Annotated in this window: 58 protein-coding genes and 1 tRNA gene (2 of these 59 only partly in view); 31 read left to right on the top strand and 28 right to left on the bottom strand. The window is 69.9% G+C overall.

What is annotated here, in order from left to right:
* Positions 1-537, top strand: partial view of a quinone oxidoreductase family protein gene (locus tag J2Y69_RS14470; RefSeq protein ID WP_310021976.1) — the 3' portion only. Its footprint begins 426 nt before the window's first position; the window shows 537 of its 963 coding nt (coding positions 427-963); the start codon falls outside the window, past its left edge; it ends in the stop codon at positions 535-537.
* A gap of 63 nt (positions 538-600) precedes the next feature.
* Here the strand turns inward: J2Y69_RS14470 and J2Y69_RS14465 are convergent, their stop codons facing one another.
* Together J2Y69_RS14465 and thrC are read right to left on the bottom strand one after the other, a co-directional pair.
* Positions 601-2,391: a DUF2207 family protein gene (locus J2Y69_RS14465; protein ID WP_310021974.1), complete on the bottom strand. Its 1,791-nt coding sequence runs from the start codon at positions 2,389-2,391 to the stop codon at positions 601-603.
* Positions 2,392-2,428: 37 nt separating this feature from the next.
* Positions 2,429-3,844 carry a threonine synthase gene (gene thrC, locus J2Y69_RS14460; protein ID WP_310021972.1) on the bottom strand — a complete coding sequence of 472 codons (1,416 nt, stop codon included), beginning with the start codon at positions 3,842-3,844 and terminating at the stop codon, positions 2,429-2,431.
* A gap of 255 nt (positions 3,845-4,099) precedes the next feature.
* Here thrC and leuA point away from each other — a divergent pair, with 255 nt between their 5' ends.
* The gene (gene leuA, locus J2Y69_RS14455; RefSeq protein ID WP_310021970.1) at positions 4,100-5,854 is read left to right on the top strand and encodes a 2-isopropylmalate synthase; all 1,755 of its coding nucleotides are present in this window, start codon (positions 4,100-4,102) and stop codon (positions 5,852-5,854) included.
* Between the two features lie 106 nt (positions 5,855-5,960).
* Here leuA and J2Y69_RS14450 read toward each other — a convergent pair whose 3' ends face one another.
* Positions 5,961-6,647 (bottom strand): trimeric intracellular cation channel family protein, encoded by a 687-nt coding sequence (locus J2Y69_RS14450; RefSeq protein ID WP_310021967.1) that lies wholly within the window; start codon positions 6,645-6,647, stop codon positions 5,961-5,963.
* Positions 6,648-6,683: 36 nt separating this feature from the next.
* Between J2Y69_RS14450 and recO the strand changes: the two genes are divergently transcribed.
* On the top strand, positions 6,684-7,412 hold the full coding sequence (gene recO / locus J2Y69_RS14445; protein ID WP_310021965.1) for a DNA repair protein RecO: 729 nt from the start codon (positions 6,684-6,686) through the stop codon (positions 7,410-7,412).
* A complete protein-coding gene (locus J2Y69_RS14440) occupies positions 7,409-8,212 on the top strand; it encodes an isoprenyl transferase (RefSeq protein WP_310021963.1) in 804 nt (267 codons plus the stop codon). Before recO ends, J2Y69_RS14440 begins: the two co-directional genes overlap by 4 nt.
* Positions 8,213-8,219: 7 nt before the next feature.
* On the opposite strand, the gene J2Y69_RS14435 is transcribed toward J2Y69_RS14440, so the two are convergent.
* Positions 8,220-8,804: a P-loop NTPase family protein gene (locus J2Y69_RS14435; protein WP_310021962.1), complete on the bottom strand. Its 585-nt coding sequence runs from the start codon at positions 8,802-8,804 to the stop codon at positions 8,220-8,222.
* Between the two features lie 53 nt (positions 8,805-8,857).
* Between J2Y69_RS14435 and J2Y69_RS14430 the strand changes: the two genes are divergently transcribed.
* Entirely contained in the window at positions 8,858-9,565 is a 708-nt protein-coding gene (locus tag J2Y69_RS14430) for a DsbA family oxidoreductase (protein ID WP_310021959.1), read from the top strand.
* A gap of 54 nt (positions 9,566-9,619) precedes the next feature.
* Here J2Y69_RS14430 and J2Y69_RS14425 read toward each other — a convergent pair whose 3' ends face one another.
* Positions 9,620-10,114, bottom strand: coding sequence for a glutathione peroxidase (locus J2Y69_RS14425; protein ID WP_310021957.1), 495 nt, complete (start codon positions 10,112-10,114; stop codon positions 9,620-9,622).
* A 58-nt stretch (positions 10,115-10,172) separates the two neighbouring features.
* Here J2Y69_RS14425 and dusB point away from each other — a divergent pair, with 58 nt between their 5' ends.
* The 6 genes from dusB to J2Y69_RS14395 all read left to right on the top strand — a co-directional run bounded on the left by dusB (position 10,173) and on the right by J2Y69_RS14395 (position 16,624).
* Entirely contained in the window at positions 10,173-11,327 is a 1,155-nt protein-coding gene (dusB, locus tag J2Y69_RS14420) for a tRNA dihydrouridine synthase DusB (protein ID WP_310021956.1), read from the top strand.
* Positions 11,317-12,666, top strand: a complete 1,350-nt coding sequence (locus J2Y69_RS14415; protein ID WP_310021953.1) for a deoxyguanosinetriphosphate triphosphohydrolase — start codon at positions 11,317-11,319, stop codon at positions 12,664-12,666. The genes dusB and J2Y69_RS14415 overlap by 11 nt, the downstream gene beginning before the upstream one ends.
* Positions 12,666-14,570, top strand: coding sequence for a DNA primase (gene dnaG, locus J2Y69_RS14410; RefSeq protein WP_310021952.1), 1,905 nt, complete (start codon positions 12,666-12,668; stop codon positions 14,568-14,570). Before J2Y69_RS14415 ends, dnaG begins: the two co-directional genes overlap by 1 nt.
* Before the next feature lie 35 nt (positions 14,571-14,605).
* On the top strand, positions 14,606-15,391 hold the full coding sequence (locus J2Y69_RS14405; protein ID WP_310021950.1) for an ATP-binding cassette domain-containing protein: 786 nt from the start codon (positions 14,606-14,608) through the stop codon (positions 15,389-15,391).
* Between the two features lie 100 nt (positions 15,392-15,491).
* Positions 15,492-15,567 (top strand) — tRNA-Asn (locus J2Y69_RS14400).
* Positions 15,568-15,859: 292 nt separating this feature from the next.
* Complete coding sequence (locus J2Y69_RS14395) at positions 15,860-16,624, top strand: GNAT family N-acetyltransferase (RefSeq protein ID WP_310021947.1); 765 nt, start codon at positions 15,860-15,862, stop codon at positions 16,622-16,624.
* Between the two features lie 75 nt (positions 16,625-16,699).
* On the opposite strand, the gene J2Y69_RS14390 is transcribed toward J2Y69_RS14395, so the two are convergent.
* The 4 genes from J2Y69_RS14390 to def all read right to left on the bottom strand — a co-directional run bounded on the left by J2Y69_RS14390 (position 16,700) and on the right by def (position 19,907).
* Entirely contained in the window at positions 16,700-17,941 is a 1,242-nt protein-coding gene (locus J2Y69_RS14390) for an LCP family protein (RefSeq protein WP_310021945.1), read from the bottom strand.
* 262 nt (positions 17,942-18,203) lie between these two features.
* Positions 18,204-18,722, bottom strand: coding sequence for a septum formation family protein (locus tag J2Y69_RS14385; protein WP_310021943.1), 519 nt, complete (start codon positions 18,720-18,722; stop codon positions 18,204-18,206).
* A 144-nt stretch (positions 18,723-18,866) separates the two neighbouring features.
* Positions 18,867-19,331, bottom strand: coding sequence for a GNAT family N-acetyltransferase (locus J2Y69_RS14380; RefSeq protein ID WP_310021941.1), 465 nt, complete (start codon positions 19,329-19,331; stop codon positions 18,867-18,869).
* 9 nt (positions 19,332-19,340) lie between these two features.
* A complete protein-coding gene (gene def / locus J2Y69_RS14375; RefSeq protein ID WP_310021939.1) occupies positions 19,341-19,907 on the bottom strand; it encodes a peptide deformylase in 567 nt (188 codons plus the stop codon).
* Positions 19,908-19,953: 46 nt separating this feature from the next.
* Between def and J2Y69_RS14370 the strand changes: the two genes are divergently transcribed.
* The gene (locus tag J2Y69_RS14370) at positions 19,954-21,129 is read left to right on the top strand and encodes a DMT family transporter (RefSeq protein ID WP_310022044.1); all 1,176 of its coding nucleotides are present in this window, start codon (positions 19,954-19,956) and stop codon (positions 21,127-21,129) included.
* Here J2Y69_RS14370 and pgl read toward each other — a convergent pair.
* The 6 genes from pgl to tkt are packed head-to-tail and all read right to left on the bottom strand — an operon-like array spanning position 21,110 to position 29,290.
* Positions 21,110-21,889 carry a 6-phosphogluconolactonase gene (gene pgl / locus J2Y69_RS14365; protein WP_310021938.1) on the bottom strand — a complete coding sequence of 260 codons (780 nt, stop codon included), beginning with the start codon at positions 21,887-21,889 and terminating at the stop codon, positions 21,110-21,112. The genes J2Y69_RS14370 and pgl overlap by 20 nt on opposite strands.
* A gap of 2 nt (positions 21,890-21,891) precedes the next feature.
* On the bottom strand, positions 21,892-22,872 hold the full coding sequence (locus tag J2Y69_RS14360; RefSeq protein WP_310021935.1) for a glucose-6-phosphate dehydrogenase assembly protein OpcA: 981 nt from the start codon (positions 22,870-22,872) through the stop codon (positions 21,892-21,894).
* The gene (gene zwf / locus J2Y69_RS14355) at positions 22,869-24,416 is read right to left on the bottom strand and encodes a glucose-6-phosphate dehydrogenase (protein WP_310021933.1); all 1,548 of its coding nucleotides are present in this window, start codon (positions 24,414-24,416) and stop codon (positions 22,869-22,871) included. Before zwf ends, J2Y69_RS14360 begins: the two co-directional genes overlap by 4 nt.
* A 25-nt stretch (positions 24,417-24,441) precedes the next feature.
* Positions 24,442-26,058, bottom strand: a complete 1,617-nt coding sequence (locus tag J2Y69_RS14350) for a glucose-6-phosphate isomerase (protein ID WP_310021931.1) — start codon at positions 26,056-26,058, stop codon at positions 24,442-24,444.
* On the bottom strand, positions 26,055-27,167 hold the full coding sequence (gene tal / locus J2Y69_RS14345) for a transaldolase (RefSeq protein ID WP_310021929.1): 1,113 nt from the start codon (positions 27,165-27,167) through the stop codon (positions 26,055-26,057). The genes J2Y69_RS14350 and tal overlap by 4 nt, the downstream gene beginning before the upstream one ends.
* Entirely contained in the window at positions 27,164-29,290 is a 2,127-nt protein-coding gene (gene tkt / locus J2Y69_RS14340; RefSeq protein ID WP_310021927.1) for a transketolase, read from the bottom strand. The genes tal and tkt overlap by 4 nt, the downstream gene beginning before the upstream one ends.
* Before the next feature lie 220 nt (positions 29,291-29,510).
* Between tkt and J2Y69_RS14335 the strand changes: the two genes are divergently transcribed.
* Both J2Y69_RS14335 and J2Y69_RS14330 read left to right on the top strand, forming a co-directional pair.
* Positions 29,511-30,431 (top strand): heme o synthase, encoded by a 921-nt coding sequence (locus J2Y69_RS14335; RefSeq protein WP_310022042.1) that lies wholly within the window; start codon positions 29,511-29,513, stop codon positions 30,429-30,431.
* Positions 30,432-30,451: 20 nt separating this feature from the next.
* A complete protein-coding gene (locus J2Y69_RS14330; protein ID WP_310021925.1) occupies positions 30,452-31,504 on the top strand; it encodes a hydroxyacid dehydrogenase in 1,053 nt (350 codons plus the stop codon).
* A gap of 62 nt (positions 31,505-31,566) precedes the next feature.
* Here the strand turns inward: J2Y69_RS14330 and J2Y69_RS14325 are convergent, their stop codons facing one another.
* Positions 31,567-32,523 carry a COX15/CtaA family protein gene (locus J2Y69_RS14325; RefSeq protein ID WP_310021923.1) on the bottom strand — a complete coding sequence of 319 codons (957 nt, stop codon included), beginning with the start codon at positions 32,521-32,523 and terminating at the stop codon, positions 31,567-31,569.
* 228 nt (positions 32,524-32,751) lie between these two features.
* Between J2Y69_RS14325 and sufB the strand changes: the two genes are divergently transcribed.
* The 7 genes from sufB (at position 32,752) to J2Y69_RS14290 (ending at position 39,613) form a co-directional block, all read left to right on the top strand.
* Positions 32,752-34,170, top strand: a complete 1,419-nt coding sequence (gene sufB / locus J2Y69_RS14320) for a Fe-S cluster assembly protein SufB (RefSeq protein WP_310021922.1) — start codon at positions 32,752-32,754, stop codon at positions 34,168-34,170.
* Positions 34,171-35,370 carry a Fe-S cluster assembly protein SufD gene (gene sufD, locus J2Y69_RS14315; protein ID WP_310021920.1) on the top strand — a complete coding sequence of 400 codons (1,200 nt, stop codon included), beginning with the start codon at positions 34,171-34,173 and terminating at the stop codon, positions 35,368-35,370.
* Positions 35,367-35,702, top strand: coding sequence for a non-heme iron oxygenase ferredoxin subunit (locus tag J2Y69_RS14310; RefSeq protein WP_310021918.1), 336 nt, complete (start codon positions 35,367-35,369; stop codon positions 35,700-35,702). Before sufD ends, J2Y69_RS14310 begins: the two co-directional genes overlap by 4 nt.
* A 49-nt stretch (positions 35,703-35,751) precedes the next feature.
* Complete coding sequence (gene sufC, locus J2Y69_RS14305) at positions 35,752-36,522, top strand: Fe-S cluster assembly ATPase SufC (RefSeq protein ID WP_310021915.1); 771 nt, start codon at positions 35,752-35,754, stop codon at positions 36,520-36,522.
* A 9-nt stretch (positions 36,523-36,531) separates the two neighbouring features.
* A complete protein-coding gene (locus J2Y69_RS14300) occupies positions 36,532-36,861 on the top strand; it encodes a metal-sulfur cluster assembly factor (protein ID WP_310021913.1) in 330 nt (109 codons plus the stop codon).
* Positions 36,862-37,076: 215 nt separating this feature from the next.
* Positions 37,077-38,237, top strand: coding sequence for a MalY/PatB family protein (locus J2Y69_RS14295; protein WP_310021910.1), 1,161 nt, complete (start codon positions 37,077-37,079; stop codon positions 38,235-38,237).
* Complete coding sequence (locus J2Y69_RS14290) at positions 38,234-39,613, top strand: MFS transporter (protein ID WP_310021908.1); 1,380 nt, start codon at positions 38,234-38,236, stop codon at positions 39,611-39,613. Before J2Y69_RS14295 ends, J2Y69_RS14290 begins: the two co-directional genes overlap by 4 nt.
* Here the strand turns inward: J2Y69_RS14290 and J2Y69_RS14285 are convergent.
* Positions 39,585-40,214 carry a TetR family transcriptional regulator gene (locus J2Y69_RS14285; protein ID WP_310021906.1) on the bottom strand — a complete coding sequence of 210 codons (630 nt, stop codon included), beginning with the start codon at positions 40,212-40,214 and terminating at the stop codon, positions 39,585-39,587. The two genes, J2Y69_RS14290 and J2Y69_RS14285, sit on opposite strands and share 29 nt — an antisense overlap.
* A gap of 53 nt (positions 40,215-40,267) precedes the next feature.
* On the opposite strand from J2Y69_RS14285, the gene J2Y69_RS14280 reads away from it, so the two are divergent.
* From J2Y69_RS14280 to J2Y69_RS14265, 4 genes are all read left to right on the top strand, one after another.
* Positions 40,268-40,849: a biotin transporter BioY gene (locus tag J2Y69_RS14280; RefSeq protein WP_310021903.1), complete on the top strand. Its 582-nt coding sequence runs from the start codon at positions 40,268-40,270 to the stop codon at positions 40,847-40,849.
* Positions 40,839-41,519, top strand: coding sequence for an energy-coupling factor ABC transporter ATP-binding protein (locus J2Y69_RS14275; protein WP_310021901.1), 681 nt, complete (start codon positions 40,839-40,841; stop codon positions 41,517-41,519). Before J2Y69_RS14280 ends, J2Y69_RS14275 begins: the two co-directional genes overlap by 11 nt.
* Positions 41,516-42,112, top strand: a complete 597-nt coding sequence (locus J2Y69_RS14270) for an energy-coupling factor transporter transmembrane component T family protein (RefSeq protein WP_310021899.1) — start codon at positions 41,516-41,518, stop codon at positions 42,110-42,112. Before J2Y69_RS14275 ends, J2Y69_RS14270 begins: the two co-directional genes overlap by 4 nt.
* A 111-nt stretch (positions 42,113-42,223) precedes the next feature.
* Positions 42,224-43,822: an ABC-F family ATP-binding cassette domain-containing protein gene (locus J2Y69_RS14265; protein WP_310021894.1), complete on the top strand. Its 1,599-nt coding sequence runs from the start codon at positions 42,224-42,226 to the stop codon at positions 43,820-43,822.
* A 178-nt stretch (positions 43,823-44,000) separates the two neighbouring features.
* On the opposite strand, the gene J2Y69_RS14260 is transcribed toward J2Y69_RS14265, so the two are convergent.
* Genes J2Y69_RS14260 through J2Y69_RS14245 form a run of 4 tightly spaced genes read right to left on the bottom strand, consistent with a single transcriptional unit; the run spans position 44,001 to position 46,145 of the window.
* A complete protein-coding gene (locus J2Y69_RS14260) occupies positions 44,001-44,831 on the bottom strand; it encodes an SURF1 family cytochrome oxidase biogenesis protein (protein WP_310021892.1) in 831 nt (276 codons plus the stop codon).
* A complete protein-coding gene (locus J2Y69_RS14255) occupies positions 44,828-45,040 on the bottom strand; it encodes a hypothetical protein (protein ID WP_310021890.1) in 213 nt (70 codons plus the stop codon). The genes J2Y69_RS14260 and J2Y69_RS14255 overlap by 4 nt, the downstream gene beginning before the upstream one ends.
* Complete coding sequence (locus tag J2Y69_RS14250) at positions 45,037-45,408, bottom strand: DUF3099 domain-containing protein (protein ID WP_310021888.1); 372 nt, start codon at positions 45,406-45,408, stop codon at positions 45,037-45,039. The genes J2Y69_RS14255 and J2Y69_RS14250 overlap by 4 nt, the downstream gene beginning before the upstream one ends.
* Positions 45,409-45,467: 59 nt before the next feature.
* Positions 45,468-46,145 (bottom strand): DUF4190 domain-containing protein, encoded by a 678-nt coding sequence (locus J2Y69_RS14245; protein ID WP_310021886.1) that lies wholly within the window; start codon positions 46,143-46,145, stop codon positions 45,468-45,470.
* 129 nt (positions 46,146-46,274) lie between these two features.
* Here J2Y69_RS14245 and J2Y69_RS14240 point away from each other — a divergent pair, with 129 nt between their 5' ends.
* A complete protein-coding gene (locus J2Y69_RS14240; RefSeq protein ID WP_310021884.1) occupies positions 46,275-46,985 on the top strand; it encodes a beta-ketoacyl-ACP reductase in 711 nt (236 codons plus the stop codon).
* Between the two features lie 40 nt (positions 46,986-47,025).
* Here J2Y69_RS14240 and J2Y69_RS14235 read toward each other — a convergent pair whose 3' ends face one another.
* Complete coding sequence (locus J2Y69_RS14235; RefSeq protein WP_310021882.1) at positions 47,026-47,721, bottom strand: alpha/beta fold hydrolase; 696 nt, start codon at positions 47,719-47,721, stop codon at positions 47,026-47,028.
* 96 nt (positions 47,722-47,817) lie between these two features.
* Between J2Y69_RS14235 and J2Y69_RS14230 the strand changes: the two genes are divergently transcribed.
* Positions 47,818-48,276 (top strand): GNAT family N-acetyltransferase, encoded by a 459-nt coding sequence (locus J2Y69_RS14230; protein ID WP_310021880.1) that lies wholly within the window; start codon positions 47,818-47,820, stop codon positions 48,274-48,276.
* Positions 48,277-48,312: 36 nt separating this feature from the next.
* Here J2Y69_RS14230 and J2Y69_RS14225 read toward each other — a convergent pair whose 3' ends face one another.
* Both J2Y69_RS14225 and J2Y69_RS14220 read right to left on the bottom strand, forming a co-directional pair.
* Positions 48,313-48,882 (bottom strand): TetR/AcrR family transcriptional regulator, encoded by a 570-nt coding sequence (locus tag J2Y69_RS14225; protein ID WP_310021878.1) that lies wholly within the window; start codon positions 48,880-48,882, stop codon positions 48,313-48,315.
* A 5-nt stretch (positions 48,883-48,887) separates the two neighbouring features.
* Positions 48,888-49,355, bottom strand: a complete 468-nt coding sequence (locus tag J2Y69_RS14220; RefSeq protein ID WP_310021876.1) for a nuclear transport factor 2 family protein — start codon at positions 49,353-49,355, stop codon at positions 48,888-48,890.
* A gap of 163 nt (positions 49,356-49,518) precedes the next feature.
* Between J2Y69_RS14220 and J2Y69_RS14215 the strand changes: the two genes are divergently transcribed.
* Positions 49,519-50,262, top strand: a complete 744-nt coding sequence (locus J2Y69_RS14215; protein ID WP_310021873.1) for a CPBP family intramembrane glutamic endopeptidase — start codon at positions 49,519-49,521, stop codon at positions 50,260-50,262.
* Here J2Y69_RS14215 and serB read toward each other — a convergent pair.
* Both serB and J2Y69_RS14205 read right to left on the bottom strand, forming a co-directional pair.
* Entirely contained in the window at positions 50,216-50,851 is a 636-nt protein-coding gene (serB, locus tag J2Y69_RS14210; protein ID WP_310021872.1) for a phosphoserine phosphatase SerB, read from the bottom strand. The genes J2Y69_RS14215 and serB overlap by 47 nt on opposite strands.
* A 38-nt stretch (positions 50,852-50,889) precedes the next feature.
* A complete protein-coding gene (locus J2Y69_RS14205; protein WP_310021870.1) occupies positions 50,890-52,134 on the bottom strand; it encodes a glucose-1-phosphate adenylyltransferase in 1,245 nt (414 codons plus the stop codon).
* A gap of 47 nt (positions 52,135-52,181) precedes the next feature.
* Between J2Y69_RS14205 and glgA the strand changes: the two genes are divergently transcribed.
* The 3 genes from glgA (at position 52,182) to J2Y69_RS14190 (ending at position 54,514) form a co-directional block, all read left to right on the top strand.
* The gene (gene glgA, locus J2Y69_RS14200; RefSeq protein WP_310021868.1) at positions 52,182-53,366 is read left to right on the top strand and encodes a glycogen synthase; all 1,185 of its coding nucleotides are present in this window, start codon (positions 52,182-52,184) and stop codon (positions 53,364-53,366) included.
* A gap of 17 nt (positions 53,367-53,383) precedes the next feature.
* Positions 53,384-54,169, top strand: a complete 786-nt coding sequence (locus J2Y69_RS14195; protein ID WP_310021866.1) for an ABC transporter ATP-binding protein — start codon at positions 53,384-53,386, stop codon at positions 54,167-54,169.
* Between the two features lie 90 nt (positions 54,170-54,259).
* The gene (locus J2Y69_RS14190; protein ID WP_310021864.1) at positions 54,260-54,514 is read left to right on the top strand and encodes a type B 50S ribosomal protein L31; all 255 of its coding nucleotides are present in this window, start codon (positions 54,260-54,262) and stop codon (positions 54,512-54,514) included.
* Between the two features lie 78 nt (positions 54,515-54,592).
* Here the strand turns inward: J2Y69_RS14190 and J2Y69_RS14185 are convergent, their stop codons facing one another.
* The gene (locus tag J2Y69_RS14185) at positions 54,593-54,889 is read right to left on the bottom strand and encodes a hypothetical protein (protein WP_310021862.1); all 297 of its coding nucleotides are present in this window, start codon (positions 54,887-54,889) and stop codon (positions 54,593-54,595) included.
* A 56-nt stretch (positions 54,890-54,945) separates the two neighbouring features.
* Positions 54,946-55,129: the 3' end of an exonuclease domain-containing protein gene (locus J2Y69_RS14180; protein ID WP_310021860.1), read on the bottom strand. It continues 521 nt past the right edge of the window; 184 of the gene's 705 nt are visible here — the last part of the coding sequence; its start codon lies beyond the right edge, outside the window; its stop codon occupies positions 54,946-54,948.

Genomic DNA, 55,129 nt, shown 5'->3' with positions numbered 1-55,129 from the left:
GTCGCCGCCGGTGAGACGATCCTCCTCCACGGCGCCTCCGGGGCGGTGGGGGCGAGCGTGCTCCAGCAGGCCGCACTCCGCGGCGCACGCGTGATCGGCACGGCGAGCGAACGCGGCGCCGATCGGGCGCGCCGATTCGGCGGTCTTCCCGTCCGCTACGGCCCGGGGCTCGCCGCACGCGTCCGCGACCTGCTCGCCGAGGCCGCGGGACCGGACGTGCGGATCGCCGCGGCTCTCGACGCGGTCGGCACCGACGAGGCCGTCGAGACCTCCCTGGAGCTGGTGCCGGATCGTGGACGGATCGTCACGATCGCGAACGCGGCGCGTGCCGCCGAGGACGGCTTCCTGGCGCTCGCGGGGACGCGGCCGGGGAGCGCGGCCTTCCGGGACGCGGTCCGCCCTCGGCTGATCGAGCTCGCCGAACGCGGGGAGCTGGTGGTCCCGGTCTCGCAGACGTTGCCGCTCGAGGACGCGCAGGAGGCGCACCGGGTACTGGCGCAGGGACGTGCGGGCGGCAAGCTCGCACTCGTGCCCTGAGCGACGCCCGACGACCCCACGAACCAACGACTCAACGGCCCGACAACCCCAACGGCTGAGCGCTCAGCGGCCTCCGGAGAACCCGCCGCCGCCGCCTCCTCCGGAGAACCCGCCTCCGAAGGACCCGCTGGACGACGACGAGGATGTGGCCGTCGGCGTGGGGGAGAGGGTTCCGCCCATGTGCGCGAGGGAGGATCCGATGCTCCCGTAGGCGTATCCGGTGTACCAGTCCGGCTCGTGGCGGAGCCGCTCGTACTCCACGGCGAGTACCTCGCCCCATTCCTTCTCCAGCCCGAACAGCATGGCGTAGGGGAGCAGCCGCTCATAGAGGACGATGACGTCGGCTCCACCGTCCTCGCGCCGCTCGGCCCCTCGATACGACTGGAGCATCCGGATCCGGTCCGCCTCCGCGAGACGGATGTACTCGCGCACGCCCTGCAGGTACTCCCAGGTCTCGGCGCCCTTCGGCGTCAGGACGTGCTGCTTCAGGAAGAGCACGGCGGCGAGCACGAGGAGGGCGATGGTGAGGATGATCGAGACGACGAAGGCGGCGATCGCCGCCTCCCTGCCGACGATCATCCCCGGAATGCTCATCGCGATCCCCGCGAGGCCTCCGAGGACGCCGAGCAGACCGAAGACCGGCGCGAGGGGCGACCGTCGCCGGACGAGGAGCCCGCGCTCGACGGCTGCCGCCCGCGCGGACCCGGGCAGCGCGGCGACGGCGGTGGCCACGGTGTTGTCCGGAACGGCGAGGTAGATGGTTCCCGCCTGCGGCCCCGCGCCGAAGAGGGCCGTCGTCGCAGCGGCGTCGAGGGGGTCGGGTGCGGCCGACGCGTCGAGCAGGGTGAGCGCGGGCTTGCCGGTCTGCTCCTCGATGCGCAGGACCCCGCGGACGCCGAGGTGCGCGATCTCCGCTGGGGTCTGCTTCGCGCCGCCGGTTCCGAGGACGGTGCCCGCCAGCAACGGCGAGAGGTCGTCGGGGACGTCGTACTGCGCGACGATCACGCCGCGCCCCTGGGCACGATGCCGCCGACGGAGCGCGGCGCGGGCGCCGAAGCCTGCCGCCGAGGCGACCACGATCCCTCCGCCGGCCAACGCGTAGGGCAGGACGTCGGTCCTCGCATCCGGTTGCTTCGCGGGCGAGGGGACGACGGTCCCGGGTGCGAACGCGAACGCGACCGTGACCCCCTCGCCGGCGCGGAGATCGGCCGCGGTGACCGTGAACGTCCCCGGCGACGTGCCGTCGGGGAGGACCTCACACCGTCCCTTGGCTCCGAACGTCCCCTGATAGCAGCTGCTCTCGCCCGTCGCGCGGGCGGCGAGGGCGTCGTCGAAGCGGATCGTGCCGGTGAAGGACTCGATCGGCTGCGTGCTGTCCAGGGGGAGGAGATCCCAGTAGAACTCGTCGATCGCCGCGTCCTCCGGCTCATGGAAGACGTCGCGCATCGTGTACTCGATGACGTACGTCGTCAGACCGTGCCGGTACTGGTCGTCGCCGAGCGCGAGCAGGAGGACGTCGTTCTCGGAGTCCGTCTCGTAGGGCACGTTCTCGCCGCGGTCGTCGCGGATGGAGAGCACCGTGGGCGAGATCGGTGCCCCGTCGTACTTCTCGGGGAGACCCCGGACGATCCCTCGGTTCTGATCGGTCTCCGGGAAGCGGGCGACGAGCGTCTCGGTGACATGGAGGACGGAGCGGCCGTCCGCGTCCACGCCGACCTCGTACGTCGCGTCCCAGGAGGCGTAGTCGAAGTCGTTGACGTCGGCCTGGGCCGGCATCGCGACGGCGAGGGGAGCGAAGAGCGCCACGAGGAGGCCGAGGGCGGCGAGGAGCGCGGTGCGAAGACGGGCCGGCATGTCTGCCAGGCTAACCGTCCTCGGACCCCGTTGCAGGTCAGCGCAGCGCGTGCTCCTGGACGAAGTCCCGGAGCGTCCGCTCGTCGTTCGGGATCTCCGTCACGTGCTGCGGTGCGTCCAGCAGCGCGCGCAGCTCCGGGCCGAGCTCGACGTCGATGCCGATCGCCTCGCGGATCGTCTCGGCGAACTTCTGCGGCTTGGCCGTCTCCAGGACGAGCATCGGCACCCCGGGCTCGACGAATCCTCGGGCCACCTTCACCCCGTCGGCGGTGTGCGGGTCGATGATCTCGCCGGACCCCTCGTGCACGGCGCGGATCGTCGCGAGGCGGTCCGCGTGGGTGCTCGTCCCCGAGACGATCCCGAACTCCTCCGTGAAGCGGGACTGCTGCTCCGAGAAGTCGACGTGCCCCTGCGCGTCCAGCTCCGCCCAGGCGTCGCGCAGACGCACCGGATCCTGGTCGACGAGGTCGTGGATGAAGCGCTCGAGGTTGGAGGCCTTGGAGATGTCCATCGACGGGCTGGATGTGGCCAGCGTCTGCGCCGCGGCGCGCGGACGGTAGAGACCCGTGCGGAAGAACTCGTCGAGCACGTTGTTCTCGTTCGCGGCGAGGACGAGACGGCGGATCGGCAGGCCCATCCGCCGGGCGTAGTGGCCGGAGAGGATGTTGCCGAAGTTCCCGGACGGCACGGTGAAGGAGACCTCGAAGCCCGCGGCGTCGTCGATCCCGTCCGTGGCGCGCAGCCAGGCCCAGAAGTAGTAGACGACCTGGGCGGTGATGCGGGCGAGGTTGATCGAGTTCACGGCGCCGAGGCGGTGCGCGCGCTTGAAGGCGAGGTCGCCGGCGAGCGCCTTGACGAGGTTCTGGCAGTCGTCGAAGACGCCGTCGACCGCGAGGTTGTGCACGTTCCCGTCCTGGAGCGAGTACATCTGGGCGCGCTGGAACGGGCTCATCCGTCCCTGCGGCGAGAGCATGAACACCGACACGCGCTCCTTGCCGCGGAGCGCGTGCTCGGCTGCGGACCCGGTGTCGCCGGAGGTCGCGCCGACGATGTTGAGCACGCCGTCCTGCTTCTCCAGGGCGTACTCCAGCGCCTGGCCGAGGAACTGCATCGCCATGTCCTTGAACGCCAGCGTCGGTCCCTCCGAGAGGCCGACGAGGGTGATCCCCCCGCCGATCGGGCGGAGCGGGACGGCGACCGGGAAGGTCTCGGGAGCGTAGGCGGCGCGGCACATGCGCGCGAGGTCGTCGCGGGGGATGTCCGTGGCGAACAGCCCGAGGACCTCGGTCGCGAGGGCGGCGTAATCCAGCGCCCGCCAGGACTCGAGGGTCTCCGCCTCGACGCGGGGGAGCAGGGCAGGGACCGCGAGCCCGCCGTCCGCGGCGAGGCCCTCCAGCAGGGTCTCGGTGTAGGTCATCGGCTCCCCGCCGCCGCGGGTGGAGATGTAGTGCACGCAGGCTCCTCGATCGATGTGCTGCCGGCGACGCGCGTCGCACGCTGCTTCGATTCTTGCAGGCGACGCGTGCTGTGCGAGCCATATGTCCCGACCCGTCGTGCATCGTCGGGGCACGGTGCTAGCATGGCCGCATGCGTGCGGGCGTTCTGCTTCTCCTTATCCGCCGCGGCGAGTCCCAGTTCTAGGGCCGACCTCGTCGCGGTGTTCGCGTTGGCCCGACTCCCGCGAGAAGACGAGAAGAGAACACCCATCATGAAGAACGCTCAGCGCCCCTCGGCGATGCCGATCCGCAAGTACCGTCCGTTCCACGAGCAGATCCGGGTCGATCTGCCGGACCGGACCTGGCCCGATGCCCGCATCTCCGAGGCCCCCCGCTGGTGCGCGGTGGACCTCCGCGACGGCAACCAGGCGCTCATCGACCCGATGTCGCCCGAGCGTAAGCGGGTCATGTTCGAGCTGCTCGTGAGCATGGGCTACAAGGAGATCGAGGTCGGCTTCCCCTCGGCCAGCCAGACCGATTTCGACTTCGTCCGTCAGCTGATCGAGGACGGCCTGATCCCCGATGACGTCACGATCCAGGTGCTGACCCAGGCCAGGGAGCACCTGATCGAGCGCACCTACGAGGCGATCGCCGGTGCGAAGCAGGCGATCGTCCACCTCTACAACTCCACGAGCGTGCTGCAGCGGGAGGTCGTGTTCCGTACCGACCGGCAGGGCGTCATCGACATCGCCCTCAACGGCGCACGGCTGTGCCGGGAGTACGAGAAGCGGATCCCGGACACGCAGGTCTACTACGAGTACTCGCCGGAGAGCTACACGGGCACCGAGCTCGAGTTCGCCGCGGACATCTGCAACCAGGTGCTGGAGGTGTTCGAGCCGACTCCCGCGCGCAAGGTGATCATCAACCTCCCCGCGACGGTCGAGATGGCCTCGCCGAACGTCTACGCCGACTCGATCGAGTGGATGAGCCGTCACCTGAACCACCGCGAGAACGTGATCCTGTCGCTGCACCCCCACAACGACCGCGGCACGGCGATCGCCGCCGCAGAGCTCGGCTACATGGCGGGCGCCGACCGCATCGAGGGCTGCCTGTTCGGCAACGGCGAGCGCACGGGGAACGTCGACCTGGTGGCGCTCGGCATCAACATGTTCACGCAGGGGATCGATCCGCAGGTCGACTTCAGCGACATCGATCAGGTCAAGCGCACGGTCGAGTACTGCAACCAGCTCCCGGTCCCGGAGCGGAGCCCCTGGGCGGGCGACCTCGTCTTCACCGCCTTCAGCGGATCGCACCAGGACGCGATCAAGAAGGGCTTCGAGGCGATGGAGGCGCGGGCCGCCGATCAGGGCGTCACGGTCGACGAGATCGAATGGGCCGTCCCCTACCTCCCCGTCGACCCCAAGGATCTGGGGCGCTCCTACGAGGCCGTGATCCGGGTCAACTCCCAGTCCGGCAAGGGCGGCGTCGCCTACCTGCTGAAGTCCGATCACGCGATCGACCTGCCGCGCAAGCTCCAGATCGAGTTCTCCGGCGTCGTGCAGGCGAAGACCGACGCCGAGGGCGGAGAGGTCACCAGCGAGCAGATCTGGGCGGTGTTCCAGGACGAGTACCTGCCCGCCGAGCAGGCGTCGGAGAAGTGGGGCCGGTTCGAGCTCCTCGCCACCGAGACGCGCAGCGACATGTCGGGGGCCGTGGAGCTGGACGTCGTGCTGCGCGACGACGAGGAGCGGGTCACCACCTCCGCGCGCGGCAACGGCCCGGTCGCGGCCTTCGTCGAGGTCCTGCGCGGTCAGGGCTTCGACATCACGGTGTACGACTACGTCGAGCACGCTCTCAGCGCCGGCGGCGATGCGCAGGCCGCGGCGTACGTGGAGCTGCAGGTCGGCGACCAGCGCCTCTGGGGCGTGGGCATCGACGGCGACATCTCGACCGCGTCGCTGAAGGCGATCGTGTCCGGGGTGAACCGGTCCATCCGCTCGATGGACCGCGAGCTCGCCGCGGTCTGACAGCGGTCCGGATGGCGGGAGTCTCCCCGTCGGGCGGCGGTTCCCTGCAGGGGCCTCCCGCCGAACGGGGGAACTCCCGCCATCCGTCCCCAGGATCAGGATCCGGTCAGGGCCTGACGATCGGGATCGCGCCGGTCTCGGCGGCGACCTTCCGCCGGTAGAGCCGGCGCTGCTCCGGCAGGGAGACGTCGAAGACGACGGCGAGCACGCGGATCACGGCCGTCAGCACGATGCCGATGACCGCGGCGAGGGTGACGGACATGCCGAACCCCTGCGCGATCACGATGAAGGTGCAGCCCGCGGCGGCGGCGAAGGCGTAGAGCGAGCCGACGTGCATGATCGCCACCGGCAGCCCCATGAGCACGTCGCGGAGCATGCCGCCCCCGGCCGCGGCGCACACGCCGATGAAGACGGCGGGCACGGGCGGGATCCCGAAGGCGAGCGCCTTGCTCGTGCCGAAGGCGCCGAACATGCCGATCACGACGGCATCGAGGACGACGATGAGCGTGTTCACCCGGTTCAGCAGGCCGGCGAGCAGCATGCCGACGAGCGAGGCGCCGCCCGCGGTGATCAGGTACCAGTTGCTCTGCAGCGTCGCGGGCGGCTGGCCGATGAGGATGTCGCGGATGAGCCCGCCGCCCATGCCGATCATGATCCCGATGATCGACACCCCGAGGAGGTCGAGCCGGCGCTGGCCCTGGAATCCGGAGGCGAACATCGCACCCTGCACGCCGCCGAGGCCGACGCCGAGGAGATCGGCCCAGAGGGGAATGCTGAACAACGGTTCGGTCACCCCTCCATTGTCCCCGCCCCGAGGGATAATCGATGGATGCCGACCTACCGAGACGAAGCGGTGGTCCTGCGCACCCACAAGCTCGGTGAGGCGGACCGCATCGTCACGATGCTCTCGAGGCGGCACGGCAAGCTGCGCGCGGTCGCCAAGGGCGTGCGACGGACCTCGTCGAAGTTCGGATCCCGCCTGGAGCCGTTCATGGTCGCCGATGTGCAGCTGTACCAGGGGCGCTCGCTCGACATCGTCCAGCAGGCGGAGTCCCTGGGCGCGTACGGGGCCGAGATCGCGCTGCACTACGACCGCTACACGGCGGCGAACGCGATGGTCGAGACCGCCGATCGTCTCAACGACGGCGAGGCGACCCCGGAGCAGTACCTGCTGCTGGTCGGCGGCCTGCGCGCCCTGTCCCGGGGCGAGCACGCCTCGCGGAGCGTGCTGGATTCCTATCTGCTGCGCGTCATGGCGCTGTCGGGCTGGGCGCCGTCGTTCGGCGACTGCGCCCGGTGCGGCAAGCCGGGCGCGCACGCGATGTTCGTGGCGCAGCTGGGCGGCCTGATCTGCGAGGACTGTGCGCCGGCCGGAAGCGCGAGGATCGCGTCCTCCACGCTCGATCTCCTGCGCTCCCTGATGGCGGGGGACTGGACGAGCGTCGACGCGGCGAGGCCCGCCGACGCGGCCGCTGCCTCCGGGCTGATCGCCGCGTACGCCCAATGGCATCTGGAGCGGGGAATCCGGTCCCTCGCCCACCTGGAAGGACCCCGGTGACTCCCAAGCCCTACACGCACAAGGACGCGGTCCCGTACCGCCCGCTGGACTGGACGGGCGTGCAGCCGCCGGCCTTCCCCGCAGTGCCGAACCACGTCGCGATCGTCATGGACGGCAACGGACGCTGGGCGAACCGGCGCGGGCTCAGCCGGGTCGAGGGCCACAAGGCGGGGGAGGAGGTCCTGCTCGACGTCGTCGCCGGGGCGATCCAGGCCGGCGTCCGGCATCTCTCGGTCTACGCGTTCTCCACGGAGAACTGGGCGCGTTCGCCGGAAGAGGTCCGTTTTCTGATGGGCTACAACCGCGACGTCCTTCATCGCCGACGCGATCAGCTCAACGAGTGGGGTGTCGAGGTGCGCTGGGCCGGACGCAAGCCGCGGCTCTGGGGGTCCGTGATCAAGGAGCTCCAGTACGCCGAGCAGCTCACCCGGGGGAACGATGTGCTGACCCTGACGATGTGCGTGAACTACGGCGGTCGCATCGAGCTCGTGGACGCCGTGCGCGCGATCGCCGAGGACGTCAAGGCCGGACGGACGAAGCCGGGGGCGATCACCGAGAAGGCGATCCGGCGTCACCTGTACGTGCCGGACATGCCCGACGTCGACCTGTTCCTGCGGAGCTCCGGCGAGCAGCGGACGTCGAACTTCCTCCTCTGGCAGTCCGCCTACGCGGAGATGGTCTTCCTGGACACGCTCTGGCCGGACTTCTCCCGGGAGGAGCTCTGGCGGGCGATCGGCGTCTACCTGTCCCGGAACCGCCGCTTCGGCGGCGCGGTGGACACCCCCGACACCGCGGGCTGAGCGCCGCTCACCTCGTCGACGGCGCGTTCGCGCGCAGCCAGCCCTCTGTCTCGCGCGGATGTTGCAGCCGGACGATCGCGAGGTGCGGGTACCTCTCGACCGCCCGTGGCATCCGTTCCTCCCAGTTGTGCAGCGTGTCCTTCTGCCAGCGGAGGATGTTCTGCTCCGGATCCGGGTCGAACATCCTCGTGATGCCGCGTTCGACGTTGCCGTTCCACAGTTCGGTACGGCGCAGCTGCCGGGAGAGCGTGCGCCGGAGCAGGCGCGAGCGGACGATGCGGTACGGGTAGTCGAGCCAGATCGCCAGCTGAGTGCGAGGAGCGAGGATCGGGTCCGTGCCCTTGCTGGTGTACTGCCACTCGGTGACCCAGCGCTCCTCCGCGGCGAAGGCGCGGACATCGTCGAGGAACTCCGGGCGCGGCGTCCAGTCCGGCCCGTGGAACAGGCCGTCGATCTCCATGTGCTGCAGCCCCCAGAGGGCGCCGACCCGCCGGGCGAGCGTCGTCTTCCCCGATCCGGTGACGCCTGCGATCAGCACGCGCCGGGGGCCCTCCGTCCCGCGGATCGGGAGCGGATCGTCGAACGCGAGCATCCGAGGATGCTATCAACGGAATGCACCGGGACGGGATCGGGTTGAATGGTGATGTGAGCGAACCCATCTCGATCGACATCTGGTCCGACATCGCCTGCCCGTGGTGCTACATCGGCAAGCGCAATCTGGAGGCGGGGCTCGCCGCGACCCAGGACGACGGTGAGGACGCGCCGCAGGTGACGATCACCTACCACTCGTTCGAGCTCTCGCCCGACACGCCGGTCGACTTCCACGGCGACGAGATCGACTTCCTCGCCGGGCACAAGGGGATGCCGCGGGAGCAGGTCGTCGAGATGCTCGACCGGGTGACCGGCGTCGCGAAGGACGCCGGTCTCGGCTACCGCTTCGACCTGCTTCAGCACACGAACACCGTGAAGGCGCATGAGCTGCTGCACTTCGCGAAGAGCCAGGGGCGTCAGCACGAGATGACGGAGCGGCTCATGTCCGCCTACTTCGTCGAGGGCAAGCACGTCGGTCGGATCGAGGACCTCGTGGAGCTCGCGACGGAGGTGGGGCTTGACGCGGACGAGGCCCGCGCGGCGCTGGAGAGCGAGCGGCATCTCGCGGACGTCCGTCGCGACCAGGCCCAGGCGCAGGCGTACGGGATCCAGGGCGTGCCGTTCTTCGTGATCGACGGTCAGTACGGCATCAGCGGGGCGCAGCCGCCGCAGGCCTTCGAGAACGTCCTGCGCGACCTCTGGTCCCAGCGGGGCGCGGAGACCGCAGAGGCAAAGACCGCGGAGACCGCGACCGGCGAGTGACCGGGGAGTGATCGGGTCCGGGGCGGACCTGGACGGCCTGCCCCGGTCGCCGGGTCAGTCGGCGAGGGCCGTCTCGATCGCCGAGACGATCTCGGGGTCGTCGGGAAGCTGCTTCGGGCGGAAGCGCTGTACGGAGCCGTCCGGCGAGACGAGGAACTTCTCGAAGTTCCACTCCACCCTTCCGGTCTTGCCGCGTCCGTCCGGCGTCTCCTTGAGGGCCTTGTAGAGGTCGGTGGCGTTCCGGCCGTTGACCTTGACCTTGTCGTTGATGGGGAAGGTGACGCCGTAGGTCGTGGAGCAGAACTCGAGGATCTGCTCCATCGAGCCCGGCTCCTGGCCCATGAACTGGTTGCAGGGGAAGCCGATCACCGTGAACCCGCGCTCCCCGTACTCGCGCTGGAGCTCCTCCAGCTGTCCGTACTGTGGGGTGAGCCCGCATTTCGAGGCGACGTTCACCACGAGCACGGGACCTGTGCCGTAGTCGTCGAGCGTGCGCTCGGCGCCCTCGGCGTCATGGAACGGGATCTTGCGCAGCGGAGTCTCGGTCATGATCCACAGCCTACGACCGCCGAACCCGGCCGGTTCCGGATCTGGGACAATGATCAGGATGACTCTCGCTCCCGCACTCGCACGTCCGCTGCGCATCGGCCCGATCCGGCTCGATGCGCCCGTCGTGCTCGCTCCGATGGCGGGCATCACCAACACCGCGTTCCGACGCCTGTGTCGCGAGTACGGCGCCGGCCTGTACGTCAGCGAGATGATCACGTCCAGGGCGCTCGTCGAGCGCAACGCGGTCACGATGCGCCTCATCCAGCACCACGAGAGCGAGACGCCCCGCTCGATCCAGCTCTACGGCGTGGACCCCGCGACGATCGCGGAGGCCGCGCGGATCATCGCCGCCGAGGACCACGCGGATCACATCGACCTGAACTTCGGCTGCCCGGTGCCCAAGGTCACGCGCAAGGGCGGGGGAGCAGCGCTCCCCTGGAAGATCGGCCTCTTCGCGGACATCGTGGAGAGGGCGGTGAAGGCCGCCGGCGACATCCCGCTCACGGTCAAGATGCGCAAGGGGATCGATCGGAGTCACCTGACGTTCCTGGACGCGGGCCGCGCCGCGGAGGACGCGGGTGCCGCCGCCGTCGCCCTCCACGCACGAACCGCGTCGGAGTACTACTCGGGGCACGCGGACTGGGACGCGATCGGCGAGCTCAAGGAGGCCGTGACCTCCATCCCGGTGCTCGGCAACGGCGACATCTGGGCGGCGGACGACGCCGTGCGGATGATGGAGCAGACCGGATGCGATGGCGTCGTGGTGGGGCGAGGATGCCTCGGCCGGCCGTGGCTGTTCGGCGAGCTGGCCGCCGCCTTCGGCGCCTCCCACACCCCGCCGGTGGATGCGACGCTGTCGTTCGTCGCGGCCGCCTTCCGACGTCACGCCGAGCTCCTGGTCGAGTTCTTCGAGGACGAGGACCGCGGGTGCAAGGACATCCGCAAGCACGTCGCCTGGTACTTCAAGGGCTATCCCGTCGGTGGGGAGCTGCGCGCGGCGCTGGCGAGGGCCTCCACCCTCGCCGAGATCGACGACCTGCTCGGCACCCTCGACGACGCGCCGTATCCGGGTGCGGCGGCCGAGGGGCAGCGGGGCAGGGCAGGGACGCCGAAGCGGACCTCGCTGCCGGAGGGCTGGCTGGAGTCTCGCGACGTGGCGAGCGAGACCAGCGACATGATGCGCGGCGCGGAGGTCGAGAACAGTGGCGGCTGACGGTCGAGCGGACGGCTACGACCCGCGCGACGCCGAGCGCTTCTTCCCCGAGACCCATCGCTCCGAGCGGGACGACTTCGCGCGGGACCGCGCCCGGGTGCTGCACTCGGCCGCGTTGCGCCGTCTCGCCGCCAAGACACAGGTGCTGAGTCCTGCGAGCCCCGCGGACTTCGCCCGGAACCGGCTCACCCACTCGCTCGAGGTGGCACAGGTCGGCCGGGAACTCGCCACGCGCCTCCGGCTGTCGCCCGACATCGTGGACACCGCCTGTCTCAGCCACGATCTCGGGCATCCGCCCTTCGGGCACAACGGCGAGCGGGCGCTCAACGACTGGGCCGAGGGGATCGGCGGCTTCGAGGGGAACGCGCAGAGCCTGCGGATCCTGGTTCGTCTCGAGCCGAAGGTGACCGACGAGGCGGGACGCGGGGTCGGCCTGAACCTCACGCGCGCGAGCATCGATGCGACGTGCAAGTACCCGTGGACGGCGGAGAGCCCTCTTCCCGATCCGGGCGGACGGCTGAAGTTCGGGGTTTATCCCGATGACGAGCCCGTGTTCCGCTGGATGCGCGATGGCGCACCGGGTCGCGTGCGCTGCATCGAGGCGGAGGTCATGGACCTCTCCGACGACATCGCCTATTCGGTGCACGACTTCGAGGACGCCGTCACCAACGGCTACCTCGACCCCGCGCGCCTGTCGGATCCGGGGGAGCACGATGCCCTGGTGACCGCGATCCAGCGCTGGGTCGGCTTCGACTTCTCGCGGGACGAGCTGGAGGATGCGCTGTTCCGTCTCACGAGCCTGCCGACGTGGCTGCGCTCGTTCACCGGGACTCGGCAGGACCTCGCGCAGCTGAAGAACCTGACATCGGACCTGATCGGCCGCTTCGCGCGTGCCGCGGCGACCGCGACCGAGGAGCGATACCCCGGGGACCGGCTCACCCGTTACCGCGCCCATGTCGTGGTGCCGCGCGTCGTCGAGGTGGAGATCGCCGTCCTGAAGGGGATCATCGGTGCCACCGTCGTCACGATCGAGGGACGCAAGGAGCTCTACAAGGAGCAGCGGCGAGTGCTCAAGCGGCTCGCCACGGTGATCTGGGAGCACGGGACCGACGTGCTCGAGCCGGTCTTCGTCGCAGACTTCCTCGCCGCCGGTTCCGAGGCGGAGCAGCGGAGGGTCGTCGTCGACCAGGTCGCCAGCCTCACCGATCAGGTGGCGCTCGCCTGGCATGCGCGGTTGGTGGGCGAGATCGACGCCGCGGCCATCGGCATCTGGTACCCCGGCGCCCCGGCCCCCGAGCGCCGGAGCCCTTCGCGGAGTCCCATCGCCGAGGCCCGCTGATGCCGCGCATCAGTCAGGCCGACATCGATGAGGTCAAGGCACGGACGAATATCGCGGACATCGTCGGCGAGCGCGTGTCCTTGAAGTCCGCTGGGGTCGGCTCGATGAAGGGGCTGTGCCCGTTCCACGACGAGAAGAGCCCCAGCTTCCACGTCCGTCCACAGGTCGGCTTCTACCACTGCTTCGGCTGCGGCGCTTCCGGGGACGTCTACTCGTTCCTGAGGGAGATGGACCATGTCAGCTTCACCGAGGCGGTGGAGCGGCTCGCCGGGCGCATCGGCTACACGCTGCATTACGAGGACGGCGGCGCCGCGCCCGAGACGAGCGGACGAAGCCGGTTGTACGCGGCGAACGCGGCGGCGGGGGAGTTCTTCCGTGGTCAGCTCCTGAGCCCGGAGGCGGAGGCGGCGCGGCGGTTCCTTGGGGAGCGGGGGTTCGACGCGGGAGCCGCGGCGCACTTCGGCGTGGGCTATGCCCCCCGCGGGTGGGAGGGCATGCTCAAGGCCCTCACCGCGCAGGGCTTCACGCGGGACGAGCTGTCCGGCGCGGGACTGGTCTCCACCGGCCAGCGCGGGGTCTACGACCGGTTCCGCGGGCGCCTGGTGTGGCCGATCAGGGACGTCACCGGTCAGACCATCGGCTTCGGCGCGCGTCGACTGTATGACGACGACAAGGGGCCCAAGTACCTCAACACCCCCGAGACGCCGATCTACAAGAAGGCGCAGGTGCTCTATGGGCTCGACCTCGCCAAGCGTGACATCGCGAAGGGGGATCCCCGCCGTGTCGTGGTCGTCGAGGGCTACACCGACGTCATGGCCTGTCACCTGGCCGGGGTGACCACGGCGATCGCGACCTGCGGCACGGCGTTCGGCGCCGAGCACATCAAGGTCCTGCGGAGGGTCATGGGGGACGACAACGCTCACGGCGAGGTCGTCTTCACGTTCGACGGTGATGAGGCGGGACAGAAGGCGGCGCTGCGGGCGTTCGCCGAGGAGAGCCGATTCACCGCGCAGACCTTCGTGGCGGTGGCCCCGGACGGACTGGATCCCTGCGATCTGCGCCTGCTCCGCGGTGACGCTGCGGTGCGGTCGCTGATGTCCGCGAAGGTGCCTCTGTTCGAGTTCGTGATCGACCGGAAGCTGGGCTCCTACGACCTCACCACGGTCGAGGGCCGCGTTGGCGCGCTCCGCGCGGCGGCCCCGATCGTGGCCGAGATCCGCGATCGTCTGCTGCGCCCCGAGTACGAGCGCGTGCTCGCGCGCCGGCTGGGCATGGATCCCGTGGACGTGCACGCCGAGGTCCGTCGTGCGGAGGCGCGACGCGGGGAGCCGGGACGCGGTCCGTCGCGGGAACGCGAGCCGTCCGGCGACGGGGGCGGGAGGCCGGATCAGCGAGGTGCCGGCGGGCCTGACGGCGATGGCGCCCCCGCGCTCGCACCCGTGACGCTCGCCACCCTGCCCCGCAGCGGCGACGCGCTGGTCGAGCGGGACGGGCTCATGGGAGCTCTCCAGTACGGGCACCAGGTCGATCAGGAGCTGCTGTCCAGGGCGATGGGCGCCCCGTTCCAGGTCGCGGCGCTGGACGCAGTGCGCGAGGCCGTCGCCGCGCACCCGGACCGCCAGCGTGCGGGATGGGCCATGCAGGCCGTGGAGTCCGTGCGGGAGCCGTTCCGCACCCTCGCCGGAGAGCTGCTCATGGCGCCCTTCCCGGCGCGGGACGAGGCCGGAGCGCTCGCCTCGGCGACCGACCTGATGCGCACGCTCATCCGTCGCGTCCTCGACCGGGAGAAGCAGGAGCTGCTCGGCGCGATCCAGAGGGTGCCGTCGGGTTCCGACGGTTGGCGCGCTCTTCGGCTCCGGCTGCGCGACATCGACGCCGAACGTCAACGGTTCGTCGAGTCCTGAGGCGCGACGGGCGCGCGCAGGGCAGTATGGGTCTCATGGCACGAGCACGAGCGGATGAGTCCGTCGCGATCGACTGCAGCGATCTGGTGATCGACAGGTTGGGGCATGGGAACCCGACGAGGGCGATCGACGGCGTCACCTTCACCCTGCGCGCCGGTGAGCTCATGTGCATCGCCGGCGCGACGGGCTCCGGCAAGTCGACGCTCGTGAGCGCACTCGCCGGCGCGACGGACCCGTCGATCCGCGTGGCGGGGGGAGAGGCGCTGGTGTGCGGCATCTCGGTCCGGAGGCCCGGCCGGCGGCTGCGTGAGCTGACCTACCGCACCGGATATCTCCCGCAGCGGGGAGGAGCGGACCTGACGCCGCAGCTCACGGTGCAGGAGACGATCGCCGAGCCGATCCTCCAGCGCGAGCGACGGGTCAACGTCAAGGCGCTGGCGATCCGCGTGGCGACCCTCCTCGACGAGCTCCACCTGCCCCTGGGGACGGCGGACAAGTTCCCCTATGAGCTGAGCGCCGGCATGCGCCAACGCGTGGCGATTGCGCGCTCGCTCGTGCTGGAGCCGCGGGTGCTGATCGCCGACGAGCCCCTGGCGAACCTCGACCTGGAGGTGCGACACGTCGTCTTCGACGCCATCGCCCGGCGCCGCACCGAGCACGGGATGGCGGCGCTGCTGGTGAGCAACGATGCGGCGTTCGCGCGCGAGCTCCGCGCGGAGACGCTGATGATCCGCGAGGGGCACGTCATCGCTCGCGGGACGGGGGCCGATCTCGTCTGGACCCCCGGAGCGGAGCCCGACCGGGCCGAGACCGCACGCTGACGCGAGGCGTCCGATGCGACACGCGCGGCGCTCCGCCGGTTTCCTGAGCATCTCCCGCGTCCTGCTATGATCGATGAGTTGCCCGCCCAGCGGTGCACGGTCCCCTGTAGCTCAATTGGCAGAGCAATCGGCTGTTAACCGATAGGTTGTTGGTTCGAGTCCAACCGGGGGAGCCACACGGACTCCCTCCTTCTTCATGCGGCCCTTCGCCCTTCCCGATGCGGTCCGCCGCCGCGTCGCCCTGCGCCGTGTCGCCGTCGCCCTGCGCAGTGTCGCCGTGCACAGCGTCGCGTCGCCGCCGCGCATCGCTCACGGCCCTCCTCAGCGGCCGAGTCTGGCGTTCCCGTCGCGAAAACGGCCGCTTTTCGGGCCGGGAGGCGGCCGTTTTTGCGACGGGAAGCGTCGTTCGCCAGGTCGCGGCAGGCGCTATAGCATTGTTGGGCATGATCGGATGAGGAGAGGAACAGGATGACCATGTTCGCAGAGGCCATTTCCGACTTCTGGGCGCTCGATGTCCGGGGCGATGTGCTGTACGAAGACGCCGCGCTCATCCTCCTCGAGAACCCGGAGCTCGAGGAGAGGGATCAGATCGTCCTGCTCTGGACCGCTGACGACGGTCGCACGAGCGTGGCGGTCGCACCGGCGGTCGCGCAGCTCCTCGTTCCCGTTCTCGCCGAGGGCCGTGCGCTGACGGTCGAACGTCTCCGTGAGGCCATCGCCGGAGCGGGGATCGTGCTGCACGACGCGGACAATCTCTTCTATCTCCCGCGCGATGGGCGTGAAGAGCTCCTCGCAGAGCCGGATCCGTCGGACATCAGGCGGCTGGGCGCCTCCGACGCGGAGCTCTTCTCGGCGTTCGAGGCCGAGGCGACACCCGAGGATCTGGATGACGCGCTGGTCGGCCTCGACGACTGGGCGGCGTTCGGGGTCGTCGAGGACGGGCGGCTCGTCAGCGCGGGCAGCATGTACCCGTTCCAGGAGGAGCACGGGGAGGACGCGATCCTGGCGGATATCGGCGTCCTCACCCTCGCCCGCTCCCGAGGCGCCGGGCACGCTCGACGCCTGGTCCGCGCGATGATCCGTTTCGCCGTCGACGCCGGATACGAGCCGCAGTACCGCTGCCAGCTCGACAACAGCGCCTCCGTCGCCCTCGCCGAGTCCCTGGGCCTCGCTCTCTACGGTCGATGGCAGGTCGTCACGCCGGACGAGGAGCAGGAGGGCTCCACCGGGTGATCCGCTGAGCAGCTCCACCACCGCCGCGCGGGGGCTTTCCGTGCTGCTTCGGCAAGGCGGCAGGCGAACGTGCCGTCAGCCGCCCGCGCAGGTCGGACGATCCGCGGTCTGCCCCTTGGTCTCCGGTGCCAGGGTCACGGCCGGGACGCCGGCCGGGGCGTCGGTCGCGGTGCCTCCGGACGTGCCGGGGGAGGGATCGGCAGTGCCTGCTCCTCCGGCGCTGTCGTCGGGCGGCGTGAGGGCGACCGGCCGATCCTCACGGAGCGCGGAGAACAGCACCTCGGCCTGATCGGGCTCGGGCTCGACACGGTCCGGATCGGGGGCGTAGTCCCGGACCGGGAGCTGGAGGAGCACCATGCGATCGAGCGAGACCCCGGCCAGGGTCCCCGCGAGCCCGACGAGGGCCGAGGGCGTCGACAGGGCCTTGTCGACCGTGAGGGTGCGCCCTGCCGCATCGGCGAGGCCGAACAGCGCCACCGGGTTCGTGAGCGTCTCCGCGCTCTTGACCTTGCGAGCCAGGGCCGACAGATAGGTCTGCTGCGTGTGGATGCGGCCGAGGTCGCTGCGGTCGCCGATCCCGTAGCGGGTGCGGACGAAGGCGAGGGCCTCCTGGCCGTGGATCGTGTGCGACCCCGCGGCGAGGTGGAGCTGGGAGTCGGGGTCGTCCACGTCCTCGGCGAGGCAGACGTCGACACCGCCGATCGCGTCGGTGATGTCGATGAAGCCGTCGAAGTTGACGACGATGAAGTGGTCGATATCCAGCCCCGTGTAGGCGCGGACGGTGTCGAGGGTGCAATAGGGGCCGACGTCGAAGGCGCTGTTGATCTGCGCGTTGTCGGTGGCGTCGTGCACCGTGCCGTCCGCGGCCGTGCACTCGGGGCGCGGGAGCATGGTGTCCCGCGGGATGCTCACGAGCGTCGCGTCCGTGTGCGCGGCGTTGACGTGCAGGAGCATCAGGGTGTCCGAGCGATCGCCGTCGACGTCGTCGCCATAGTCGCCGCTCGCGAGTCCGCCACGACCGTCGGACCCCATGATGAGCAGGTTGACGGGACCGTCCCAGTTCGGGATCTTCTGGGCTTTCGGCGTCTCGCCCGGTCGCGAGACGGCGTTCGTCGCGAGACCGTCGGAGACGCGGAGGAGGAGCGCGACGGCGGTGCCGCCCGCGGCGAGGACGAGGACCGCCACGACGCCGAGGACGATGGCGACCGTGCGCCGTCCTCGACGGCGACGCGGGGGATGCGCGGCGTGCGACGCCAGAGGCGAGGCGGAGGGGTCATCGGGGTCGGAGGCGGCAGGCGGGGTCGTGCGTCTCATCATCGTCACCGTCGATCGAGGGGGCGCTCCCGAGGGGTGGTCGGGATCGGCGACGGGGGTCTCGCCGATGCGCAAACATCACGGATAGGTAACGAACACGTTAGCAACCCGCTCCCGAGCCACCTCCGAGAGTGCTGGGAATACGGTCCGGAGATGCGACGGGCCCGGGCTCCTGGTCCGACGGGTCAGGGCAGGGCCGACGGGGTGGATGCACGACGAAGGGGCCCGCGAGATGCGGACCCCTTCGTCGAGAGCGGCTCGGCGCTCAGCGGGCGCTGGCCTTCAGCGTTCCCGTGGTCTGGCCTGCGGGGTCCGCGATAAGGCACTGGATCAGCCGGTCGTTCAGCTGCTCCCAGGTCTCCTTGGTCGGCGAGAGGTAGTACGCCTCCAGGCTCGAGGAGTCGAACGGGACACCGATGAAGTCGGTGAAGGGCTGGCCATAGCACTGCTCGGCAGCGGTGTTGACGGTCGCCTCGTCGTAGGCGCCCTCCTCCAGCTTGAACTCGTAGTAGACCTCCTGGTCGTGCGGCTGCTCACAGGGGACCACGTTCGCGTCGCTGATCTGGGTGGCGGTCCCGGTGGCCATCAGGCAGTCGCCCAGCTTCAGGCTGAAGATGTCGATCTTCGCGCTCTCGGTGACCTCACCGCTCTTGTCGTCGCGCGGGGCGTCGTTGCTGCCGCCGCCGAGGATGCCCTGGATCGCGCTGCAGCCGCTGAGGCCGACGGCAAGGATGGCGGCGGCGCCCGCCATCAGGAGTCGGGTTCGGGTCTTGGAAGTGTGCATGGGAGTTTCCCCTCCGGGTACTGTGCGTTTCTGATGAATTCCCTGTAGAACGTACCGGCGCCCGGGCGCCGATACCAACTCAGATCTGGCACATCACAAATCGATTCCGTCACGATTTATACGAAAGGCGACGAGCCCCGACGTTCAGGATGCGGCTGAAGGAGCGGGAGCGAGCACCCGATAGACGTGCATCGCGTCCTCGACGCCGAGGTGCGTCCAGCCGATCCTTGTGAAGAACAGCTGTGCCGCATCGTTCCCGGTGTCCACGAACGCCTGCCACTCGCGATGGTCGGGATGACCGTCCCATCGGCGCACCGCCTGCACGATGAGCCGGCCGAGTCCGCGGCCGCGCAGGGCGGGGGACACCGCGAGGTCGGTGATGACGTGGGGCAGGGGTCCGGTGCCCCAGACCACGCCGACGAGCCCGACGGGTCCGTGCGCATCCTTGACGACGAGCTCGACGCCCTCGGGATGATCCAGGACGTGGTCGAGCCACTCCTGATCGAGCGGGCCGAGCTCACGGTCAAGGGCGGGATCGGCGAACCACTCCTGGATCCAGGGCCAGTCCGCGCGGACGATCGGGCGGACCAGGAGCGGGGCGTCGGTCATCGGCAGCGCTCAGCCCTCGAGATCGTCGATCCCCGGGGTCCAGCTCGCACCGGGCCGGGCCCATCCGCGCTTCCGGGCGATCTTCTGCGCCGTCTTCCAGTCGCCGTCGGAGAGGCGGTCGACGTAGAGGATGCCGTCGAGGTGGTCGAACTCATGCTGCATGATGCGGGCGCGCCAGCCGTCCACCTCGATGCGCACATCGCCCCCGTCGAGGTCCTTCCCGGTCACGATCACGCGATCCGATCGACGCAGCGGGAACCGTTCGCCGGGGAAGGAGAGGCATCCCTCGGACTCCAGGTCGGGATCGGGTGCTCCGGGCTCGGGCGGTGTCATCCAGAGCACCGGGTTGATCACCACGCCGCGCCAGGGGCGCTCCTCGTCGTCGACATAGGAATAGGTGTACAGGCGAAGAGCGACCCCCACCTGGGGCCCGGCGAGCCCGACGCCCGGCGCCAGATCCATCGTCTCGAACATGTCGGCGACGAGCGTGCGGATCTCGTCCGTGATCTCGTCGACCGGAGCGGCGGGGGAGTGGAGGACGGGGTCGCCCATGATGCGAATCGGAAGCACAGACACGCCACAACCCTAGTCGGCGCAGGAAGCCGGGTAGTCTCGAAGGGTGATGTGGGAGGCGATGGCGGTGCCGATGCGAGACGTCGGCGATCTCGTCGGCGTCTTCCAGAACCCGGGACTGCTCATGGGCATCCCCCTGGCTCTCGCCGGCGCGGTCTTCATGTCGCTCGGTGCGCAGTACCAGCACCGCGGCGTGGAGAAGGTCGAGCGGCTCAGCGGCGCCGATGGGACGACCGGGCTCTCGGTCGATCAGGTCAAGCGCCTCCTGACCCGTCCGTCATGGCTGGTCGGCACGCTCATGCTCGGCCTCGCCGTCGTCTGTCAGCTCGGCGCGCTCGCTGTCGCCCCGCTGATCGTGGTGCAGCCGCTCGGCGCGATCGCGCTGGTCATGACGACCCTGGTGAACGCCCGCGTCTCGGGGCACGCGCCCACGAGACGCTCTCTCATCTCGATCGCGCTCTGCGTGGGCGGCATCTTCATCTTCGTCTTCCTCGCGGCGATGTTCGCGACCGAGCACGACATCACCGAGCGGCAGCTGTTCGTGATCCTCACGATCCTGCTCGTGGTGATCATCGTGCTCGGCGCGTCCTGGCTGATGCTCCGCCGCCACATGCGCGCCCTGTTCTATGTGACCGGGGCCGGCATCCTCTACGGCTTCGTCGCGACGCTCGCGAAGGTCGTCATCAAGCGGATCCAGGCGCAGGACTTCGACTGGGTCACCGTGGTCTGCGTGATCGCGCTCCTGGCGGCGGGCGCCGCCGGGGCGTACTTCGTCCAGACCGCGTACAGCTCGGGCCCGCCCGATCTCGTGATCGCGGGACTCACCGTGATCGACCCCCTGGTGGCGGTCTTCATCGGGCTCCTCATCCTCGGCGAGGCGTCTGCCGCGCCTCTCGGAGTGCTGATCGCATTCGGAGCATCTGGTCTCATCGCGGTCTGCGGCGTCGTGCTGCTCGCCCGCTACCATCCTCAGGTCCTGAGCGAGAGCCAGGAGCTTCCGATCACCCGCGGCGGCTCGGCGGGAGCAGTCGCAGCCACGCACGGCTCGGACGCCACCACCACGACCGGATCCACGCCCCCCTCATCCGAGGAGCAGTTCGGGTCCGGGACGGCAGACGCCGAGGACGCGGCGACGTGGCCCACGAACGTGGCACCGTTCCGTCGGGCCGCCGCGCCCACGGACACGACCGACCCCGGCGGCGAGGTCAGTAGCTCGGATCGATGAGATCCGACGGGACCTCGGTGGTCGCCGCCTCGTCGACGAAGAACACGGTGCGCTTGCGGCCCTTGGCGCCCGCTGCGGGGACGTTGGCGTAGTTCGCCCCGGCCAGGGCGAGCCCGAGCGCCGAGGCCTTCTCCGCACCGGTCAGCACCAGCCAGACGCGCTTGGACGCGTTGATCACCGGGCGGGTCAGGGTGACCCGTTCCGGCGGCGGCTTGGGGGAGTCGCGCACGGCGAGCACCGGACGGTCCGCGACCTCGATCTCCCCGCGGTCGGGGAAGAGCGAGGCGATGTGCCCGTCGGGGCCGACGCCGAGGAAGCACACGGCGAAGGACGGCCAGGGCTGATCCTCGGTGCCGAACCGGGCGAGCTCCCGCGCGTACGCGTCGGCGGCACCGTCCAGGTCGAGGCCGGAGTCGCTCGCGGCCACCTCATGGATGTTCTCGGCAGGGACGGGGATCCGGTCCAGGAGCGCGGCGCGGGCCTGACCGGCGTTCCGGTCGGGGTCCGCGGCGGGGACGAACCTCTCATCGCCCCACCAGAAGTGCACGAGCGACCAGTCCACGCGCGCGGCGCGCGGGTGCTCGGCGACCGCGCGCAGGACGGCCGAGCCCATCGAGCCGCCGGTGAGCGCGACGTGGGCGAGGCGACCGTCCCTGGTGCGGGCGCGGACACGGATGAGGAAGCGGTCGGCCACGCGCTGGGCGACGTCCGCCGGGTCCGCCCCGACGACGACGCGCTTGGTGCTGGAGTCGTCCGCCACCGTCAGGCCTCCGGCTCCGATGTCGGAGCCGCCGCCGCTGGGGTCCGCACGCCCGGGGTCTCCGGAGCCGACAGCTGGTCCCAGCCCTCGGTGATGACCCGGCCGTAGAGGACGTCGGGGTCGAGGCGCCGGAGCTCCTCTGCGAGGCACTCGCGCAACGTCCGACGGGGGAGGTGCAGCTCGTGGTCGGGCTGTCCGGGCTGGGTTAGCACCGCCGTGCCCGGAACGGGACGCTCCAGCAGGATGTCACCGCTCGCCCGCGTCAGGCGCACCGACTTGATGCCCTCCTGCCACTCCTCGGGATCCTCGTACGACCAGCGCACCGGAACATCCAGCGCCATCTGCAGCCAGCCCGCGAGCAGGGCGGTCGACGGCGAGGCCGACGCCCCGCGGACCTCCACCGCGGTGACCTCCTCGTACGGAGGCTGGTCCAGCACCGCGGCGAGCTGCTCGCGCCAGTAGGTGAGGCGGGTCCAGGCGAGGTCCGTGTCGCCGGGCGCGTGGGTGCGGCCGAGCAGGGCGAGCCGGTCACGGACGTCGGGCGTCGTCGCGGCGTCCGTGATGCGGCGCTGCGCGATCCGGCCGAGCGGCGAGGCCGCGGGCTCCGTCGGCGCCTCCTCCGGCCACCAGGCGACGACGGGCGCGTCCGGCAGCAGCAGCCCGGTCACCAGGCTCTCCTCGTTGCTCGCGGCCTCGCCATAGGCGTGGAGGACGACGACCTCGCTCGCGCCGGCGTCGCCGCCGACGCGGATCTGCGCGTCGAGGTGGGCGGGGCCGTCGCTGACGGTGAGGACGATCACGCGCATCGGGTGCTCGCGGGAGGCGTCGTTGGCCGCGTCGATCGCCGCTTCGGCGACGCCGTTGCGCGCGGCGATCACGAGTGTGAGCACACGCCCGAGGGCCACCGCTCCGCCGTCCTCGCGCACCTTGACCAGCTGCTTGGCGACTTGGCTGACGGTCGTGTCGGGAAGGTCGATGATCACGGGCGTCTCCAGACTCGTCCATCGCGCGCCAGCAGGGCATCGGCCGAGGCCGGTCCCCACGATCCGGGCGCGTACTGCTCCAGTGGTCCGCCCTGGGCGGCCCAGAAATCCTCGACCGGGTCGAGGATCTTCCAGGAGAGCTCGACCTCCTCGTGCCGGGGGAAGAGCGGCGGATCCCCGAGCAGCACGTCGAGAATCAGGCGCTCGTACGCCTCGGGGCTCGCCTCGGTGAACGCGTGCCCGTAGCCGAAGTCCATGGTCACGTCCCGCACGTTGGCGCCGGTCCCCGGGACCTTGGAGCCGAAGCGGATCGTGACGCCCTCATCCGGCTGGACGCGGATGACGAGCGCGTTCTGACCGAGCTCGGAGGTCTGGGCCTGACCGAAGAGGTGCTCGGGGGCGCGCTTGAACACCACGGCGATCTCGGTGACCCGCCTTCCGAGCCGCTTGCCGGTGCGGAGGTAGAAGGGGACGCCCGCCCATCGGCGGGTGTTGATCTCCAGCTTCACGGCGGCGTAGGTCTCGGTCGTCGAGAGCGGGTTCATGCCCTCCTCGTCGAGGAAGCCCGTGACCCGTTCGCCGCCCTGCCAGCCGCCGGCGTACTGGCCGCGGGCCGTGGCTCCGGCAAGGTCCGCCGGCAGGGTGACGGCCGCGAGGACCTTCTCCTTCTCCGCACGCAGATGGGCGGCGGAGAGGCTGATGGGCTCCTCCATTGCCGTGAGCGCGAGGAGCTGCAGCAGGTGGTTCTGGATCACGTCGCGCGCCGCGCCGATGCCGTCGTAGTAGCCGGCGCGCCCTCCGACGCCGATGTCCTCGGCCATCGTGATCTGCACGTGGTCGACGTAGTTCCTGTTCCAGATCGGCTCGTACAGCTCGTTGGCGAAGCGCAGCGACAGGATGTTCTGCACCGTCTCCTTGCCGAGGTAGTGGTCGATCCGGAAGATCGAGTCCGCGGGGAACGTGCCCTCCAGGGCGTCGTTCAACGCGCGGGCCGACTCCAGGTCATGGCCGAACGGCTTCTCGATCACGACACGTCGCCAGCGGTCCTCCTCCGGCTTGTCATCGACGAGCCCCGAGTCGCGCAGCTGCTTCGCGACGAGCGGGAAGTCCTTCGGCGGGATGGAGAGGTAGTACGCGTGGTTGCCCATGGTCCCGCGTTCCACGTCGAGCTTGTCGACCGTGGTCCGCAGACGCCGGAACGCCTCCGGATCGCCGAACTCCCCGGACACGAAGCGGATGCCCTGGAGGAGCTGCTGCCAGGTCTCCTCGCGGAACGGCGTGCGGGCGTGCTCCTTCACGGCGTCGTAGACGACCTGCGCGAAGTCCTGGTCCGCCCAATCCCGTCGGGCGAAGCCGACGAGGGCGAACCCGGGCGGGAGCAGTCCGCGGTTGGCGAGGTCGTAGACAGCGGGCATCAGCTTCTTGCGCGACAGATCGCCGGTGACGCCGAAGATCACCAGCGCGCTGGGACCGGCGATCCGGTTCAGCCGGCGGTCGTCGGGGTCGCGCAGCGGATTGTGCCCGCGTGAGATGGGGACGGTCATCGAAGGGGACTCCTAGGTGCGGCGGTTACTGGGCCGCTTCGAACAGTTCGAGGACGTCGTCCTGCGCCTCGGTCAGGGTGAGCGTCACGACAGGACGGCCGTGCGCGGCGAGGACGGTGGCGTCGCCCGCCGCCTGGGCCTCGATGAGCTGGCCGAACGTGAAGGGCCGGTCCGGGATCTCCAGATCGACGTCGGTGCGCTCGAGGATCTGCAGGAAGACGCCCTGAGCGGGACCGCCCTTGTGGTACTGCCCGGTCGAGTGCAGGAAGCGAGGACCCCAGCCGAAGGTGGCGGGACGGCCGGAATCGGCCGCGACCATCTCCCGCAGTCCCTGGAGCTGGGGCATCTCCAGCCGGTTCACGTAGGCCTGGATCGACACGTAGCCGTCGGCGGGGAGCTGGGCCCAGAGCGCGTCCAGGACGCCGGCGATGGTCCCGGAGGCGGCGAGGGCGGGATCGGTGACGCGGACCTCGACGCCGTCGGCGACGAAGGCGGGCGTGGCCTGCTCCGGCCGTGCGTCGAGGAGGCTGCGTGCCGCGACCTTGGCGGACTCGACGTCGGGCTGGTCGAACGGGTTGATCCCGAGCAGATAGCCGGCGATGGCCGTGGCGTACTCCCACACGATGAGCTGGGCGCCCAGGGTGCCGCTGAGGAGGACTTCTCCCTCGTGGCGCTCGCGCAGGTGGAACTCGTCCGCGTCGTCGACGAGCCGGACGAGCTGCAGATCGGCGGGCGTGCTCTCGACCTCGGGGGAGACCGGGAGGAGCACGACCGGGAGGATGCCGGTGCCCTCCTTGCCGGTCGACTCCGCGACGAGCTGCTCGATCCAGTCCGGGAGGCCGACGATGTGCGTGCCGTCGGTGATCAGCCCGAGCTTGTCCCGGCGCGTCTCATCCTCAGAGCCGGTGCCGGCGATCGCCGCCGCCAGCCGCAGGGCCGGGTTCTCCGCGGAGTCGACGGCCACCTGCAGGAGCGTCGCCTCGGCCTCGTCGAGGAGCTCCGAGATGTCGACGCCCGCGAGGCCCGAGGGGACGAGACCGAACGCGGTGAGCGCCGAGTAGCGGCCCCCGACGCCCGGGTCCGCGTTGAACACGCGGTAGCCCGCGGCCCTGGCAGACTCGTCGAGCGGCGAGCCGGGGTCGGTGACGACGACGATGCGCTCCGCCGGGTCGGCCCCGATGTCGCGGAACGCGGCCTCGAACGTGCGGCGCTGGGAGTCGGTCTCGACCGTGGAACCGGACTTCGACGACACGACCAGGACGGTCTGCTCCAGGCCGCCGTCGAGTGCGGCGAGCACCTGACCGGGTGCCGTGGAGTCGAGGATCGTCAGCTCGACGCCGGCGGTCTGGGCGATGACCTCGGGGGCGAGGGATGACCCGCCCATGCCGGCGAGCACGACGCGCGTGACGCCCTTGGCGTGCAGCTCCTCGCGCAGCGCCACGATCTCCGAGACGAGCGGGCGGGAGACGGTGACGGCATCGACCCAGCCGAGCCGCTTGGCCGCCTCCTCCTCGGCCGCGGGGCCCCAGATGCTGGAGTCGCCCGAAGTGATGCGGGAGGCGATCAGGTCGCCGACCAGACGAGGGACGACCACGTCGATCGCGGCCTTCGGGGCACCGGAGACGTGGATCTCGAAGCTCATCGCTGGGCCTCCAGTCCGCGCTGCACCTGTCCGAGCAGGTCGTGCCAGGAGTCGATGAACTTCGCGACCCCCTCGTCCTCCAGCACCTGCGTGACGTCGGCGAAGTCGATCCCGAGGTCGGCGAGCCCCGCGAAGACCGCGCGGGCGTCGTCATAGGTGCCGCTGATTGTGTCGCCCACGACGACGCCGTGGTCGAAGGTCGCCTCGAGCGTCTTCTCCGGCATGGTGTTCACGACGCCCTGGGCGACGAGCTCGGTGACGTAGAGGGTGTCGGGGAGGGCGGGGTCCTTGACGCCGGTCGACGCCCAGAGCGGACGCTGCGGGTTGGCGCCGGCGTCGAGAAGCGCCGCGGCGCGGGGCGACGCGAAGGTCTGCTCGTAGAGCTCGTAGGCGAGGCGCGCGTTGGCGAGGCCCGCCTTGCTGCGGAGCGCCGTGGCGGTGTCCGAGCCGATGGCGGCGAGGCGCTTGTCGGTCTCGGTGTCGACGCGCGAGACGAAGAACGACGCGACCGACTGGATCGTCGAGAGGTCGATGCCCGCGGCCTTGGCGGTCTCGAGCCCCGTCAGGTAGGCGTCCACGACCTCGGCGTAGCGCTCGATGCTGAAGATCAGGGTCACGTTGACGCTGATCCCGGCTCCGGTCGCTGCGGCGATCGCCGGAAGGCCGGCCTTGGTCGCCGGGATCTTGACGAGCAGGTTCGGCCGGTCGACCTTGGCCCAGAGCTGCTGCGCCTGCGCGATCGTGCCCGCGGTGTCGTGCGCGAGGTCGGGGGAGACCTCGATCGACACGCGGCCGTCGACGTGGTCGGTCGCCTCCCACACCGGGCGGAAGACGTCGAGGGCGTCGCGGACGTCCTGGGTGGTCGCCTCGAGGATCGCCTCCTCGGCGGTCGCGCCGCGTGCGGAGAGCTCCGCGACCTGTGCGTCGTAGGACGTGTCGTCGGGGTTGGTGATGGCGCCGGCGAAGATCGTCGGGTTCGTCGTGACTCCGGTGACGTTGCGGGTCGCGATCAGCTCGGCGAGGTTGCCGGAGGTGATGCGGGTGCGGGACAGGTCGTCCAGCCAGATGCTGACGCCCGCCGCGGCGAGCTGCTCGGTCGGGGTGCTCATGCGTTCTCCTCGGTGCTGTTCTGCGCGGCCGCGTTCGCGGCCAGGGTCTCGTGGGCCGCCTTGACGACGGCCTCGGCGGTGATGCCGAACTTCTCGAACAGGGTCTTGTAGTCGGCGGAGGCGCCGAAGTGGTCGATCGCGACCGAGCGCCCCCTGTCGCCGACGATGCCGCGCCAGGTCAGCGCGGAGCCGGCCTCGACCGACACCCGCGCGGTCACGGAGGACGGCAGGACCGACTCGCGGTAGGCGTCGTCCTGCTCCGCGAACCACTCCAGGGACGGGGCGGAGACGACCCGGGCGTTCACGCCCTCCCCGGCGAGGGTCTCGCGGGCGGCCAGCGCGAGCTGGACCTCCGACCCCGTCGCGATCAGGATCACGTCGGCCGAGCCGCCGGGCGCCTCGGCGAGCACGTAGGCGCCCTTGACCGCGTTCTGCGCGGACGCGAGGACGTCGCCGGAGGCTGCGCCGTCGCCTCGCGCGGGCACCGGCAGGTTCTGCCTGGTCAGCGCGATACCGGTCGGGCCCTCGTGGCGGCGGAGCATCTCCAGCCAGGCCACGGCGGTCTCCGCGGCGTCGGCGGGCCGGACCACGGTGAAGTTCGGGATCGCGCGGAGTGTGGCGAGCTGCTCGATGGGCTGGTGCGTCGGCCCGTCCTCGCCGAGTGCGACGGAGTCGTGGGTCCAGACGAAGATGCTGGGCACGTTCATGAGCGCCGCGAGGCGAACGGCGGGCCGCATGTAGTCGCTGAAGATCAGGAAGGTCCCGCCGAAGGCGCGCGTCGGGCCGTGCAGCACGATCCCGTTCACGATCGCGCCCATGGCGTGCTCGCGGATGCCGAAGTGCAGCACCCGTCCGTACGGGTTGCCGCTCCACTCATGGGTCGACCACTGCTCGGGGATGAAGGAGGGCGCGCCCTTGATCGTGGTGAGGTTGGACTCCGCGAGGTCTGCGGAGCCTCCCCAGAGCTCGGGGAGCTCGGCGGCGAGGGCGTTGATGACCTGGCCGGAGGCGGCGCGCGTGGAGACGTCCTTGCCCGGCTCGAAGGCCGGGAGCGCGTCGGCGATGCCCTCGGGGAGCTCGTGCGCCTCGAGACGGTCGAGCAGTGCCTTGCGCTCCGGGTTGGCCGCGGCCCAGGCGTCGAAGGACTCCTGCCAGACCGCGCGCTCCTCGGCGGCGCGCGCGGCGAGGGAGCGCGTGCGCTCGATCACATCGTCGGCGACGACGAAGCTCTGCTCCGGATCGAAGCCGAGCACCTTCTTGGTGGCGGCGAGCTCGTCGGCCCCGAGCGCGGAGCCGTGGATCTTGCCCGTGTTCTGCTTCCCGGGGGAGGGCCAGCCGATGATCGTCCGCAGGATGATGAGGGACGGCCGGTCCGTCTCGGCCTTCGCCGCCTCGATGGCCGCGTGGAGCGCGGCGACGTCCTCGACGTACTCGCCGGTGCGCTTCCAGTCGACGGTCTGCACCTGCCAGCCGTACGCCTCGTAGCGGGCTGCGACGTCCTCGGTGAACGCGACGTTCGTGTCGTCCTCGATCGAGATCTGGTTCGAGTCGTAGATGGCGATGAGGTTGCCGAGCTGCTGGTGCCCGGCGAGCGAGCCGGCCTCGCTCGTGACGCCCTCCTGGAGGTCCCCGTCGCCTGCGATCACGTAGACGTTGTGGTCGAACGGGCTGGTCCCGGCCGCTGCCTCCGGGTCGAACAGGCCGCGCTCGTAGCGTGCCGCGTAGGCGAAGCCGACGGCCGAGGCGAGGCCCTGGCCCAGCGGACCGGTGGTGATCTCCACGCCCTTCGTGTGGCCGTACTCCGGGTGCCCCGGGGTCAAGGAGCCCCAGGTGCGCAGCGCCTTCAGATCGTTCAGCTCGAGCCCGAAGCCGCCGAGGTAGAGCTGCACGTACTGCGTGAGCGAGGAGTGGCCGGCGGAGAGGATGAACCGGTCCCGTCCGAGCCAGTGCGTGTCGGCGGGATCGTGGCGCAGCACTCGCTGATAGAGCAGATAGGCGGCGGGAGCGAGGCTCATCGCCGTCCCCGGGTGGCCGTTGCCCACCTTCTCCACGGCGTCGGCCGCAAGAATCCGGGCGGTGTCCACCGCACGCCGATCGATCTCATCCCACTGCAGTTCCGACACGCCAGAGCCCTTTCCGAGAGATTCGTTCCAGAGCGCCCGTGTCCGATGCGCGTTCCGCGACATCACGGAAAGGCGGGGACGTATCGGGCGCGCAAGCGATTTCAGCATAGTGCGGTCGGAGGGGCGCGTCGTCGGTCCGGGCTGACCGCGTCGGGGGCGGTTCACGCCCGGCGTGTTGCCCTAGACTGGAGGGAATCGCGCGCGGACGCAGGAGGAGGCGATCAGCATCTCGACGATCACCAGGCCGGTCGGAGCAGATCGCTCAATGAAGCGGACCATCAGGGCGTACATCGCGCTGACCAAGCCCCGCGTCCTTGAGCTCCTGCTGGTCTCGACGGTCCCCGTCATGTTCCTCGCCCAGGGCGGTCTGCCGAACCTGTGGCTGGTCGCGGCCACCGTGATCGGCGGCTCTCTCAGCGCCGGCTCCGCCGCATCGTTCAACATGTACCTCGACCGCGATATCGACGCGCACATGCAGCGCACCGAGAACCGCCCGCTGGTCACGGGGGAGGTGACGCCGCGAGGCGCGCTCGTCTTCTCGTGGGTGCTGGCGATCGTCTCGACCGCCTGGCTCTGGCTCACCACCAACTGGCTGGCCGCCGTGCTGTCCGCGTCGGCGATCTTCTTCTACGTGGTCATCTACACGATGATCCTCAAGCGCCGCACAGAGCAGAACATCATCTGGGGCGGCATCGCCGGCTGCTTCCCCGTGGTCATCGGATGGGCGGCCGTGACCGGCTCCCTCGACTGGCCGGCGGCCATCCTCTTCGTGCTCGTCTTCCTCTGGACGCCTGCGCACTACTGGCCGCTGTCGATGAAGTACAAGGACGACTACGACGGCGTCGATGTGCCGATGCTCGGCGTCACCCGCACCGCGCCGCAGGTGGGGCTGCAGGTGATCCTCTACGCCTGGGCGACTGTGGCGTGCTCGCTGCTGCTGATCCCGGTCGCGGGGATGGGCCTGGTCTACACGATCTCGGCCACCGTCTTCGGCGGGTGGTTCATCTACGAGTCCCACCGCCTCTACTCCCAGGCCGTCCGCGGAGGCGCACCGAAGCCGATGCGTGTCTTCCACGCCTCGATCACGTATCTGACGCTGATCTTCGTCGCCGTCGCCATCGACCCGCTCCTGCCCTTCTGACCGTGTCGGTGGATGAGACGATGTCGGACGGGACGGCGAGCTGGGTGAGTGCGAGTGCGCGACAGGACGGCGGGAGCCGTCCGACGGTCCTGTTCGCGATGCCTGCGGAACTGCACTCCCGTGTCTTCGACGCGAACCGTCTGCGCGCGATCGCCGAGCGCGCCGATGTCCTCGGCGTCGTGCAGGAGTTCGACTCGGCTGCGGCCCGTGAGGCGCTCGCCCGGACCGACGTGCTGATCACGGGCTGGGATGCGCCCCTTCTGGACACGGAGGTGCTGGACCGCGCGCCCCGCCTCCGCGCGGTGCTGCATGCCGGGGGCACCGTCAAGCATCACCTGACGTCCGAGGTCTGGTCCCGCGGCATCGTCGTGAGCTCGGCGGTCGAGGCGAACTCCGTGCCGGTGGCGCAGTTCGCCGTCGCGATGATCCTGTTGGCGGGCAAGCGCGTGCTCCCGATCGCGGAGCGGTACCGACGTGAGCGGACGGGGTTCGATGTCGAGGAGTCCTTCCCCGGCATGGGCAATGTGGACAAGCGCGTGGGGATCGTCGGCGCATCGCGCATCGGTCGTCGCGTGATCGAGCTGCTCGCGCCCTTCGGCTACGAGATCGTCGTGTTCGATCCCTACCTCGATCCGTCCGAGGCGGAGGCACTGGGCGTCCGGGGCGTGGAGCTGGAGGAGCTGATCGCGACGTCCGATATCGTCTCGATCCACGCGCCGTCCCTCCCCGAGACGCGACACATGATCGATGCCCGTCTCATCGGGCTCCTGGCGCCGGGGGCGACGCTGATCAACACCGCCCGCGGCGAGCTGGTCGATCAGGACGCCTTGATCGCGCGGATCCTCCGGGGCGACCTCTTCGCGATCCTCGACGTGACGACGCCATGGGTGCTCGACGAGGACAACCCGCTGTACGCGCACGAGAACGTGATGCTCACCCCTCACATCGCCGGCTCCCTGGGCACGGAGCTGCGTGGCCTCGCCGACGTGGTGATCGCCGAGCTGGACAGGTATCGGGCGGGGGAACCGCTGCGGCATCCCGTCCGGGTGGAGGAGCTCGCGAGGACCGCCTGAGCGGACCTTTCCGCCAGCCAGACCCTCCCGCCCCGCCGATCGTCTCCGCGCTCGTCGCGGGGTCAGGCCTCCGCGGCCGGGCGCTTGAGCTTCAGCACGACGATCGTGTAGGCGGCGGCGGAGAGCGCCGCGAGGACCATGTGGATCCCGACCAGCACCTCGGGCAGACCGGTCCGTGACTGCAGGATGCCGACGCCCACCTGGACGGCGATCGCGAGGATCAGCACCAGCAGCCAGCGTCGCGGCTCCAGGCGCATAGCCCAGGCGATGACGGCGAGCGTGAGGACGAGGGCCGCGAGGATGTACCCGGGCCAGGAGTGGACATGGGCCATGACCGTGGCGTCGAAGCCGTGCCGCTGGATGTCCGCGTCGCCGGAGTGGGGGCCGGAGCCGGTCGTGAGCACGCCGACCACGATCGTGACCGCCAGCGCGAGGCCTGTCACGTGCGTGAGGATCGCGAACCAGGACGGCACCGCCTTCACCCGGGGGCCGGCGGGCTGATTCATCCGGAGCAGGAACGCGGCCGTGACGCAGACGAGCAGGAGGGACGCGGTGTAGTGGAACCCGACGATGAAGGGGTTGAGCTTCGTGATCACCGTGATCCCACCGACGATCGCCTGCGGGATGATGCCGCCGAGGAGGATCACGACCGAGAGGACGAAGAGGTCGCGGCGCTGTGCGCGCACCCGCCAGAGGAGCACGATGACGGCGACGGCGAGCAGTCCGACGACCCCGGTCATCGTCCTGTTGCCGAACTCGATGATGCCGTGGAAGCCCTGCTCGGGTGTCGGAACGAGGGACTCGGGGGTGCACAGCGGCCATTCCGAACAGCCGAGACCGGATCCGGTCAGGCGCACGGCGCCGCCGGTGCCGATGATGATCACCTCGGCGAGGAACGACAGCCACGCGAAGACCCTGATCCGCCCGTCCACCTCGGCGGGGAGCCAGTTCCAGAGGCGATCGCCGAAACGGCTCTCGGAAGGACTCTGGGGGCGGACGGGAGCAGCGGTCTCGGGCATGGGTCCTCCGGATCCCTGCGAAGCGGACGGATTCGGTCCGCAAGTCGGGGGGAACCTGTAGAATCGGGAATGTTGGATGCACTCGCTCCGCGAGCCGCATCGTCAACAGTTTAGGCGCGAAGCGCCCGTGATGAGGGCCCACCAGCGGCACCCGCCCCTGCAGACTCGACGGGGATACGGCGTGCCGGTGCGGATGACACCGTTTCGGCCCGATAAGGAGAGTGTGTGATGTCGGATGTGCTGATCGACCGCCCGGAGCTCGATGGTCTGGGGGTGTACGAATTCGGCTGGCACGACTCGGACGCCGCCGGCGCGAGCGCGAGACGTGGCTTGAGCGAGGCTGTCGTCCGCGACATCTCCGCGCTCAAGAGCGAACCGGAGTGGATGCTGAAGACCCGCCTGAAGGGGCTGTCGCTCTTCGGGCGCAAACCGATGCCGACCTGGGGCGCTGATCTCAGCGCGATCGACTTCGACCACATCAAGTACTTCGTCCGTTCCACGGAGAAGCAGGCGCAGACCTGGGACGACCTCCCCGACGACATCAAGAACACGTACGAGCGCCTCGGCATCCCGGAGGCGGAGCGCCAGCGCCTGGTCGCCGGCGTCGCCGCTCAGTACGAGTCCGAGGTCGTCTACCACCAGATCCGCGAGGACCTGGAGGAGCAGGGCGTCATCTTCCTCGACACCGACACCGCGCTGCGCGAGCACCCGGAGATCTTCGAGGAGTACTTCGGCACCGTCATCCCGGCGGGCGACAACAAGTTCGCCGCGCTCAACACCGCCGTCTGGTCGGGCGGCTCCTTCGTGTACGTCCCGAAGGGCGTGCACGTCGAGATCCCGCTGCAGGCCTACTTCCGGATCAACACCGAGAACATGGGCCAGTTCGAGCGGACGCTGATCATCGCCGATGAGGACAGCTACGTCCACTACATCGAGGGCTGCACGGCGCCGATCTACAAGAGCGACTCGCTGCACTCGGCCGTCGTCGAGATCATCGTGAAGAAGAACGCCCGCGTGCGCTACACAACGATCCAGAACTGGTCGAACAACGTCTACAACCTCGTCACCAAGCGCGCTGTCGCCCATGAGGGCGCGACCATGGAGTGGGTCGACGGCAACATCGGCTCCAAGGTGACGATGAAGTACCCGTCGATCTACCTGATGGGCGAGCACGCGAAGGGCGAGACCCTGTCGGTGGCCTTCGCGGGCCCCGGCCAGCACCAGGACGCCGGCGCGAAGATGATCCACATGGCGCCGTACACGCAGTCCTCGATCGTCTCGAAGTCGATCGCCCGCGGCGGCGGCAGGGCCGGATACCGTGGCGAGGTGCGGGTGGATGCGAACGCGCACCACTCCGCGAACACCGTGCGCTGCGATGCGCTACTGGTCGACACCAAATCCCGGTCGGACACCTATCCGGCGATCGACATCCGGGTGGACGACGTGCAGCTCGGCCACGAGGCCACGGTCTCGAAGGTCAGCGAGGAGCAGCTGTTCTACCTGCAGTCCCGCGGGATGCCGGAGGACGAGGCGATGGCGATGATCGTGCGCGGCTTCATCGAGCCGATCGCGCGAGAGCTCCCCATGGAATACGCGATGGAACTGAACAAGCTCATCGAGATGGGCATGGAAGGATCGGTCGGCTAGATGACGGCCTCGACGACGGCGCCCTCCGCGGCGCAGGACAACCACGCCCACGTCGACCCCGCCGCGCAGGTCGCCGACGCCTTCGTGCCGGTGCAGACCCGCTCGGAGCGTCCGCACTCCTTCGACCCGGCGGACTTCGGCACGCCGAACGGCCGCGAGGTGAACTGGAAGCACACGCCCGTGAACCGGATCACGGCGCTGCTCTCCGTCGCCGAGACCCCGGGCGGGATCACCACCGAGGTCAGCGACGACAGGTTCGTCCGTCCGGGCCTCGGCTTCGGAGACGCGCCCCGGGGCGAGTTCTTCCGCCCCGAGGACATCGTCTCGGCGGTCGCCTGGCAGGGCACGGCCGAGGCGATGCATCTCGCCATCCCGCAGGACGAGGAGGTCGCAGAGCCGATCGTCGTGTCCTTGACGGGCCAGGGCGCTGATCGCCGCGCCGACGGGCACCTCGTGATCGAGGCGGGCACGAACAGCTCGGCCACGGTCGTGCTGCGGCACCACGGCTCCGCGCAGCTCGCGCAGAACGTCGAGATCCTTGTCCGCGACGGCGCCAAGCTGACGGTCATCACCGTGCAGCAGTGGCAGGACGACGCGGTGCACGTCTCCGCGCACCAGGCCAGGGTGGGCCGCGATGCCGCCCTCACGCACATCGTCGTCACGTTCGGCGGCGGAGTGGTCAGGGTCAACCCCACGGTCGAGCTCGCGGGTGCGGGCTCGGAGGGGCGCCTCTTCGGCCTGTCCTACGCCGATGCGGGCCAGCACCTGGAGAGCCAGGTCTACCTGCACCACAAGGGCGCGCACACCACGGGCGACGTGCTCTACAAGGGCGCGCTGCAGGGCGAGGGCGCGCACAGCGTGTGGATCGGCGACGTGCTGATCGGCGCCGACGCGGTCGGAACCGACTCCTACGAGGCCAACCGCAACCTGGTCCTCACCGAGGGCGCCAGGGCCGACTCGATCCCGAACCTGGAGATCGAGACGGGCGACATCCTCGGCGCGGGTCACGCGAGCGCGACCGGTCGCTTCGACGATGAGCAGCTCTTCTACCTGCAGGCCCGCGGGATCGACGAGGAGGAGGCGCGGCGTCTCGTCGTCCTCGGATTCCTCAGCGACATCGTGCAGCGACTGGGCATCCCCTCCCTCGAGGCGGAGCTTCTGGCGGCGATCGAGGTCGAGCTGGCGGCGGTGAGCGCATGACCGCACAGCGGGCGTGCGGCGTGAGCGACCTCGAGACCGACGCACCGCTGCGCGTCGAGCTCGGGGGCGTGCCGATCGCGGTCGTCCTCGATTCCGAGGGCACGATCCACGCGATCGGCGACACCTGCACGCACGGCGACGTCTCCCTCGCCGAGGGGTTCGTCGAGGGGCAGACCCTGGAGTGCTGGGCGCACGGCTCCGCCTTCTCGCTCTGCACCGGCAAGCCGCTGAACCTGCCCGCCTACGAGCCCGTGCCCGTCTACACCGTCGAGATCGACGGCGACGACGTGCTCATCGATCCCGCCGTCACGAAGGACGTGTCCGCGCTCTGACGCGCGCACGATCCGACGCACACCACACCATCTGACGAAGGAAATCCGAATGTCTGTCCTCGAGATCCGCGACCTCTACGTGACGGTCGAGACCGATGCAGGGACCACCCCGATCCTCAACGGCATCACGCTGACGATGCGCACGGGGGAGACCCACGCGATCATGGGCCCGAACGGGTCCGGCAAGTCCACGCTGGCGTACACGATCGCCGGTCACCCCAAGTACACCGTGACCGGGGGATCCATCACCCTGGACGGTGAGGACGTCCTCGCCATGAGCGTCGACGAGCGCGCCCGTGCCGGGCTGTTCCTCGCGATGCAGTACCCCGTGGAGATCCCCGGCGTCACGGTCACCAACTTCCTGCGCACCGCCAAGACCGCGCTGGACGGCGAGGCCCCGTCGATCCGTCAGTGGACGAAGGACGTCAAGTCCGCCATGACGAAGCTCCGCATGGACCCGAAGTTCGCGCAGCGCAATGTGAACGAGGGCTTCTCCGGTGGTGAGAAGAAGCGTCACGAGATCCTGCAGCTCGAGGTGCTCAAGCCGAAGATCGCCGTGCTCGACGAGACCGACTCCGGCCTCGACGTCGATGCGCTGAAGATCGTCTCCGAGGGCGTCAACCGCGCCAAGGAGGAGACCGGCCTCGGCGTGCTGCTCATCACGCACTACACCCGCATCCTCCGTTACATCCGACCGGACCACGTCCACGTGGTGGTCGCCGGGCGGATCGTCGAGGAGGGCGGGCCCGAGCTCGCCGACCGTCTCGAGGACGAGGGATACGACCGTTTCCTCGACCCCGCGGCGCCTGTCGAAGCGTAGGCTGGGCACATGACCGCGACGCTGACCGAGCAGAAGTACGACGAGGTCACCGAGGCGCTCAAGGATGTCATGGACCCCGAGCTCGGGATCAATGTCGTCGACCTCGGCCTCATCTACGACCTCGCCTGGGATGACGAGAACGATGCCCTCGTCATCCACATGACCCTGACCAGTGCGGGCTGCCCGCTCACCGACGTGCTCGAGGAGCAGACCGCGCAGGCGCTGGACACCGTCGTCGACCGGTTTCGGATCAACTGGGTCTGGATGCCGCCGTGGGGCCCGGAGCGGATCACCGACGACGGGCGCGACATGATGCGTGCCCTCGGCTTCGCGATCTGAGACCTGACAAAAGACCCTCTGACCAGCCGATCGGCAGGTCGGAGGGTCTTTCTCTTGTGAAATACCGCGACACTCCACGCTCAACTGTGCCTGGAAGTCACAGCGAAGCCCGGCGGGCCCCAGATGATGGAGGCGACCGGGATGGAGTCATCGTCCGGCGTGAAACCTGCGGTCGTCCGAGCCCTTGCCGTCGCCCTGGTCGATAGTCTCGAAGGGTGACGATCTCCCCCCTCCAAGCCTTGCCCCTCGACCGTCTCCGCCAGCGCTCCAGCACCAAATGGCGCAGCTATCCAGACGATGTGCTGCCGCTCTTCGTGGCCGAGACGGACTTCCCGCTGGCGGATCCGATCCGGGAACGGCTCCAGGCCGCAGTCGACTTGGGCGACACCGGGTACACGCCGGCCGACCCCGGAGTTCGTCGTGCCTTCACGGCGTTCGCCCGGCGGCGGCTCGGATGGGAGGTGGACTCCGCCGAGATCCGCACGACCTGCGACGTGATGATGGGCGTCGTCGAGATCCTGCGCGCCATCCTCACGCCCGGGGACCGCGTGGTGATCGCGCCGCCGGTGTACCCGCCGTTCACCGACTGCATCGAGGAGGCCGGGGGCGTCGTCCAGAGCGTTCCGCTTCGCGACACCGGAGCCGGTTGGGAGCTCGACCTGGACGGCATCGATGCGGCTCTCGCGGACGGCGCGCGTGCGGTGCTGCTGTGCAACCCGCACAACCCCACGGGAACCGTCCACTCGCGGGGCACGCTCGCGCGTCTGGCCGAGATCGCCGCCGCCCACGACGCGGTCGTCGTTAGCGACGAGATCCACGGGCCGCTCGTGCAGCCGGGGGTCGACTACACGCCCTTCCTCGCCGCGTCTCCGACGGCCGCCGAGATCGGATTCACGGTGACCAGCGCGAGCAAGGCGTACAACCTCGCCGGCCTCAAGTGCGCGGTCATGGTGACCGCGGGGGAGAAGACCACTGCGGTCCTCCGCGGCCTTCCTCCCGAGGTCGAGTGGCGCACCGGACTGTTCGGGGCGCTGGCCGCGGTTGCCGCCTGGGACGAGGCGAGCGACAGCTGGCTCGACGCGCTCCTGGCAGCTCTCGATCAGAATCGGCGGCTGCTCGCCGACCTGCTCGCCGAGCATCTCCCGGAGGCTCGTTATCGGATCCCCGACGCCGGCTACCTCGCCTGGGTCGACCTCCGGGGCCTCGGCTGGGGGGACGACCCGGCGGGTCGGATCCTCCGTGAAGCGCGTGTCGCCCTGAACCGGGGCCCGACGTTCGGTGCCGAGGGTGCAGGGCATGTCCGATTCAACCTGGGCTGTTCGCCGGAGGTCCTCCGGGAAGCGGTGCAGCGCATCGCCGCGCTCCGCGTCGCATGACGACGGGATCGGCCAAACAGGGGACGGCCGCGGAGTCGGTCTGGCGAGGGCGCTACGCCGGGGTGACGATCGGTGCCGTCGCACTGATCTTCCTCGCCGCCGTCGAGTCGCTCGCCGTGACGACCGTCATGCCCATCGTCAGCGCAGACCTCCACGGGGAGTCGCTGTACGCGGTGGCCTTCGGCGGAACCCTCGCGACGGGTGTCATCGGAATGGTCGCCGCGGGCGCCTGGAGCGACAGGTCAGGGCCCAGGGCGCCGCTGTACGCGGCGACCGGGCTCTTCATCGTCGGGCTCGTCATCGCAGGCCTTGCCACCGAGATGCCGGTCCTGCTCGTCGGGCGTCTCGTCCAGGGACTCGGCGCCGGCGCGCAGACCGTCGCGCTGTACGTCGTGGTGGCGCGCTTCTATCCCTCGGAACTGCACGGACGGATCTTCGCGGCGTTCGCCGCCGCATGGGTGGTGCCGTCCATGGTCGGGCCGTTCCTGGCCGGGGCGGTGACCGAGTACCTGCACTGGAGGTGGACCTTCCTCGGCGTCGCAGTGCTGGTCGCCATCGCCTTCTTCCTCGTGGCGGGGAGACTCCGGGGTGTGGACCTCGGCGGCGGAGACCCCGATCGGACGCACGTCAGGATCGCCCCTCGTCTGCTGCTGGCGTCCATGGTGGCCGTCGCCGCGGTCGGCGTCGGGCTCGCCGTCGACGCGCCGTCGCCATGGCCGTGGCCGCTCGCCCTCGCGGCGATCGTGGTCATCGGCATCGCGATCCGCCCCCTTCTGCCGCACGGCGCGCTTCGTGCGGCCAGGGGGCTTCCGAGCGTCGTCCTCCTCCGGGGCATGATCGCCGGAGCCTTCTTCGCCGCGGAGGCGTACATCCCGTATCTCCTGATGGACAGGTTCGGCTTCTCGCCGACCTGGGCCGGTCTCGCGCTGACGGCCGCCGCCCTGGCCTGGGCCGGCGCGTCGGCGGTGCAGGGCCGACACGGCGATGCACTCGGCAGCACGCGTATCGCCCTGATCGGCATCGGGCTGGTGCTGGTCGCGATCGGTGCCGTCGCGGTCGCCGCGCTCTCCGGCGTCGCGCCGTGGGTGGTCGTGGTCGGCTGGGGACTCGGCGGCGGAGGGATGGGCCTCCTCTATCCGAGGCTCACCGTGCTCACGCTGGGATACTCGTCGCCCGGCAACGAGGGCTTCAACTCGTCGGCGCTGTCAATCTCCGACTCGACCGGCTCGGCGGTCACCATCGCCGTCGCGGGGCTCGCCTTCGCCGCGGCGGGGGCTGGGTCGGCGGGTTTCGTGGCCGTGTTCGCGATCGCGGGGGCACTCGTCCTGCTCGCGCTGCTCCCCGGACTCAGACTCGGGAGTCCGTCGCGAGGCTGAAGCCCCTCGCCAGCATCCGCACACCCGCGTCGAACACCTCGAAGGAGGAGGGGCTGCCCTCCTCCTCGGGCGCGGGGCCGGGTTCGACGCCCGCCGGAGGGGTGGCTGCGCCGTGGCTCTCGGCGTGCATCTGCTGCTGCACCAGGGTCGTGTGGCCGAGGATGAACTGCAGCACCGCGGCCGCGGCGATCCGCGCGCGGGCGTCATCGGCGGGGGAGCAGTCCGCGCGGAACACGGTCGCGAGCGCACCCAGTGCACGCGAGGAGCCGAGACGCAGGGCCTCGGTGCTCAGCACCACCTCCGCGCCGTCCCGGTAGGCGAGGAGAGCGTCGCGGATCCCTCTGGCGGTCGCGAGGAGGCGTTGCTGGAGGTCGCCCTGCCCCGCCTCGGGGATCCGGACGCGGTCGAGGATCCGGTCGGCGACGGCGGCGAGCAGCTCCTGCTTGTTCCGCACATGCCAGTAGAGCGCGCTGGGCTGCACATCCAGCTCCGCGGCCAGGCGGCGCATCGTGAGGTCGGGCAGGCCGACGCGGTCGAGCAGCGTGAGGGCGGTCTCGACGATGTGCTCGCGGTCGTGTCGGCCGGTGCGCGGTGGGGTCACGGCATCAGTATACTGAACGGCGTTCACGTGAACAGTGTTCAGGAAGGAATGCCATGACCGCATCTCCGCGCACCGTCGGTGCCGACATCGCCCGTATCGCCGTCTTCGCGGCGCTCATCATCGTTCTCGGCATGGTCACAGTGCCGCTCCCCGGAGGCGTGCCGATCACCGCACAGACACTGGGCGTCATGCTCGCGGGGCTGGTGCTGGGCGCGCGCCGCGCGCCGCTGGCCGTTCTCGCGGTCCTCGCCCTCGCCGCCGTCGGCCTGCCGGTTCTCGCCGGCGGACGCGGAGGGCTCGGGGTCTTCGTCGGCCCGAGCGCCGGATATCTGCTCGGATGGGTGGTCGGAGTCGTCGTCATCGGCCTCATCATGCGCACCGGGGCGTTCGCGTGGTGGCGTGCCGCCCTTGCCGCCCTGATCGGCGGGGTGCTCGTTGTCCTCCTCATCGGCGTCCCGGTCCAGGCGCTGGTCACCGGCGTCCCGCTCGGCCCGACAGCACTGTCCAGCCTCGCTTTCCTCCCCGGAGACCTGCTGAAGGCGGCCGCGGCGACGGCTCTGGTGGCCGCGCTGCACCGTGCCTACCCCGCGGCGTTCCCCGCCCGGACGGGGAACGCGACCGCCCGTGTCGCCTGACATCCGTCTTGTCGGGGTGGATGTCCAGGCCAGCGGTCGCGCGGTGCTGGCAGACGTGTCCCTGCATCTGACCGCTCGGAGGACGGCGGTCATCGGGGCGAACGGGTCCGGCAAGTCCACGTTCGCACGTCTCCTGAACGGGCTCACGACGCCGACCTCCGGAACCGTGCGCGTGCTGGGGATGGACCCGCACCGCGACCGCAAGGCGCTGCGCCGAAGGGTCGGTTTCGTGTTCGCGAACCCTGAGGCGCAGATCCTCCTGCCGACCCCTGCGGAGGATCTTGCGCTCTCGGTGCGAGCACTCCCCAGGGAGGAGGGGGAGGTCCGCGTCGCGGAGACTCTCCGCAGATACGGCCTGACCGACCACGCGGATGCGCCGGTCGCAGAGCTCTCCGGCGGCCAGCGACAGCTCCTCGCGCTGGCGGCGGTGCTGATGACGGAGCCGGAGCTCGTCGTCGCCGACGAGCCGACGACGACGCTCGACCTCCGCAACGGCAGGATGATCGGCGATCTGCTGCTGGACGGGCTCGCGGCGCCGCTCGTCGTCGTGACGCACGACCTGGAGCTCGCCGTGCGATGCGACGAGGTCGTGCTCTTCGATCAGGGCCGGGTGCGCGCGGCAGGGGATCCGGACACCGTGGTGGCGGAGTATCGGCGGAGCTGCGCATGAGACCGCTCTACCGACCGGGGGACAGCGTCCTGCACCGGGTCCCCGCCGGGCCGAAGCTCGTCGGCCTCATGGCCGCCGCGCTCGTCATGTCGCTGATCCCGCTCGACGCCGTGGGCACCGTTCTCGTGCTGATCGCGGTCAGCGTGGCCTTCCCGATCTCCGGCCAGCCATGGCACGCGCTCTGGGCGGCGTGGTGGCGGCTCCGCTGGTTCATCCTCATCCTCGGTGTCGCCCTGGGCGTCCTCATCTCGGTCGAGACCGCGGTGGTGAACACGGGCCGTATCGTCCTGCTGCTGCTCCTCGCGGAGCTCGTCACGGCGACGACCCGGCTGGTCGATCTCCTGAACGTGATTCGGAGGGTGCTGGGCCCGCTGCGCCGTCTCGGCGTGGATCCCGACGCAGTGGCCATGACGCTCTCCCTGACCATCGCGACGATCCCCGTGATCGGCGGCTTCGCCGCGCGGGTGCGTGAGGCGCAAGAAGCCCGGGGCATCCGTCTGGGTGCGCGGACGTCCGTGCCACTGCTCGTCATGACGATGCGGCACGCCGACGAGGTCGGCGAGGCGCTGTCGGCCAGGGGCATCGCTCCGTAGCCACGGGCGCACGGCGCATGGCGGCCGCCTCGTCCTCCGCTCCGGCCGCCCGCCCTATACTGGGAGGCTGGCCGACCGGCCGCTTCCCCTCTTCACGAACGGACGTCTGCTGTGCTCGCCGTGCACGATCTCGAGATCCGCATCGGAGCACGCCTCCTCATGGATGGCGTGTCCTTCCGCGTCGCCGACGGCGACAAGATCGGTCTGGTGGGTCGCAACGGTGCGGGCAAGACCACTCTGACGAAGGTCCTGGCCGGCGACCTGCTGCCCTCAGGCGGCAAGGTCGACCGGAGCGGGGAGCTCGGGTATCTGCCGCAGGACCCGCGGTCCGGTGACCCGGAGATGCTGGCCCGCACGCGCATCCTCGACGCGAGGGGCCTCGGCACCATCACGCTCGGCATCCGTGAGGCGTCGGAGCTCATGGGGTCCCCGGACCCCGAGGTCGCCGACAAGGCGATGCGCCGGTTCGGCAACCTCACCGAGCGCTTCGAGGCTCTCGGAGGGTACGCGGCCGAGGCCGAGGCGGCGTCGATCGCCAACAACCTGTCGCTGCCCGACCGCATCCTCGACCAGCCGCTGAAGACGCTCTCCGGCGGTCAGCGGCGACGCATCGAACTCGCCCGCATCCTCTTCTCGGACGCGTCGACCATGATCCTCGACGAGCCGACGAACCACCTCGACGCGGACAGCGTGGTGTGGCTGCGCGAGTTCCTCAAGGGCTACAAGGGCGGGCTGATCGTGATCAGCCACGACGTGGAGCTGGTGGGGGAGACGGTGAACCGCGTGTTCTACCTCGACGCCAACCGTCAGAGCATCGACATCTACAACATGAACTGGAAGAACTACCTGCGCCAGCGGGTGGCTGACGAGGAGCGACGCAAGAAGGAGCGGGCGAACGCCGAGAAGAAGGCGACGTCGCTGCAGCAGCAGGCCGCGAGGTTCGGTGCGAAGGCGAGCAAGGCCGCGGCGGCGCACCAGATGATGGCGCGGGCGGAGAAGCTCCTCTCGGGACTGGACGAGGTCCGCCAGGAGGACAGGGTCGCCAAGCTCCGGTTCCCGAAGCCGGCACCGTGCGGCAAGACGCCGCTGCAGGCCTCCGGGCTGTCGAAGTCGTACGGTTCGCTCGAGATCTTCACCGACGTCGACCTTGCGATCGACCGTGGCTCCAAGGTCGTCGTCCTGGGACTGAACGGTGCGGGCAAGACCACGCTGCTGCGCATCCTCGCCGGGGTCGATCAGCCGGACACCGGCCAGCTGGAGCCGGGACACGGTCTCAAGGTCGGCTACTACGCGCAGGAGCACGAGAACCTCGACGTCGCGCGGTCGGTGCTGGAGAACATGGTGTCGGCGGCGCCGGATCTCACCGAGACCGAGGCCAGGAAGGTGCTCGGCTCCTTCCTCTTCACCGGGGACGACGTGCACAAGCCAGCAGGCGTCCTCTCCGGAGGGGAGAAGACCCGGCTGTCGCTCGCGACGCTGGTGGTCTCCTCGGCGAACATGCTGCTCCTGGACGAGCCGACGAACAACCTCGATCCGGCCTCGCGCGAGGAGATCCTCGGTGCGCTCGCCCACTACGAGGGTGCCGTCGTCCTGGTCTCGCACGATCCCGGCGCCGTCGCCTCCCTCAATCCTGAGCGCGTGCTGATCCTTCCGGACGGCGTGGAAGACATCTGGAGCAAGGACTACCAGGACCTCATCGAGCTCGCCTGAGGCAGCGCCCCGGCGCGAGGCCGACCGTCCTACGGTCTCCCAGCCGTGCCGATCGCGCGACCGGGAGACGGTTGCACGACTGAAGCGCCGTTCTCGTCGTGCAGGTGTTCCGGGCTCGCGCAACCGGCGCGGGCCGGTTGGATCCTGAGCCGCAGGCTCGGTGTCGGGAACGGGATGCTCAGTGCTGGTCGACGGCGTCGAGGAGAGCATCCTCGTCGGTCATGTCGCGGTCGCGCCGACGGCGCGGGCCGCGCGGCGGACGACCGGCGCTCTCCTCGCGGTGCTTCACGATCTCAGTACGGATGATGTAGCCGATGAAGATGAAGCCCATCAGGGCGAAGAGGATCCATTGGATCGCGTAGGAGAGGTGAGGGCCGGGGTCCTCCGAGGGCATGTCGAACGCATGCGGACGGGTGGCCGGCGCCGGGTCCTCGCTCACGAGCTCGCCGTAGGCGCCCGTGTCGACCTGGCCGGAGGGGGCGTCGATCGCCGTCGCCACCGCCGTGAGGTTGATGCTCGGCACCTGGCCGTCGGGCGCTCCACGCCCGGAGGGCGGCAGCGGCTCTCCCGGCCGGAGCCGCACGATCACGGAGACCTCCCCGGGCGGTGCGGCGGGGATGGTCTCCGGAAGCTCGCCCTCGCCCGGGGGGACCCATCCGCGGTTCACGATGAACACGCGGCCGTCCCCGGTCCGGAACGGCACGAGCACCTCGAAGGCGCTGGTGCCGCCGTGCGGGCGGTTGCGGACGAGCAACTGGTGCTCGGTGTCGTAGACGCCTTCCAGCTCGACGGGATGCCACTGGTCGTCCTCGGCCAGCGTGGCTCCGGGGGCCAGGAGATCGCCCAGCGGGACCGGATCGGCCCCATAGTTCGCATCGACGAGACGGATCTGCGTCTCGCGTCCGTCATTGCGGGAGAACTGCCAGTTCGAGAGGAACGCGCAGACGATCGCGAAGACGATGGCGACCGCGACGTAGGCGCTCCACCGGAGCAGTCGCTGACGAGTCATCCCAGGCCCTCTCTGACTTCGACGGGAAAGTCCCTGGCACGGAGGTAGTCGCTGAGGAAAGCCAGATGCTCGTCACAGGCGAGCCAGACCTTCTGTCGTTCCGGCCCGTGGATGCGGGGGTTGCGCCAGAGGATGCGATGCGAGGCCCGTAGGCGGCAGCCGGCGCGTGAGCACTCCGCTTCCCCCGGCGGCCCGGAACCGAGGCTCACGAGGCGGACACGGGGCCGGGCGGACGCTCAGACGACTCGCTCTCATGGAGGGTGATCGTCGGCTGGGCCGAGGTGCTCTCCGCGGGGATTGTGGTGTCCGCGGTCAGCTCGAGGCGGGGGGACTCCGCACGCGTCGGCACCGAGTCGTCACCGGCGTTCGCGAAGACCACGGCGATGTAGGGGAGGACCGCCGCGGCGATCCCGAAGACCCAGGTGTACCAGCCGTAAGGCGTGATCACCACCATGAGCACGAAGCAGGCGACGCGGATCCCCATTGTGATCATGTACTGGCGCACACGACTGGTCGCCTCGTCCCGCGGAGCACGCGGGAGGGAGGTGACGGAGGGAGCGTTCGCGGTCTTTCTCACGATGGCTCCAGCCTACGCCGCCGGAACCGCCGATGCCTCGGATCGCGGCGACGCCGGGGTCATTGCGCGAAGGGGATGGCCGTGAGCGCGACGGTGCCGAAGAGGAGGATGCTGATGATCAGCGTGACGATGACGAAGATGAGGCCCGCGACGCCGATGTACCCGAGCACGAGACCGGTGATCGCAAGGCCCCGCCCGCCGAGTCGAGGATCCCTCTTGGTCTGCCCGAGCGCCATGTGGCCGGTGATCACCGCGACGATCGACGCCAGGAGAGGGACCACGATGAAGCTGAGCACGAGGCCGGCGATCCCGCAGATGAGAGACGTGATCGCGAGCCCGCTCGTCGGCCTCGGCGGCGCGTAGGGCGCAACGTAGGGCGCAGCGCCGTAGCCGTACGGCGACGGTGCGACAGGGGGAGTCGGCAGGCTCTGGTTCTGTCCCGCAGAGGGCAGTGCCGGATATCCGGCCCCCGGTGCAGGCGCGTACCCGGGGCTGGGCGCGGGCGGGTATCCGGGGCCTGGTGCCGCTGGGTACGCGGCTCCGGGCGCTGGCCGTCCGGAACCGTACGGAGCGGCTTCAGGCGCTCCGTACGCCGGGGGAGCCGCGTGACCGTTCGGTGCCGGTGCCGGTGGCGTGACGTGATCGCCGGGCGCCGGCGGGAGGCTCGGGCCTCCGGGCAGGGGCGGGACGGGCGGTATCTGCCCTCGGAACTGATCTGCGCTGCCGTCGTCGCTCACGATGCCCTCTTCCTGATCACCTTCAGAATCGTCGCGCGCCGTGGTTGTTGTCAATTCCCCGCCCGATCCGGGCCGTGCCTCCCGATCGGTAGGCTTGCGTCGCAGAAACACCGACCTTGGGAGCACTGGATGTCGACTGACCGCGTTGTACTCGTGACCGGCGGAAACCGCGGGATCGGCTATGCGATCGCCGAGCGGTTCGTCCGCGACGGATACCGGGTGGCGGTGACCGCACGCAGCGGCGAGGGACCGGCAGGGACGTTGACGGTCCGTGCCGACGTCACGGATGCCGCATCGCTGGACACCGCGTTCGGAGAGGTGGAGGAGAAGCTCGGCCCGGTCGAGATCGTCGTGGCCAATGCCGGCGTGACCAAGGACACGCTTCTGCTGCGGATGAGCGAGGACGACTTCGACAGCGTGGTCGCGACGAACCTCGGCGGCGCGTTCCGTGTGGTCAAGCGCGCCTCGAAGGGGATGATCCGTGCGCGCTTCGGCCGGGTGATCCTGATCTCCAGCGTCGTCGGACTCTACGGGTCGGCCGGTCAGCTCAACTACGCCGCCTCCAAGAGCGGCCTGGTCGGCTTCGCCCGTTCCCTTACCCGCGAACTCGGTGCCCGAGGGATCACGGCGAACGTGGTGGCTCCCGGTTTCATCGAGACCGACATGACCGCCGAGCTGCCGGAGGAGACGCAGAAGCAGTACAAGAGCAGCATTCCGGCGGGTCGGTTCGCTACACCCGACGAGGTCGCCGGTGTCGTGGCGTGGCTCGCCTCGAACGATGCCGCCTACATCTCCGGTGCGGTCATCCCTGTCGACGGCGGCCTCGGGATGGGGCACTGACGCGCAGGCCCCCTCCGAACTCCGAAGCCGGACGCCGGGCTCAGCGATCGACCGCCGCGACGAGGAGCTCGGCGAGGCGTGTCGGCGCGGAGAACTGCGGCCAGTGTCCGGAGCCGATCCGCACGACCTCGACGTCACGGATCGCCCGGTACTCGTCTCCGTAGGAACCCCACTGCGCGAGAAACCCTTCGAACTCCTCCTGCGTGAGCCCGCCCATGAGGAGGGAGACCGGGATCCCGTAGCGTCGCTGATCGCCGAGGACGATGCCGTCCGTCGGAACACGGGCCGGGACGCTCCGCATGAGCGGTGCGGTGCGGGCGCGCGTCTCCTCGTCGAGGTCCGCGACGTCGTCGGCGTCGAAGAAGTCCCAGCCCGGGAACGGGATCACGCCGTCCACCACGGCGAACTCGCTGATGCCTGAGCCGCTCGGCGGCGGGGCGGTGTCCACGAGGACGACACGGCGTACTCGATCGGGCCGGGCATCGGCTGCTCCCCAGGCCACGTTGCCGCCTCCCGAGTGACCGACCACGACGACGGGTCCGTCGGCAGCGTCGATCGCGGCCACCGTCGCCGCGACCCAGTCCTCGATGCCCACATCCGATGACCCGGGGGCGGGAGTGCCGACCCCTGGCATGGTGAGCGCCACGGGCCGGTGGCCGGCGTCTCGGAGGGCAGGGAGGATCGGGTCCCAGGACGACGCGTCGAGCCAGAGACCGGGTACGAGGATGATGTCCATATCCAGACGCTATCCCCGGCCACCGACACCGGACAGGGGCTCCCGCTCCGCTTGCGGACCGTCGACGACTCCGATGCCTACGTTAAAATGAGGAGGATGAACGGCAGCAACCGGTTACCTGACGACGTCGCGATCCTCGTGACGGACAGTCCGAGCAACGGTGATGTCACGGCGGTCTCGGAGGCGCTGGACGCCTTCAACATCGATCTCACGGGCATAGAGGACCGCAGATCGCTCGCCGTTCTGATCCGGGACGAGGCCACGGGGAAGACCATCGGCGGAATAACGGGCAAGACATCGATGGCGGTCTGGTTCGTCGACCTGTTCTACGTTCCTCCCGCACTTCGCGGGTCCGGACTCGGTAGCCGGCTTCTCGGGCAGGCCGAGGAGGAGGCCATACGACGGGGATGCACGACGGGGTTTCTCTACACGATCAGCTTCCAAGCCCCGCAGTTCTATGAGCGGCACGGATGGACCGAGTTCGGGCGGATTCCTTGCGAGCCCGCGGGCTCGAGCCGGATCTTCATGAGCAAAGACCTGGCGCCACTCGGCTGACTCGACAACCGCTGCCCTGGATGCGGCAGCAGGGTCCTATACGTCGAGGGGTGCGCGAGCGGCCGTGACCGTGATGTCGAAAGCTCCGGGGTCGTTCAGGGCCCGGGCGAGGGTGATGCCGCCTTGGACGGTGGCGACCAGCTGGACGGCGTGCGCTCGAGGCTCGGGCGTTCCTGTGGCGTCCAGGGCGGCGGTGAGTGCGTCGATCCATTCGGCGAAGTAGCCGCGTACGGCCTCATCGAACCGGTCGCGTTCCCGACCGACGGCGAACATGCCGGGAAGGCACACCCGTCGGCCGGAGCGGAAGTAGCCGTCCACCTCGTCGAACATGGCGCGAACGCCCTGACGCGCGCCGTCAGCGTCCACGGCGGCGCTGGCGGCGCGCAGCGGTGCGAACACGCGCTCATCGAACCATGTCCGGATGTCGGCGAGGACTGCGGCGGCCATCTCCTCCTTCCCGCCGGGGAAGAAGTGATAGAGGCTCCCGCGACCGAGCCCGGTCGCGTCTTGGAGGATGGCCATGCTCGCCCCCTCGTATCCGTGCTCGCGGAACGCTTCTGCGAGCACGGAGATCACAGCTTCCCGCGTCGTGGGCGGCTTGGCCATGACGGCTAGATCCCCAGCTCGGTGAGGCCGGGGTGCGAGGCCGGACGCGGTCCGAGCGGCCAATGGAACAGCCGATCGGTCTGCTGGATCGGCACGTCATTGATCGCGGCGAGCCGGCGACGCATCAGACCGTGCTCATCGAACTCCCAGTTCTCGTTGCCGAACGAGCGGAACCAGCGGCCTTCGACATCGCGGGACTCGTAGACGAAGCGGACGGCGATGTGGTTTCCCTCGTACGCCCAGACCTCCTTGATGAGGCGGTACTCCAGCTCCCGCGCCCACTTCTCGGTGAGCAGCGCGACGATCTCGGCGCGGCCGTTCACGAAGCGATCACGGTTACGCCAGGTGCTGTCGACGGTGTAGGCGTGGGCGACCCGCTCGGGGTCGCGCGTGTTCCAGGCGTCCTCGGCCGCACGTGCCTTCTGCATGGCCGTCTCGGCAGTGAACGGGGGAAGAGGTGGACGTTCGTCCATGGATGACTCCTTCAATCTTGACATCGGTTCTTTACCGATCGGTACAACCAGTCTGCTGTACCAATCGGTAAAGCGCAAGCCGAGATCGGAGACCACCGCGGGGTGGCGGGAATATCGGCACGCGGGCTACGAGCAGGTCACTATCGCCCGCTAAGGTGCGCGGGTGACAGTCGACCATTGGCGGGCGCTCGGGTTCGGCGTAGCGGTGCACATCCTTCGGTTCGGCGTGATCGTGGGAGTGCTGGCGTTGGCGCCGCTGCTGGGGGTCTCGGGCTGGTACCTGGGGTTCGCCGTCAACGTCGCGTGTGTCCTCCTCGCCGTCGTGATCGTGACGATGCGCGGCCAGTGGCGCGCATCCGGCCTGTTCTCGTTGTGGCGGGGGAGGACCGCTGCCCTGTTCCTCGTGCCCTTCATCGTCGAGGTGCTGCTGTGGGCGGTGCCGAGCGGTCTCGTCGTGCGGCCGCCGGGATTTGGGCTCTGGGCGCTCACCCTGCTCCTCGTCGGCCTGAACGAAGAGCTCATCAGTCGCGTCGTCGTGCTGGAGCGGATGCGGCGTTCCTTCGGTCCCGCCGGTGCCGTCGTGCTCACCGGCGCTCTCTTCGGCCTGCAGCACCTCTCTGCGTTCGCGACCACCGCGCGCACGGCCGACGACGTCCTCCTCAACGTTCTCATCTCCGCGTGCTACGGCATCGGGTTGGCGGCGTTCCAGTATCGCTTCCGCTGGGTGCTTCCGCTCGTGCTCATACACGCCGCCGCAGACTTCACGACCATCCTCTCGGCGAACCCGCTGCCGGACGCGGCCGTCGCACTCACCTGCGCCGTCTTCCTCGCGACCGCGGCTGCGATCCTGCGCCCGATGATCAGGGCAGGAGCGGGATCACCTGGGCGAGGTCCTGCGGCCCGATGACGAGGTTCGCCGCCGCGCGCACAGCCGGTTTGGAGTTGAAGGCGAGGCCGAGGCCCGCGACGTCCATCATCCGGAGATCGTTGGCTCCGTCGCCGATCGCGATGGTGCGCCCCGGGATCACCCCGAGCTCGGACGCCCACTGGAGAAGCGTCTGCGCCTTCGCCTCGGCGTCGACGATCCCGCCGTCGACCGCACCGGAAAGTGCGCCGTTGCGGATATCCAGACGGTTCGCCCGCCAGCGGTCGACGCCCAGGCCGGGGGCGATGTGGTCGAGCACCTCGTGGAACCCGCCGGAGACGACGCCGACGATGCCGCCCCTGGCGTGCACCGCGTCGGTCAGGGCAGTGACGCCCGGCGTCGGCCGCACCCGGCCGCGGACCCGTTCGAACGCGGAGAGGGGGACCCCTGCGAGCGCCGCGACGCGGGAGCGGAGGCTCTCGGCGAAGTCGACCTCGCCACGCATCGCCGCATCGGTCGCGGCCTGCACTTCGGCGCGGCGCCCGGCCTCATCGGCGATGAGCTCGATCACCTCGTCCTGGATGAGGGTCGAATCGGCGTCGAGGACGACGAGGAAGCGCGCGGAGGTCACGCGACGAGCGTATCGGCTCGGTGGGATACGACGTTCCGCTACCTCTCGATGCGGAGGTTCTTGCCGACGACGGTGATCCCCGATTCGGTCACGGTGAACCCGCGCTCGAGGTCCCGTTCCCTGTCGACGCCGACGGTCGCACCGTCGAGGAGCTCGACGTTCTTGTCCAGGATCGCGCGATGCACGCGAGCGCCCTGACCGACCCGGACGCCGTCGAAGAGCACGGAGTCGGTGATCGTGGAACCGCCTCCGGCGAGGGTCCACGGTCCCACGACGCTGCGTTCCAGGTGGGTGCCCGAGAGCACGGAGCCGAGCGAGACGATGGAGTCGATCGCGTTCCCGATGCGACCGACCGAGTCGCGGACGAACTTCGCCGGAGGGGAGTTCACCGCCTGCGCGTGGATCGGCCACTCCATGTTGTACAGGTTGAAGACCGGAAGCGTCGCGATGAGGTCCATGTGGGCGTCGAAGAAGGACTCGATCGTCCCCACGTCGCGCCAGTAGGCCCGGTCGCGCGGGGAGGAGCCGGGGACCTCGTTCTCGCGCATGTCGTAGAACCCGGCCTCGCCGCGGTCCACGAAGTACGGCACGATGTCGCCGCCCATGTCGTGGCTGGAGGTGGGCAGCTCGCCGTCGGCCTCGACCGCGGCGATGAGCGCGTCGGCGTCGAAGATGTAGTTGCCCATCGACGCGAGGACCTCGTGGGGGGCGTCCGGGAGCCCTGTGGCGTCCAGCGGCTTCTCCAGGAACTGGTTGATCCGTCCCGAGCCGTCGGTGGCGACGTCGATGATGCCGAACTGCGAGGCGAGCGCGAGCGGCTGCCTGATTCCGGCGACCGTGGCCTTCGCCCCCGAGGCGATGTGGGCCTCGAGCATCTGGCGGAAGTCCATGCGGTAGACGTGGTCGGCGCCGATGACGACGACGATGTCCGGCTTCTCGTCGTTGATCAGGTTCAGGCTCTGCAGGATCGCGTCCGCCGATCCCGAGAACCAGCGCTTGCCGAGGCGCTGCTGCGCGGGGACGGATGCGACGTACGAGTCCAGGAGCGCGGACATCCGCCAGGTCTGCGAGATGTGCCGGTCGAGGCTGTGGGACTTGTACTGGGTGAGGACGACGACCTGCCGGAGCCCCGAGTTGATGAGGTTCGAGATGGCGAAATCGATCAGCCGGTACTGCCCGCCGAACGGGACGGCGGGCTTCGCCCTGTCCGCGGTCAAGGGCATGAGACGCTTTCCCTCGCCGCCCGCGAGGATGATCCCGAAAACCTTCTTTGGTACCGACATGCGTCCACCATAGATGCCCGCGGCGACGTTGTACTAGCGTTCAGGTCATGCGCGTGGACATGATTACCAAGGAGTACCCGCCGGAGATCTACGGCGGTGCCGGAGTGCACGTCGCGGAGCTGGTGAAGGCGCTCAGGGAGACCACCGAGGTGCGCGTCCGCGCGTTCGGCTCCGACAGGGATGAGGCGGGCACCGAGTCCTACCGGACCCCCGCGGAGCTGGCAACGGCGAACCCCGCGCTGCAGACCCTGGGCACCGACCTCACGATCGTCCCGGACGTCGCCGGCGCCGACATCGTGCACAGCCACACCTGGTATGCGAACTTCGCCGGCCACCTCGCCTCGCAGCTGCACGGGATCCCGCACGTCCTCACGGCGCACAGCCTGGAGCCGCTGCGCCCGTGGAAGGCCGAGCAGCTCGGCGGCGGCTACGCCGTCTCCGGCGGCATCGAGCGCCTGGCCTACGAGAACGCCGCGGCGGTGATCGCCGTGAGCGCCGGGATGCGCGCCGACATCCTCCGCAGCTATCCGCAGGTCGACCCCGCTCGGGTCAGGGTGATCCACAACGGCATCGACGTCGATGCCTGGCGTCCGGTCCACGACGAGGACTTCCTCCGCGCCCAGGGCATCGACCCGGCGCGCCCGTCCGTCGTGTTCGTCGGACGGATCACCCGGCAGAAGGGGCTCCCGTACCTGCTCAGGGCAGCAGCGTTGCTGCCTCCCGAGGTGCAGCTGGTGCTGTGCGCCGGGGCCCCGGACACTCCGGAGATCATGGCCGAGGTCCAGGAGCTCGTGCGCGTCCTGCAGTCCTCGCGCCAGGGCGTCGTGTGGATCGAGCGCATGCTTCCCCGCCGCGAGCTCTCGGCGATCCTCACGGCCGCCACGACCTTCGTGTGCCCCTCGGTGTACGAGCCGCTCGGGATCGTCAACCTCGAGGCGATGGCCTGCGGCGCCGCCGTCGTCGGAACCGCGACGGGCGGGATCCCGGAGGTGGTGGACGAGGGGGTGACCGGGCGCCTGGTCCCCATCGAGCAGGTGCAGGACGGCACGGGGACGCCGGTCGATCCCGAGCGGTACGTCGCGGACCTCGCCCGCGTCCTCACGGAGGTCGTGGGCGACCCGGAGCGCGCGGCCGCCTACGGCGAGGCCGGGCGGGAACGCGCCGCGCGAGATTTCAGCTGGGCGGCGATCGCCGACACGACCAGGGCCCTCTACGCGGAGCTCACCGCCTGAGCCGATAGGCTGGCGGCATGCCTGGCGTCCTCGAGTTCTCTGATGTCGTCGTGCGTCGCGACGGCCGCAACATCGTCGATCACCTCACCTGGAACGTCGAGGACGACCAGCGATGGGTGGTCCTCGGCCCCAACGGCGCAGGCAAGACCACGCTCCTGCAGCTCGCGGACACGCTGATGCACCCGACCAGCGGTCGCGTTGACGTGCTCGGGGAGACGCTCGGGCGCACCGACGTGTTCGAGCTGCGTCCGCGGATCGGCTTCGCCTCCTCGGCGATGGCGCGTCGGATCCCCGCCGAGGAGACCGTGCTGGACACCGTGATGACCGCCGCGTACTCGGTCATGGGTCGCTGGAACGAGTCGTACGAGACGATCGACGAGCGGCGCGCGCACCGCGTGCTCGAGCAGTGGCGTCTGGACCACCTCGCCGACCGGCTCTTCGGCACCCTGAGCGACGGCGAGCAGAAGAGGGTGCAGATCGCCCGCGCGGTGATGACCGATCCCGAGCTGCTGCTCCTGGACGAGCCGTCCGCCAGCCTCGACCTCGGATCGCGGGAGGAACTGCTCTCGCTCCTCAGCGGCTACGCGCAGTCGCCGACGACGCCGGCGACGGTCATGGTCACGCACCACGTCGAGGAGATCCCGGTGGGCTTCACGCACGTCCTGCTGCTGCGGGAGGGTCGTGTCGTCGCCGGCGGTCCCATCGCCGAGGCGCTGACGGCCGAGACGCTGGGGGAGACCTTCGGCATGCCGATCGTCCTGGATCGGATCGATGGCCGTTTCGCGGCGCGTGCCGCCGGTTGAGACGCCCGATCTGCTAAACTCGACCGTTGGTGCCTGAGCGCGCCTCGAGAGACTTCTCCTCTTTCCCATCAACGCCCGCAAGGATTCCGCATGAAGACTGACATTCACCCCGACTACCAGGCCGTCGTGTTCCGCGACCTCGGCTCGGGCGAGACGTTCCTCACCCGCTCGACCGTCACGAGCGAGAAGACGATCGAGCTGGATGGCGTGGAGTACCCCGTCATCGACGTCGAGATCTCCTCCGCCTCGCACCCGTTCTACACGGGCAAGCAGCGCATCATGGACTCGGCCGGTCGCGTCGAGAAGTTCAACCAGCGCTTCAAGGGCTTCGGCGGCTCCAAGTAAGACGCCCGCGAAGGCCCCGTCCGGATGGACGGGGCCTTCGTCGTGTCAGGAGGTCGTCGCGTTGCCAGGCGAGGCTCCTCAGGGCTGCTTATCGACGTCGATCGTGATCCGGTCGCCGGAGATCGTCCAAGGCGGGTCGCCGGGCGCGGGGGCGGGGGCCGTGCGCTTCGTCTGGCGATCCAGCTCCATGCCCGCCTCATGTGCCGAGGGGGACCACACCGCGTCGAACACGCCGACGGCGCCGCCGCCGCGGGTGTGCTGATACTTCTCCTCGATGGGCTTGCGCGAGAGCAGCGTCATGCCCATGATGACGGCGAGGCCCAACGGCGTCGCGATCATCAGGGCGATCAGCAGCCAGCCGAGGACATCGCGCATGGGACAAGGCTAGAGTCGCCGTCTTCCATGCGCATCAGCCGAGAGATGGATATCGGTCAGCGGACGGGCCACGCGCCGTCCAGGCTCTCCTCCGGCTCCAGCCGGCCGATGCGGATGAAGTACTCGGTGAGGCTCTCGGCCTGAGCGCGCGCCCAGCCGATCTGCCGCGTGTGCAGTTCGACGGCCGTGTCAGGGAGGGAGAACCGGCGCGCGAGCGCCTGGGCGATCCTGCCCGCGGCG

The organism is Microbacterium resistens, from assembly GCF_031456305.1.
Lineage (GTDB): Bacteria > Actinomycetota > Actinomycetes > Actinomycetales > Microbacteriaceae > Microbacterium > Microbacterium resistens_A.
The sequence above is the reverse complement of the archived record's forward strand: the minus strand, read 5'-3'. Positions and strand labels throughout refer to the sequence as shown.

Coding starts and splice junctions, on each gene's coding strand:
- J2Y69_RS14465 (WP_310021974.1), bottom strand. CDS start 2,391: ATGCCGGCCCGTCTTCGCACCGCGCTCCTCGCCGCCCTCGGCCTCCTC.
- leuA (WP_310021970.1), top strand. CDS start 4,100: ATGAAGAACGCTCAGCGCCCCTCGGCGATGCCGATCCGCAAGTACCGT.
- recO (WP_310021965.1), top strand. CDS start 6,684: ATGCCGACCTACCGAGACGAAGCGGTGGTCCTGCGCACCCACAAGCTC.
- J2Y69_RS14435 (WP_310021962.1), bottom strand. CDS start 8,804: ATGCTCGCGTTCGACGATCCGCTCCCGATCCGCGGGACGGAGGGCCCC.
- J2Y69_RS14425 (WP_310021957.1), bottom strand. CDS start 10,114: ATGACCGAGACTCCGCTGCGCAAGATCCCGTTCCATGACGCCGAGGGC.
- dusB (WP_310021956.1), top strand. CDS start 10,173: ATGACTCTCGCTCCCGCACTCGCACGTCCGCTGCGCATCGGCCCGATC.
- dnaG (WP_310021952.1), top strand. CDS start 12,666: ATGCCGCGCATCAGTCAGGCCGACATCGATGAGGTCAAGGCACGGACG.
- J2Y69_RS14405 (WP_310021950.1), top strand. CDS start 14,606: ATGGCACGAGCACGAGCGGATGAGTCCGTCGCGATCGACTGCAGCGAT.
- J2Y69_RS14395 (WP_310021947.1), top strand. CDS start 15,860: ATGACCATGTTCGCAGAGGCCATTTCCGACTTCTGGGCGCTCGATGTC.
- J2Y69_RS14390 (WP_310021945.1), bottom strand. CDS start 17,941: ATGATGAGACGCACGACCCCGCCTGCCGCCTCCGACCCCGATGACCCC.
- J2Y69_RS14385 (WP_310021943.1), bottom strand. CDS start 18,722: ATGCACACTTCCAAGACCCGAACCCGACTCCTGATGGCGGGCGCCGCC.
- J2Y69_RS14380 (WP_310021941.1), bottom strand. CDS start 19,331: ATGACCGACGCCCCGCTCCTGGTCCGCCCGATCGTCCGCGCGGACTGG.
- J2Y69_RS14370 (WP_310022044.1), top strand. CDS start 19,954: ATGTGGGAGGCGATGGCGGTGCCGATGCGAGACGTCGGCGATCTCGTC.
- zwf (WP_310021933.1), bottom strand. CDS start 24,416: ATGACCGTCCCCATCTCACGCGGGCACAATCCGCTGCGCGACCCCGAC.
- J2Y69_RS14350 (WP_310021931.1), bottom strand. CDS start 26,058: ATGAGCTTCGAGATCCACGTCTCCGGTGCCCCGAAGGCCGCGATCGAC.
- tal (WP_310021929.1), bottom strand. CDS start 27,167: ATGAGCACCCCGACCGAGCAGCTCGCCGCGGCGGGCGTCAGCATCTGG.
- J2Y69_RS14330 (WP_310021925.1), top strand. CDS start 30,452: ATGTCGGACGGGACGGCGAGCTGGGTGAGTGCGAGTGCGCGACAGGAC.
- J2Y69_RS14325 (WP_310021923.1), bottom strand. CDS start 32,523: ATGCCCGAGACCGCTGCTCCCGTCCGCCCCCAGAGTCCTTCCGAGAGC.
- sufB (WP_310021922.1), top strand. CDS start 32,752: ATGTCGGATGTGCTGATCGACCGCCCGGAGCTCGATGGTCTGGGGGTG.
- sufD (WP_310021920.1), top strand. CDS start 34,171: ATGACGGCCTCGACGACGGCGCCCTCCGCGGCGCAGGACAACCACGCC.
- J2Y69_RS14310 (WP_310021918.1), top strand. CDS start 35,367: ATGACCGCACAGCGGGCGTGCGGCGTGAGCGACCTCGAGACCGACGCA.
- sufC (WP_310021915.1), top strand. CDS start 35,752: ATGTCTGTCCTCGAGATCCGCGACCTCTACGTGACGGTCGAGACCGAT.
- J2Y69_RS14300 (WP_310021913.1), top strand. CDS start 36,532: ATGACCGCGACGCTGACCGAGCAGAAGTACGACGAGGTCACCGAGGCG.
- J2Y69_RS14290 (WP_310021908.1), top strand. CDS start 38,234: ATGACGACGGGATCGGCCAAACAGGGGACGGCCGCGGAGTCGGTCTGG.
- J2Y69_RS14280 (WP_310021903.1), top strand. CDS start 40,268: ATGACCGCATCTCCGCGCACCGTCGGTGCCGACATCGCCCGTATCGCC.
- J2Y69_RS14270 (WP_310021899.1), top strand. CDS start 41,516: ATGAGACCGCTCTACCGACCGGGGGACAGCGTCCTGCACCGGGTCCCC.
- J2Y69_RS14260 (WP_310021892.1), bottom strand. CDS start 44,831: ATGACTCGTCAGCGACTGCTCCGGTGGAGCGCCTACGTCGCGGTCGCC.
- J2Y69_RS14240 (WP_310021884.1), top strand. CDS start 46,275: ATGTCGACTGACCGCGTTGTACTCGTGACCGGCGGAAACCGCGGGATC.
- J2Y69_RS14235 (WP_310021882.1), bottom strand. CDS start 47,721: ATGGACATCATCCTCGTACCCGGTCTCTGGCTCGACGCGTCGTCCTGG.
- J2Y69_RS14230 (WP_310021880.1), top strand. CDS start 47,818: ATGAACGGCAGCAACCGGTTACCTGACGACGTCGCGATCCTCGTGACG.
- J2Y69_RS14225 (WP_310021878.1), bottom strand. CDS start 48,882: ATGGCCAAGCCGCCCACGACGCGGGAAGCTGTGATCTCCGTGCTCGCA.
- J2Y69_RS14220 (WP_310021876.1), bottom strand. CDS start 49,355: ATGGACGAACGTCCACCTCTTCCCCCGTTCACTGCCGAGACGGCCATG.
- J2Y69_RS14205 (WP_310021870.1), bottom strand. CDS start 52,134: ATGTCGGTACCAAAGAAGGTTTTCGGGATCATCCTCGCGGGCGGCGAG.
- glgA (WP_310021868.1), top strand. CDS start 52,182: ATGCGCGTGGACATGATTACCAAGGAGTACCCGCCGGAGATCTACGGC.
- J2Y69_RS14195 (WP_310021866.1), top strand. CDS start 53,384: ATGCCTGGCGTCCTCGAGTTCTCTGATGTCGTCGTGCGTCGCGACGGC.
- J2Y69_RS14190 (WP_310021864.1), top strand. CDS start 54,260: ATGAAGACTGACATTCACCCCGACTACCAGGCCGTCGTGTTCCGCGAC.
- J2Y69_RS14185 (WP_310021862.1), bottom strand. CDS start 54,889: ATGCGCGATGTCCTCGGCTGGCTGCTGATCGCCCTGATGATCGCGACG.